Annotated in this window: 54 protein-coding genes (1 of these 54 only partly in view); 28 read left to right on the top strand and 26 right to left on the bottom strand. The window is 54.9% G+C overall.

Annotation, left to right across the window (positions count from 1 at the left end; translation table 11 throughout):
- The 4 genes from pabB to pdeD all read left to right on the top strand — a co-directional run.
- A protein-coding gene (gene pabB, locus F3I20_RS20215) for an aminodeoxychorismate synthase component 1 (RefSeq protein WP_150038192.1) crosses the window boundary here: on the top strand, positions 1-1,363 show its 3' portion. 17 nt of this gene lie to the left of the window's left edge; the window shows 1,363 of its 1,380 coding nt (coding positions 18-1,380); its start codon lies beyond the left edge, outside the window; the stop codon is at positions 1,361-1,363.
- Positions 1,347-1,910, top strand: coding sequence for a CoA pyrophosphatase (locus tag F3I20_RS20210; RefSeq protein WP_150014958.1), 564 nt, complete (start codon positions 1,347-1,349; stop codon positions 1,908-1,910). The genes pabB and F3I20_RS20210 overlap by 17 nt, the downstream gene beginning before the upstream one ends.
- A 186-nt stretch (positions 1,911-2,096) precedes the next feature.
- On the top strand, positions 2,097-3,461 hold the full coding sequence (locus F3I20_RS20205; protein WP_150014961.1) for an L-serine ammonia-lyase: 1,365 nt from the start codon (positions 2,097-2,099) through the stop codon (positions 3,459-3,461).
- Between the two features lie 225 nt (positions 3,462-3,686).
- Positions 3,687-5,249 carry a cyclic di-3',5'-guanosine monophosphate phosphodiesterase PdeD gene (gene pdeD / locus F3I20_RS20200; protein ID WP_150014964.1) on the top strand — a complete coding sequence of 521 codons (1,563 nt, stop codon included), beginning with the start codon at positions 3,687-3,689 and terminating at the stop codon, positions 5,247-5,249.
- A gap of 136 nt (positions 5,250-5,385) precedes the next feature.
- On the opposite strand, the gene F3I20_RS20195 is transcribed toward pdeD, so the two are convergent.
- On the bottom strand, positions 5,386-6,978 hold the full coding sequence (locus F3I20_RS20195; RefSeq protein WP_150014967.1) for a TerC family protein: 1,593 nt from the start codon (positions 6,976-6,978) through the stop codon (positions 5,386-5,388).
- 509 nt (positions 6,979-7,487) lie between these two features.
- Between F3I20_RS20195 and manX the strand changes: the two genes are divergently transcribed.
- The 4 genes from manX to F3I20_RS20175 all read left to right on the top strand — a co-directional run bounded on the left by manX (position 7,488) and on the right by F3I20_RS20175 (position 10,725).
- The gene (gene manX, locus F3I20_RS20190) at positions 7,488-8,450 is read left to right on the top strand and encodes a PTS mannose transporter subunit IIAB (protein WP_150014970.1); all 963 of its coding nucleotides are present in this window, start codon (positions 7,488-7,490) and stop codon (positions 8,448-8,450) included.
- Positions 8,451-8,513: 63 nt separating this feature from the next.
- Positions 8,514-9,314, top strand: a complete 801-nt coding sequence (locus F3I20_RS20185) for a PTS mannose/fructose/sorbose transporter subunit IIC (protein WP_033733019.1) — start codon at positions 8,514-8,516, stop codon at positions 9,312-9,314.
- Positions 9,315-9,329: 15 nt separating this feature from the next.
- Positions 9,330-10,175 (top strand): PTS mannose transporter subunit IID, encoded by an 846-nt coding sequence (locus tag F3I20_RS20180; protein ID WP_033783289.1) that lies wholly within the window; start codon positions 9,330-9,332, stop codon positions 10,173-10,175.
- A 91-nt stretch (positions 10,176-10,266) separates the two neighbouring features.
- Positions 10,267-10,725 carry a DUF986 family protein gene (locus F3I20_RS20175; RefSeq protein ID WP_150014973.1) on the top strand — a complete coding sequence of 153 codons (459 nt, stop codon included), beginning with the start codon at positions 10,267-10,269 and terminating at the stop codon, positions 10,723-10,725.
- Here F3I20_RS20175 and rlmA read toward each other — a convergent pair.
- The 4 genes from rlmA to F3I20_RS20150 all read right to left on the bottom strand — a co-directional run bounded on the left by rlmA (position 10,722) and on the right by F3I20_RS20150 (position 13,821).
- Positions 10,722-11,531 carry a 23S rRNA (guanine(745)-N(1))-methyltransferase gene (gene rlmA, locus F3I20_RS20170; RefSeq protein ID WP_150015097.1) on the bottom strand — a complete coding sequence of 270 codons (810 nt, stop codon included), beginning with the start codon at positions 11,529-11,531 and terminating at the stop codon, positions 10,722-10,724. The genes F3I20_RS20175 and rlmA overlap by 4 nt on opposite strands.
- Before the next feature lie 137 nt (positions 11,532-11,668).
- Positions 11,669-11,878, bottom strand: coding sequence for a transcription antiterminator/RNA stability regulator CspE (gene cspE, locus F3I20_RS20165; RefSeq protein WP_003852684.1), 210 nt, complete (start codon positions 11,876-11,878; stop codon positions 11,669-11,671).
- Between the two features lie 647 nt (positions 11,879-12,525).
- Positions 12,526-13,530, bottom strand: a complete 1,005-nt coding sequence (locus F3I20_RS20155; RefSeq protein WP_150014976.1) for an MBL fold metallo-hydrolase — start codon at positions 13,528-13,530, stop codon at positions 12,526-12,528.
- A gap of 18 nt (positions 13,531-13,548) precedes the next feature.
- Complete coding sequence (locus tag F3I20_RS20150; RefSeq protein WP_150014979.1) at positions 13,549-13,821, bottom strand: YebO family protein; 273 nt, start codon at positions 13,819-13,821, stop codon at positions 13,549-13,551.
- A 212-nt stretch (positions 13,822-14,033) separates the two neighbouring features.
- On the opposite strand from F3I20_RS20150, the gene F3I20_RS20145 reads away from it, so the two are divergent.
- A complete protein-coding gene (locus F3I20_RS20145) occupies positions 14,034-14,270 on the top strand; it encodes a YobH family protein (protein ID WP_150014982.1) in 237 nt (78 codons plus the stop codon).
- Positions 14,271-14,300: 30 nt separating this feature from the next.
- Here F3I20_RS20145 and kdgR read toward each other — a convergent pair whose 3' ends face one another.
- Positions 14,301-15,092, bottom strand: coding sequence for a DNA-binding transcriptional regulator KdgR (kdgR, locus tag F3I20_RS20140; RefSeq protein ID WP_150014985.1), 792 nt, complete (start codon positions 15,090-15,092; stop codon positions 14,301-14,303).
- Between the two features lie 187 nt (positions 15,093-15,279).
- Between kdgR and F3I20_RS20135 the strand changes: the two genes are divergently transcribed.
- Positions 15,280-16,650, top strand: a complete 1,371-nt coding sequence (locus F3I20_RS20135) for an MFS transporter (protein ID WP_150014988.1) — start codon at positions 15,280-15,282, stop codon at positions 16,648-16,650.
- A gap of 339 nt (positions 16,651-16,989) precedes the next feature.
- Here F3I20_RS20135 and htpX read toward each other — a convergent pair whose 3' ends face one another.
- The 4 genes from htpX to msrC form a co-directional block, all read right to left on the bottom strand.
- Complete coding sequence (gene htpX / locus F3I20_RS20130) at positions 16,990-17,871, bottom strand: protease HtpX (protein ID WP_003852678.1); 882 nt, start codon at positions 17,869-17,871, stop codon at positions 16,990-16,992.
- A gap of 243 nt (positions 17,872-18,114) precedes the next feature.
- Positions 18,115-20,154, bottom strand: coding sequence for a carboxy terminal-processing peptidase (gene prc, locus F3I20_RS20125; protein WP_150014991.1), 2,040 nt, complete (start codon positions 20,152-20,154; stop codon positions 18,115-18,117).
- A 19-nt stretch (positions 20,155-20,173) separates the two neighbouring features.
- The gene (gene proQ, locus F3I20_RS20120) at positions 20,174-20,875 is read right to left on the bottom strand and encodes an RNA chaperone ProQ (protein ID WP_150038193.1); all 702 of its coding nucleotides are present in this window, start codon (positions 20,873-20,875) and stop codon (positions 20,174-20,176) included.
- A gap of 96 nt (positions 20,876-20,971) precedes the next feature.
- On the bottom strand, positions 20,972-21,472 hold the full coding sequence (msrC, locus tag F3I20_RS20115) for a free L-methionine (R)-S-oxide reductase MsrC (protein WP_033732889.1): 501 nt from the start codon (positions 21,470-21,472) through the stop codon (positions 20,972-20,974).
- Positions 21,473-21,686: 214 nt separating this feature from the next.
- On the opposite strand from msrC, the gene yebS reads away from it, so the two are divergent.
- From yebS to rsmF, 3 genes are all read left to right on the top strand, one after another.
- Positions 21,687-22,931 carry a membrane integrity lipid transport subunit YebS gene (yebS, locus tag F3I20_RS20110; RefSeq protein ID WP_150015000.1) on the top strand — a complete coding sequence of 415 codons (1,245 nt, stop codon included), beginning with the start codon at positions 21,687-21,689 and terminating at the stop codon, positions 22,929-22,931.
- Entirely contained in the window at positions 22,900-25,533 is a 2,634-nt protein-coding gene (locus F3I20_RS20105; RefSeq protein ID WP_150038194.1) for a PqiB family protein, read from the top strand. Before yebS ends, F3I20_RS20105 begins: the two co-directional genes overlap by 32 nt.
- An 84-nt stretch (positions 25,534-25,617) precedes the next feature.
- A complete protein-coding gene (rsmF, locus tag F3I20_RS20100) occupies positions 25,618-27,045 on the top strand; it encodes a 16S rRNA (cytosine(1407)-C(5))-methyltransferase RsmF (protein WP_223813117.1) in 1,428 nt (475 codons plus the stop codon).
- 1 nt (position 27,046) lies between these two features.
- Here the strand turns inward: rsmF and F3I20_RS20095 are convergent, their stop codons facing one another.
- The 4 genes from F3I20_RS20095 to F3I20_RS20080 form a co-directional block, all read right to left on the bottom strand.
- A complete protein-coding gene (locus F3I20_RS20095; RefSeq protein WP_150015009.1) occupies positions 27,047-27,694 on the bottom strand; it encodes a metallophosphoesterase in 648 nt (215 codons plus the stop codon).
- Between the two features lie 288 nt (positions 27,695-27,982).
- On the bottom strand, positions 27,983-28,195 hold the full coding sequence (locus tag F3I20_RS20090) for a DUF1272 domain-containing protein (RefSeq protein ID WP_150038196.1): 213 nt from the start codon (positions 28,193-28,195) through the stop codon (positions 27,983-27,985).
- Positions 28,196-28,341: 146 nt separating this feature from the next.
- The gene (locus F3I20_RS20085) at positions 28,342-29,703 is read right to left on the bottom strand and encodes an MFS transporter (protein ID WP_150038197.1); all 1,362 of its coding nucleotides are present in this window, start codon (positions 29,701-29,703) and stop codon (positions 28,342-28,344) included.
- A gap of 134 nt (positions 29,704-29,837) precedes the next feature.
- The gene (locus F3I20_RS20080) at positions 29,838-31,868 is read right to left on the bottom strand and encodes a choline transporter (RefSeq protein ID WP_150038198.1); all 2,031 of its coding nucleotides are present in this window, start codon (positions 31,866-31,868) and stop codon (positions 29,838-29,840) included.
- Between the two features lie 254 nt (positions 31,869-32,122).
- Between F3I20_RS20080 and betI the strand changes: the two genes are divergently transcribed.
- From betI to F3I20_RS20040, 9 genes are all read left to right on the top strand, one after another.
- Positions 32,123-32,716 carry a transcriptional regulator BetI gene (gene betI, locus F3I20_RS20075; protein WP_150015018.1) on the top strand — a complete coding sequence of 198 codons (594 nt, stop codon included), beginning with the start codon at positions 32,123-32,125 and terminating at the stop codon, positions 32,714-32,716.
- A 14-nt stretch (positions 32,717-32,730) separates the two neighbouring features.
- Positions 32,731-34,203 (top strand): betaine-aldehyde dehydrogenase, encoded by a 1,473-nt coding sequence (gene betB, locus F3I20_RS20070; RefSeq protein ID WP_150038199.1) that lies wholly within the window; start codon positions 32,731-32,733, stop codon positions 34,201-34,203.
- A 23-nt stretch (positions 34,204-34,226) separates the two neighbouring features.
- On the top strand, positions 34,227-35,909 hold the full coding sequence (gene betA, locus F3I20_RS20065; protein WP_150038200.1) for a choline dehydrogenase: 1,683 nt from the start codon (positions 34,227-34,229) through the stop codon (positions 35,907-35,909).
- A 261-nt stretch (positions 35,910-36,170) separates the two neighbouring features.
- Entirely contained in the window at positions 36,171-36,257 is an 87-nt protein-coding gene (locus tag F3I20_RS24665) for a protein YdgV (protein WP_505538521.1), read from the top strand.
- 78 nt (positions 36,258-36,335) lie between these two features.
- The gene (gene mdtJ, locus F3I20_RS20060) at positions 36,336-36,686 is read left to right on the top strand and encodes a multidrug/spermidine efflux SMR transporter subunit MdtJ (protein WP_150015024.1); all 351 of its coding nucleotides are present in this window, start codon (positions 36,336-36,338) and stop codon (positions 36,684-36,686) included.
- Positions 36,673-37,002, top strand: coding sequence for a multidrug/spermidine efflux SMR transporter subunit MdtI (gene mdtI, locus F3I20_RS20055; RefSeq protein ID WP_150038201.1), 330 nt, complete (start codon positions 36,673-36,675; stop codon positions 37,000-37,002). Before mdtJ ends, mdtI begins: the two co-directional genes overlap by 14 nt.
- Before the next feature lie 200 nt (positions 37,003-37,202).
- A complete protein-coding gene (locus F3I20_RS20050) occupies positions 37,203-38,345 on the top strand; it encodes an acyltransferase family protein (RefSeq protein WP_150038202.1) in 1,143 nt (380 codons plus the stop codon).
- A gap of 162 nt (positions 38,346-38,507) precedes the next feature.
- A complete protein-coding gene (locus tag F3I20_RS20045) occupies positions 38,508-38,768 on the top strand; it encodes a hypothetical protein (RefSeq protein ID WP_150015030.1) in 261 nt (86 codons plus the stop codon).
- 116 nt (positions 38,769-38,884) lie between these two features.
- Positions 38,885-39,070: a hypothetical protein gene (locus F3I20_RS20040; protein WP_150015032.1), complete on the top strand. Its 186-nt coding sequence runs from the start codon at positions 38,885-38,887 to the stop codon at positions 39,068-39,070.
- Between the two features lie 96 nt (positions 39,071-39,166).
- Here the strand turns inward: F3I20_RS20040 and F3I20_RS23985 are convergent, their stop codons facing one another.
- The 8 genes from F3I20_RS23985 to copC all read right to left on the bottom strand — a co-directional run bounded on the left by F3I20_RS23985 (position 39,167) and on the right by copC (position 45,348).
- On the bottom strand, positions 39,167-39,304 hold the full coding sequence (locus F3I20_RS23985; protein ID WP_190286173.1) for a hypothetical protein: 138 nt from the start codon (positions 39,302-39,304) through the stop codon (positions 39,167-39,169).
- A 215-nt stretch (positions 39,305-39,519) separates the two neighbouring features.
- The gene (adhP, locus tag F3I20_RS20035; protein ID WP_150015034.1) at positions 39,520-40,542 is read right to left on the bottom strand and encodes an alcohol dehydrogenase AdhP; all 1,023 of its coding nucleotides are present in this window, start codon (positions 40,540-40,542) and stop codon (positions 39,520-39,522) included.
- Positions 40,543-40,838: 296 nt separating this feature from the next.
- On the bottom strand, positions 40,839-41,123 hold the full coding sequence (locus F3I20_RS20030; protein ID WP_150038203.1) for a hypothetical protein: 285 nt from the start codon (positions 41,121-41,123) through the stop codon (positions 40,839-40,841).
- An 847-nt stretch (positions 41,124-41,970) separates the two neighbouring features.
- Complete coding sequence (locus tag F3I20_RS20025) at positions 41,971-42,411, bottom strand: WapI family immunity protein (RefSeq protein WP_150015038.1); 441 nt, start codon at positions 42,409-42,411, stop codon at positions 41,971-41,973.
- A gap of 17 nt (positions 42,412-42,428) precedes the next feature.
- Positions 42,429-43,103, bottom strand: coding sequence for a hypothetical protein (locus F3I20_RS20020; RefSeq protein WP_223813118.1), 675 nt, complete (start codon positions 43,101-43,103; stop codon positions 42,429-42,431).
- Positions 43,104-43,714: 611 nt separating this feature from the next.
- Positions 43,715-44,062, bottom strand: coding sequence for a YebY family protein (locus tag F3I20_RS20015; protein ID WP_013358153.1), 348 nt, complete (start codon positions 44,060-44,062; stop codon positions 43,715-43,717).
- 28 nt (positions 44,063-44,090) lie between these two features.
- The gene (copD, locus tag F3I20_RS20010; RefSeq protein WP_150038277.1) at positions 44,091-44,966 is read right to left on the bottom strand and encodes a copper homeostasis membrane protein CopD; all 876 of its coding nucleotides are present in this window, start codon (positions 44,964-44,966) and stop codon (positions 44,091-44,093) included.
- Between the two features lie 4 nt (positions 44,967-44,970).
- Positions 44,971-45,348, bottom strand: coding sequence for a copper homeostasis periplasmic binding protein CopC (copC, locus tag F3I20_RS20005; RefSeq protein WP_150038279.1), 378 nt, complete (start codon positions 45,346-45,348; stop codon positions 44,971-44,973).
- A gap of 150 nt (positions 45,349-45,498) precedes the next feature.
- Here copC and F3I20_RS20000 point away from each other — a divergent pair, with 150 nt between their 5' ends.
- Both F3I20_RS20000 and exoX read left to right on the top strand, forming a co-directional pair.
- A complete protein-coding gene (locus F3I20_RS20000; RefSeq protein WP_033733020.1) occupies positions 45,499-45,732 on the top strand; it encodes a DNA polymerase III subunit theta in 234 nt (77 codons plus the stop codon).
- Positions 45,732-46,400: an exodeoxyribonuclease X gene (gene exoX, locus F3I20_RS19995; protein ID WP_033783311.1), complete on the top strand. Its 669-nt coding sequence runs from the start codon at positions 45,732-45,734 to the stop codon at positions 46,398-46,400. Before F3I20_RS20000 ends, exoX begins: the two co-directional genes overlap by 1 nt.
- On the opposite strand, the gene F3I20_RS19990 is transcribed toward exoX, so the two are convergent.
- Positions 46,394-48,457 carry a prolyl oligopeptidase family serine peptidase gene (locus F3I20_RS19990; RefSeq protein WP_150038280.1) on the bottom strand — a complete coding sequence of 688 codons (2,064 nt, stop codon included), beginning with the start codon at positions 48,455-48,457 and terminating at the stop codon, positions 46,394-46,396. The two genes, exoX and F3I20_RS19990, sit on opposite strands and share 7 nt — an antisense overlap.
- Before the next feature lie 126 nt (positions 48,458-48,583).
- The gene (locus F3I20_RS19985; RefSeq protein WP_150038286.1) at positions 48,584-49,240 is read right to left on the bottom strand and encodes a tellurite resistance TerB family protein; all 657 of its coding nucleotides are present in this window, start codon (positions 49,238-49,240) and stop codon (positions 48,584-48,586) included.
- A 167-nt stretch (positions 49,241-49,407) separates the two neighbouring features.
- On the opposite strand from F3I20_RS19985, the gene purT reads away from it, so the two are divergent.
- The gene (gene purT / locus F3I20_RS19980) at positions 49,408-50,586 is read left to right on the top strand and encodes a formate-dependent phosphoribosylglycinamide formyltransferase (RefSeq protein ID WP_150015322.1); all 1,179 of its coding nucleotides are present in this window, start codon (positions 49,408-49,410) and stop codon (positions 50,584-50,586) included.
- A 34-nt stretch (positions 50,587-50,620) separates the two neighbouring features.
- Here the strand turns inward: purT and F3I20_RS19975 are convergent, their stop codons facing one another.
- Both F3I20_RS19975 and zwf read right to left on the bottom strand, forming a co-directional pair.
- Positions 50,621-51,259 carry a bifunctional 4-hydroxy-2-oxoglutarate aldolase/2-dehydro-3-deoxy-phosphogluconate aldolase gene (locus F3I20_RS19975; RefSeq protein WP_150015321.1) on the bottom strand — a complete coding sequence of 213 codons (639 nt, stop codon included), beginning with the start codon at positions 51,257-51,259 and terminating at the stop codon, positions 50,621-50,623.
- A 213-nt stretch (positions 51,260-51,472) separates the two neighbouring features.
- Positions 51,473-52,948, bottom strand: a complete 1,476-nt coding sequence (zwf, locus tag F3I20_RS19970) for a glucose-6-phosphate dehydrogenase (protein WP_033732917.1) — start codon at positions 52,946-52,948, stop codon at positions 51,473-51,475.
- Positions 52,949-53,312: 364 nt separating this feature from the next.
- Between zwf and F3I20_RS19965 the strand changes: the two genes are divergently transcribed.
- From F3I20_RS19965 to F3I20_RS19955, 3 genes are all read left to right on the top strand, one after another.
- Entirely contained in the window at positions 53,313-54,191 is an 879-nt protein-coding gene (locus F3I20_RS19965; RefSeq protein WP_190285951.1) for a MurR/RpiR family transcriptional regulator, read from the top strand.
- Between the two features lie 107 nt (positions 54,192-54,298).
- Positions 54,299-55,741, top strand: coding sequence for a pyruvate kinase (gene pyk / locus F3I20_RS19960; RefSeq protein WP_013358162.1), 1,443 nt, complete (start codon positions 54,299-54,301; stop codon positions 55,739-55,741).
- An 84-nt stretch (positions 55,742-55,825) separates the two neighbouring features.
- Entirely contained in the window at positions 55,826-57,058 is a 1,233-nt protein-coding gene (locus tag F3I20_RS19955; RefSeq protein WP_150015320.1) for an MFS transporter, read from the top strand.
- Positions 57,059-57,507 lie beyond the last annotated feature (449 nt).

The raw sequence follows: 57,507 nt of genomic DNA, 5'->3' as shown, positions 1-57,507 counted from the left end.
CACGCTTGATTATACCCCGGATGCGCTGACACAGCGTTTTGCCACCCTTGCCCATCTGCCCTGGGCGATGCTGCTCTCTTCCGCGCAGGCCAGCCATAGCGACAACCGCTTCGACATTCTGACCGCCGATCCCCGCGCCACCCTGGTGACCCGCGGGCCCATCACGACTATCAGCGATGCAACCGGCACATCCGAATCGACCGCAGATCCCCTGCTGCTGGTGCAGCAACAGTGTGATGCGCAGGGCGTGACGCCTGCGGTCTGCGAAGCCCTTCCGTTTCAGGGCGGTGCGCTGGGCCTGTTTGGTTATGACCTGGGCCGCCGGTTTGAGTCGCTGCCCCATCAGGCACAGGCCGATCTCACCACGCCGGATATGGCGGTGGGGATTTATGACTGGGCCTTGATTGCCGATCATCATCAGCAAAGCCTGACGCTGGTGGCACTGAAGAACGCAGAAGCACGCGCCACCTGGCTGGCGCAGTGGCCCGCACGTGAAGTCGTGCCCTTTTCACTGACCAGCGGCTGGCGCTCCAGTCTGAGCTATGCCGATTACGCCGCACGCTTTGCCGCGGTTCAGGCTTATATTCAGGCCGGTGACTGTTATCAGGTTAACCTGGCGCAGCGTTTTCAGGCCAGTTATCAGGGTGATGAGTGGCAGGCGTTTACTCTGCTTAACGCGGCTAACCGCGCGCCGTTCAGCGCGTTTCTGCGCCTGCCGGAAAGTGCGATCCTCAGCCTGTCGCCGGAGCGCTTTCTGTCGCTGAATCAAAACCAGATTGAAACCCGACCGATTAAAGGCACCCGGCCACGCTGTGCCGATCCGGTTGCGGATGCGCAACAGGCTGAGGCACTGCGCCATGCGGAGAAAGATCGGGCTGAAAACCTGATGATTGTCGATTTGCTGCGCAACGATATTGGTCGCGTGGCGCAGCCCGGCTCGGTCACGGTGCCTGAACTGTTTGTGGTTGAACCCTTCCCCGCCGTCCATCATCTGGTGAGCACGGTGCGGGCGAAGTTGCCTGACACCCTGCAGGCCACGGATCTGCTGCGCGCCTGTTTTCCTGGCGGCTCGATAACCGGTGCGCCCAAGATTCGGGCGATGGAGATCATTGATGAACTGGAGCCGCAGCGGCGTAATGCCTGGTGCGGCAGTATCGGCTATCTCAGCCTGTGTGGCCGGATGGACACCAGCATCACGATCCGCACGCTGATCGCCGAAGGTCAGCAGATCTACTGTGCCGCCGGTGGCGGGCTGGTGGCAGACAGCGATCCGCAAGCGGAGTATCAGGAGACGCTCGATAAAGTCAGCCGGATTTTACCGGCGCTGGAACAGGCAGGAGGTTCAGTTGGCACTGACGCTTGAGGTTTTTCGTAGCCGTTTTCTGCTGCAGCAGCCGGCCCGCAGCACGCAGCGTCTTTCAGGACGTCATGCGGCGGTGCTGGTGCCGATTGTCGCCCGTCATGAACCGGGTCTGTTGCTGACGCAGCGCTCGCACGCCCTGCGCAAACACGCCGGACAGGTCGCCTTTCCCGGCGGAATGCAGGATGACACCGACGCCTCGCTGATCGCCACCGCCCTGCGTGAAGCGCAGGAAGAAGTCGGTATCAATCCGCAGCAGGTCGAGATATTAGGCGCGCTGCCCGCCGTCACCAGCAGCACCGGCTTTCAGGTGACACCGGTGCTGGGCATTATTCCGGCCGATCTGCGCTTGACGATTAATCCGGATGAGGTGAGCAGTGCCTTCGAGATGCCGCTGGCCGAGGCACTGCAGCTCAGCCGCTACAGCGCGCTGGAGGTGCATCGGGCCGGCGTTCGCCATCCGGTCTGGCTGTCGCGCTATCAGGATTATCTGGTGTGGGGCATGACAGCAGGGATTATCCGTTCACTGAGTACACAGATCGCCTTCTGAGTCCTTTTTCCTCTGTTTCCTCCCTTCAAGCCCGTCAGCGCCCAGTCGGGCTGCGCTATAATTTTTTTTATCTGTTTTGATAAGTTTATTTCATGCGAAAAGCTGCTCTTTTCCGGTGCATGACCATTACTATGGGCGCCATAAACTGCCCCGGCAGACTGAGAATAAATGTGAGGAGTGTCACCTGTGATTAGTGTTTTCGACATGTTCAAAGTGGGCATTGGTCCCTCAAGTTCGCATACTGTCGGCCCGATGAAAGCGGGTAAACAATTTGTGGACTTGCTGTGCGAACAGGAAAAGCTGCAGGAGGTCACCCGGATCGCCGTGGATGTTTACGGTTCTCTGTCGCTGACCGGCAAAGGGCATCACACGGATATCGCCATTATTATGGGGCTGGCTGGCGAATCGCCGGACACGGTGGATATCGATGCCATCCCCGCATTTATTAAGGATGTCGAACAGCGTGAGCGACTGCTGCTGGCGAAAGGCACACATGAAGTCGATTTCCCACGCGAAGGCGGCATGGTGTTCCGCAGTGAGAACCTCTCACTGCATGAAAATGGCCTGCGCCTGCTGGCATTCGCGGACGATCTGCTGATCCTGTCGAAAACCTACTACTCCGTGGGCGGTGGGTTCATTGTGGATGAAGAGCACTTCGGTCAGTCGGCACTGGATGAAGTTTCTGTCCCCTGGCCGTTTCACTCCGCCAAAGATCTGCTGGCGCACTGCCGCGAAACCGGTCTGTCGCTGTCGGGGCTGGTGATGAAAAATGAGCTGGCACTGCACAGCCGTGACGAGATTCATGCCTATTTCACCCGCATCTGGCAGACCATGCAGGCCTGCATTGACCGCGGTCTGAATACTGAAGGCGTGTTGCCAGGACCGCTGCGCGTACCCCGTCGAGCCGCCTCCCTGCGTCGCCTGCTGACCTCCTCCACCAAACACTCCAGCGATCCAATGATTGTGATCGACTGGATCAATATGTTTGCGCTGGCTGTCAACGAAGAGAACGCAGCGGGTGGCCGTGTGGTGACCGCGCCGACGAACGGTGCCTGCGGTATCGTGCCTGCGGTGCTGGCTTACTACGATCACTTTATTGAGCCGGTGACGCCCGATATTTTCCTGCGCTATTTCCTCGCCTCGGGTGCCATAGGCGTGCTGTACAAATTGAACGCCTCTATTTCAGGCGCGGAAGTGGGCTGCCAGGGTGAAGTGGGTGTCGCCTGTTCGATGGCGGCGGCCGGTCTGGCTGAGCTACTGGGCGGTAGCCCGGAGCAGGTGTGCGTTGCCGCTGAAATCGGCATGGAGCATAACCTTGGACTGACCTGCGACCCCGTGGCCGGTCAGGTTCAGGTTCCCTGTATTGAACGTAATGCTATCGCCTCGGTTAAAGCCATTAACGCGGCGCGTATGGCACTCCGTCGCACCAGTGAACCCCGCGTCTCGCTGGATAAGGTTATTGAGACCATGTATGAGACCGGCAAAGACATGAACGCGAAATACCGTGAAACTTCCCGTGGCGGTCTGGCGATTAAAGTTCAGTGTGATTAAGCGAAACGTTGAATTGTTTAAATAAGATGCAAACGTAATAAAATCCGCATCCTGCGCTATCTCAGCGCAGGTTTAAACGGTAGAGTGTTTTCCGCGCAGCCGTCCGGTCTGCGCAACTTTCCAGACCCGCTTTTCTGCATTCCGGCCTCAATATTGACCTGGCCGTGCCGATACTAACCCCGTTATTTATTGCTTTTTTTTGGCTTTTTGGGAAGGTGGATACTGATGTTTATGGCCCAGCAATTTGTTGGACAATTCAGACGCAAGCGTTTGCTGATCGCACTGTCAATCGCCACCGTAGTGCTGATATTAACGCTGGCCTTTCGTTATATCGAAGAGAAGTCACGTATTGAACAGCAGGCGATGGATTTCGCCGACAAAGCGATTATGCGGTTTGATCGGATGTTTTCACCACTGGAGGTTTCAGCCAGTAATACGCTGGGTCTGGTGGGTGCCCCCTGTCAGGACGTGCGTTTTCCGCTCATCGAAAAAATCTCTTCTCTGCAGACGGTACGTGCCATTCTGCTGGTCGAAAACGACATGCTCTACTGCTCCAGTATTTACGGCCCGCGCAACATCCCTTTCAGCCAGACTTATCCTGACCTTGCCTTCAACAGCCAGCGTATGACCCTGGCAACCGATGAATATCTGCTGAAAGGCTCGCCAATTTTACTGCTGTGGACGCCTAAAAGCCTGGATAACCGGTCGGGAATATTGCAGGTCATCAACATTGAAATGATGAGTAATTACCTGCTGGAACCCCAGTTGCCTTGGGTGGAACGCGCCGTATTTAACGTCAATGGTGAGAGCCTGGAATATGGCAATCCGCTGATAGAGCCAACGGTGCCGTCAGATGACGAAGTGAGCTACGAGCAGGGTTCGCTGCGCTACCCGTTTACGCTCACCCTCTATGGCCCTTCGCCGACACGGCTGGCGCTGGCGACACTGCCCTCACAGCTGCCGCTGGCGCTGCTACTAAGCCTGCTGATGGGCTACATTATCTGGCTGGCGACGGCAAATCGCATGAGCCTCAGCTGGCAAATCAGCTATGGCATTACGGCCCGTGAGTTTATGGTTTATTGCCAGCCGCTGATCAATAGCAAAAGCGGCGAGTGTGACGGGATAGAGTTGCTGCTGCGCTGGCATAACGCCCGCCAGGGCTGGATCACACCGGATGTCTTTATTCCGCTGGCCGAGCGCCAGAACCTGATCAAGCCCCTGACGCGCTTTGTGCTGAACGAGGTGGTAAGGCAGCTGCCGCAGTTGCCCGATGATTCCGCCTTTCATATCGCCATCAATGTTGCCGCCAGCCATTTCCGCGACCGCGCCATTCTGGAAGATCTGCAGAACCTGTGGTGGCCTGCCAGTCCGGTGCCGCAACTGGTGGTGGAACTGACCGAGCGGGATGCCCTGCCGGTCGTCGATCAGTCGGTGATTGCACAACTGCACGAGATTGGCGTCCGGCTGGCGATTGATGACTTTGGCACCGGTCACAGCTCGCTCTCCTACCTGAAAGATTTACAGCCAGACGTGCTCAAAATCGACAAGATTTTCACGGCGGCTATCGGTACGGATGCCATTAACGCCACGGTAACGGATATGGTGATTTCGCTGGCCCAGCGCCTGAACATCAGTCTGGTGGCCGAGGGGGTGGAAACGGCTGAACAGGCAGATTATCTGCGCGAACGCGGGGTGGATCATCTGCAGGGCTACTATTTTGCCCGCCCGATGCCGCTGGAAGATTTTCCAGCCTGGCTGACGCGGCATCAGGCTGATGCCCGCCGTTAACGGCCGCGTCAGCGCCGTATCGCCTTTGCCCGACTCCCTGCACACAAAAAAACAGCCGCGGCGTTTCAGCAGCGGCTGTCAGAGAGATTCGGCGCGGCCGGTGAGACTGGCAGCGCCTTAGCAACAACGTGAAGCGTTAACCCTCTTCCTCTTCGTCATGCGGTTTATCTTTGGTGACACGCACCAGATCGATACGGTAATCCGTCGCGTCGATAATCTGGAAGTGCAGCGGCGTGATATCAATCACCTCGCCGGGAAGCGGTAACCGCCCTTTCTGCTCAATCAGCAGGCCCGCCAGCGAGGCGTGATCTTCTGTCGGATCGACCAGCTCATGGAAGTCAAGTAACTGCTGCAGCGAGTGCAGATCGGTTCCGCCTTTCACTAACCAGCCATCGCCATCTGCAACAATATCAGGCGTTTCGTCTTCATCCGGGAATTCACCCGCAATCGCTTCCAGCACGTCCAGCGGCGTAATCAAACCCTGCACCACGCCAAACTCATTGGTGACGATCACGAAGCTACCTTTAGCACGACGCAGCACGCCAAGCAGGTTGATTGGATCCAGCGTCTCCGGCACCACAATGGTCGGTGTATTCGCCGCGAAGGTCGCCACATCAACACCCTGCTCCAGCGCCACCAGTAGCTCTTTGGCGCGCACCACACCAACAATTTCATCCAGTTCACCCCGACAGACCGGGAACAGGCTGTGAGGCGTATCCAGCAGCTGACCGCGAATCTCATCCACCGGACGATTTGCATCGACCCAGGAGATATCACCGCGTGGCGTCATAATGCTCCGAATCGAGCGGGAAGCCAGCGTCAGAACGCCATTAATCATGTAACGCTCTTCATCTTTAAACGCTTCCTGCGGCATTGCTTCTGTCAGCGCAGACTCTTCACTGGTGCTGATGTTACTGCTGCTATTGCCATTGCTGGACGTCTGCGCACGGTTACGGCCGCCCATCAGGCGCAGAATCGCCTCGGCGGTACGCTCACGCATCGGACGATTTGACTGGTGGCGGATAAAGTTACGACGTGCAATCTGGTTGAACAGCTCAATCAGAATTGAGAAGCCAATTGCCGCATAGAGGTAGCCTTTAGGAATATGGAAACCAAAGCCTTCTGCTACCAGCGACAGACCGATCATTAACAGGAAGCTCAGACAGAGCACCACCACGGTCGGATGCGCGTTAACAAAGTTGGTTAACGGTTTAGACGCCAGCAGCATCACACCCATGGCAATCACCACGGCAGTCATCATCACCGGCAGGTGGTTCACCATACCCACGGCGGTAATCACCGCATCCAGTGAGAAGACCGCGTCCAGCACCACAATCTGCAATACCACAGCCCAGAAACTGGCATATCCCCGATTTGCGGAACCATCAAGCTGACGGTTTTCCAGCCTCTCGTGTAGCTCCATGGTCGCTTTAAACAATAGGAAGAAACCGCCGAACAGCAGGATTAAATCGCGTCCGGAAAAGCTGAAACCGCCTACGCTGAAGAGAGGCGTGGTCAGCGTGACGATCCAGGAGATCAGCGACAGCAGGCCCAGACGCATCACCAGGGCCAGCGACAGGCCTATCAAACGTGCTTTATCACGCTGCTTTGGCGGCAGTTTGTCGGCCAGGATAGCAATAAATACCAGGTTATCGATACCGAGTACGATTTCCAGCACGATAAGCGTCAGTAAACCCGCCCAGATTGAGGGGTCGAATAAAAATTCCATTATTTATGACTCCAGAACAGGGAACAGATCGAGCCGGTGCCTGTCAGCGCAGCGAAGCGTGACATCCGGGTAGTCGGGAAAGCGATGAAAACGCCGCGAGGCGAAGGGTGACGCGCCAGCAGGCGCAAAGAACAGATTAAGCGACGTCGGTGACGATCCATAAAGGTGGGCTGAAGCCCGTTACTCCTGAGCAATAAACAGAACGTTAATGTATCAGGTCGGTAAATTGCGTCAAAAAATTTTCTTATTTTTACAATCTGCATAACGGATGATCGGGCGCATAAAAAAGGTAAAGCGCCACTTCACGGGATGAATAGCTGACAGACATCACAAAATTTATTTTTTCGATCACTAAAATAAATCGCGACTTTACCGCCCTGATGAAGTTAACCCCTGTTTTTTCGACGCTATATCAGAAAGTCGAATGACCGGGTTAAACGGATAATCAAAACATGTCTCAATACAGTTCATTTACTCAGATGAGCATCTCTAGCGAACGGAGGTAGCACGTGACCATTGCGATTGTAATTGGTACACACGGCTGGGCAGCGGAACAACTGCTGAAAACAGCAGAAATGCTGTTAGGCGAGCAGGAGAATATCGGCTGGATAGACTTTGTCCCCGGTGAAAATGCAGAAACGCTGATAGAAAAATATCAGGCAAGACTGGCAGAACTGGATACCAGCAAGGGGGTTCTTTTTCTGGTCGATACCTGGGGCGGCAGTCCGTTCAATGCGGCCAGCCGCATTGTTGTCGACAAGCAACACCATGAGGTTATTGCCGGGGTCAATATTCCGATGCTGGTTGAAACGCTGATGGCGCGCGATGACGATCCCGGATTTGACGAACTGGTCGCCGTGGCGGTGGAGACCGGTCGTGAAGGGGTTAAAGCCCTGAAAGCTAAAGAGGAAGTACCGGCATCGTCTGCGGTGAAACCGGCCGCGGCGGCGCAACCAGCTAAGCCGATGGCCCCCGGTGATCACATGAAAATCGGGCTGGCGCGCATTGATGATCGTCTGATTCATGGGCAGGTCGCGACGCGCTGGACTAAAGAGACAAACGTTCAGCGTATTATCGTGGTCAGCGATGAAGTGGCCAACGATCATGTGCGCAAAACCCTGTTGACGCAGGTCGCGCCGCCCGGCGTGACGGCTCATGTGGTGGATGTCGACAAAATGGTCCGGGTATGGAACAACCCGAAGTATGGTCAGGATCGCGTCATGCTGCTGTTTACCAACCCTACCGATGTCCTGCGCGTAGTTGAACAGGGTGTCGATATTAAAACGGTCAACATCGGTGGTATGGCGTTCCGCCAGGGGAAAACCCAGGTCAATAATGCGGTCTCGGTAGATGAAAAAGATATCGCCGCATTCCGCAAACTCAATGAACGTAATATTGAACTGGAAGTGCGTAAAGTTTCCAGTGACCAGAAACTGAAAATGATGGATCTGATTGCGAAAGTAAACGCGTAACAGAAGCACTTCTGCGCCTGCGTTTCCGGGCTCCTGATTATCCTGCTGAGGACAAGAAGTATGATGGAAATAACCTCGCTACAAATTATTTTGATTTTTATTGTCGCCTGTATTGCCGGTATGGGGTCGATTCTGGATGAATTCCAGTTTCACCGTCCACTGGTGGCCTGTACGCTGATTGGTATCGTACTGGGTGATATGAAAACCGGCATTATCATCGGCGGTACGCTGGAGATGATTGCGCTGGGCTGGATGAACATCGGTGCAGCAGTTGCCCCTGATGCTGCCCTCGCCTCAATCATCTCGACTATCCTGGTCATCGCTGGGGGTCAGAGTGTGGGTGCCGGTATCGCGCTGGCGATTCCGCTGGCCGCTGCCGGACAGGTACTGACCATTATCGTGCGTACACTGACCGTGGCCTTCCAGCACGCGGCTGATAAAGCCGCCGAGAAAGGCAACCTTACGGCCATCTCCTGGATCCATGTCTCTGCCCTGCTATTACAGGCGATGCGTATCGCCATCCCGGCGCTGATTGTGGCGATTTCGGTCGGTACCAGTGCCGTTCATGCGCTACTGAGTTCCATTCCTGAAGTGGTCACCAACGGCCTGAATATCGCCGGCGGCATGATTGTGGTGGTTGGTTACGCGATGGTCATCAATATGATGCGCGCCGGCTATCTGATGCCGTTCTTCTACCTCGGCTTTGTTACCGCAGCCTTCACCAACTTCAACCTGGTGGCGCTGGGCGTAATTGGCGTGGTTATGGCGGTGCTCTACATTCAGCTCAGCCCGAAATACAACCGTGTGGCGGGAGCACCTACAGGTGCTGCAACCGCAAACGATCTTGATAACGAACTCGATTAAGGAACAGGTGATCACATGGTTGATATGACAAAAGTTGAAAAGAAACTGACCCCCGGTGATGTCCGCGCCGTCTTTCTGCGCTCTAACCTTTTCCAGGGTTCATGGAACTTTGAGCGTATGCAGGCGCTGGGCTTCTGCTTCTCAATGGTGCCGGTCATCCGCCGTCTCTATCCTGAGAATAACGATGAGCGCAGGCAGGCGATAAAACGTCATCTGGAGTTTTTCAATACCCATCCTTATGTCGCCGCGCCGGTACTGGGCGTCACCATGGCAATGGAAGAGCAGCGTGCCAACGGCGCACCTATCGACGACGGTGCGATTAACGGCCTGAAAGTCGGGCTGATGGGACCGCTGGCCGGGGTTGGCGACCCGATTTTCTGGGGTACGGTACGTCCTGTGTTTGCCGCACTGGGTGCCGGTATCGCCATGAGCGGCAGTCTGCTGGGTCCGCTGCTGTTCTTTGTGCTGTTTAACCTGGCTCGCCTGCTGACCCGCTACTACGGCGTGGCGTATGGCTATCGCAAAGGGATCGACATCGTCAGCGACATGGGCGGCGGTTTTCTGCAGAAGCTCACGGAGGGCGCCTCGATTCTGGGGCTGTTTGTCATGGGGGCGCTGGTCAACAAGTGGACGCACGTCAACATCCCGCTGGTGGTGTCGCGCATTACTGACTCCACCGGCAAAACTACCGTCACTACGGTACAGTCGATCCTCGATCAGCTGATGCCAGGCATTGTGCCGCTGCTGCTGACCTTTGGCTGTATGTGGCTGTTACGCCGCAAAGTGAATGCGCTATGGATTATCGTCGGCTTCTTTGCTATCGGTATCTTTGGTTACTGGATCGGCCTGCTCGGTCTGTAATGTCATCCTGCCGGGAGCTTCTGCTCCCGGCTTTTAAGCGTGGTGAGCTGAGCCACAACCGGCTGAGCTCACCCTGTTTGAGGTAGAAGTGATGTCTTTAACTGACGCGTTGATTGCGTGTTGTATCGCCGCCCTGATGGGATTTGCCGTTTACCATGAGGCGATTCTGCCACGGCGGCACGGGCCGACCCGCTTACGGGTAACACTCCGCCGGCAGCATAAACTCGACAGTCTGATTTTCATCGGCCTGCTGCTGATTTTGCTCTGGAACAATGTCAGTCATCATGGCCCACAGCTCACCACCTCACTGCTGATGGTGCTGAGTTTTCTGGCGTTCTGGCTCTTCTGGCTGCGCAAACCCACGCTGCTGATGAAGAATGCGGGATTGTTTTACGCCGGTGTCTGGATCGATTACCGGCGGATTCAGGGCATGAATCTTTCTGAGGATGGCATTCTGGTCATCCAGCTGGAACAACGCCGGTTGCTGATTGCCGTGCAGCAGCTCGACGACCTGGAGCGCATCTACAATACGCTGGTCGACGCGCGCTAGTCGCGCTGCCACATCGTCAGGGTAAAATCAGCATCGCAGCTGAACTGCTCACTCTGCTGTAGCGTTTGCCAGACGTCTTCACGCGCCCGCCAGGCAAATGGCGTCATCTGCAGCAGTGTCGTCGCCGCTGTACCGGTTAATGCCATCGGGTAACGCAGGGCATGCTGAGCTACCTGCCGGAAGCCGGGGTAATCTTTCTGTTCCGGCACATGCAGCTGGACTTCGCGGTAAATCAGTGCCTTAAACTGCTGCAGATGGTGCGGACCTGGGGTGACCGTCAGCACCAGGCCACCCGGCTTCAGCACGCGGGCCAGCTCCGCTTCGTTGCAGGGTGCGTAGATGCGTACAATCGCATCCAGTGAGCGATCAGCAAAGGGTAAGCGCTGACTGGAGGCAACACAGAAGCGCACGGCAGGATAGCGCTTAGCCGCCAGCCGGATGGCCATTCTGGCAACATCCAGGCCATAAATCTGAGCATCTCTGTCAGCCGCCTCTGCCAGTGCAGCAGTGTAGTACCCTTCACCACAGCCGATATCCAGGATTTTGCACTCTGACTGATTCAGCACCGGCGCAAGCAGGCTGACCACCTGCTCACGCAACGGCTGATAATAGCCTGCCTCAAGAAATTCCCGTCTTGCCTGCATCATCTCTGCACTGTCACCCGGTTCACGTGACCGTTTATGCTGAACGGGCAGCAGATTGACATACCCTTCTTTCGCCTGATCGAACTGATGGCGGTTTTCGCAGCACCAGCTGCGGTTGGTGAGGGTCAATGGAGAGTGACAAAGAGGGCAAATCAGGGACATCATGTGCTCCGGCATCAGATAACGCGGCGCAGTGTAACCTTAACGTTTCCGCATCGGAAGCATAAAGAAAGCCCCGGCTGTAGAGCCAGGGCTTTAAGATTCCGTGTCAGGATGCAATGCACCGAGGCGGAGTCGAATCAGATAGCAGTGACGTTAACAGCTGCCGGGCCTTTCTGGCCGTCCTGAATTTCGAACTCAACGCTCTGGCCTTCAGCCAGGGTTTTAAAACCGTTGCCCTGAATAGCAGAGAAGTGTACGAACACATCTTTGCTGCCGTCAGCAGGAGTGATAAAACCAAAACCTTTAGACTCGTTGAACCACTTAACCTGACCTTTAATCTTTGCCATTTTGCAAATTCCTTTAGATGTTTATTTAGCCCGAAAGCTGTCTACAGAAAAACCAGAGACATTACTGCATGAGGCACTAATTAAGGTTCGGCAAGGAAGCGGTATTCAACGTCAACGTCTTTACTCGTACTTCTTTACTGAAGATGCCATGCATAAACAGAACTGTACCTCGTTTAACCCACGAATTGTTATCACATATCCCCAAAATAATGGCAAGCCATTTTTAAAGCACTGGCGCGCCTGCGCACATATTTGCCAGAAGGCTCACATTGCCTGTTCAGTGGGGTTTACAACTGTGCCTGAGAATAAAGTAAGCGCGCGGTCAGCGCCCTCGTCCGACTATGTTGCCAGGTTCAATCCGATGGATACCATAAGAAATTAATATTTCACAAATATGGCAATGGCGAAATGAATAAGCGAAGCGGTAACGGTTGAAGATATCCTAAATCTGACGTCAATCCTGTACAGCGCCTTTTATTTCGTACAAATAACGCTTTTTGTGCACCAAAAGCAGGAGCCAGCCATTAGCCTTGCTCCAAATAAAAGCAACGATGCGGGTTTTACTTATTAAGAATTTAACTTTCGATTTGAAAAATTGATGTCTGATAAAAACCCCCCGGCTTTTAATTATACCGGGAGCTTTAGGATTATTCCTGGGTGCAATTATTCAGACTGCGACCTTCGCCTATTCGCCAGGGAGCGAAGCGGCCATTATGTTCATCTGCCCGCGCTAGCGCATTCGCCAGTTCCTGTGGTGGCGCATCCAGCGACTCATCGGCCAGTTCAAACACGCCCCAGTGAACAGGCAGCGTCAATGGCCTGCCTGCGGCCTGCCATAACGCCACCGCCTGATCGGGATCCATATGCTGGCTTGCCATGAACCATTTGGGTGCATACGCGCCAATCGGCAACGCAGCCACGCTGAACGGGCCAAGCCGGGCCGGAATCTCTAGCAGGCTATCGCTATAGCCACTGTCGCCCGAAAACCAGAAACGCAGGGAGGAAGAGCGCACGACCCAGCCGCACCAGAGTGAACGGTTGCGATCGCGTGGCGTTCGCATACTCCAGTGACGGGCTGGCACCGCATCAAAACAGAGATCACCGAGCGTTACCTGCTGCCACCAGTCGAGCTGGTGCACCTGTTTCACGCCCTGCGCCCTGCACCACTTCGCCAGTCCCAGCGGCACAATAAAGGTCGCCTGCGGAAAACGCCGGATAATCGCTTTCACCGTCGGTTTATCCAGATGATCGTAATGGTTGTGTGAAATCAGCACGATATCAAGCCGCGGCAGATCAGCGATGCTGATGGGCGCGGGTGTTTTACGCTGTGGTCCCGCAAACGCCAGCGGCGAGGCGCGTGAGCCGAGTGCCGGATCGATCAGGATATAGTGTTCATTCAGCCGTAACAGTACGGCAGCATGTCCGAGCCACCAGATACGATCGTCACTGCCGCTGATATCCGCGGGCTGCCACCATTGCCTGGTAAACGCCGCATAACCCTGCTGGGGTGGTGCCGGCAGCGCCTGTGCTTTACGCTCCCTGCGCCAGCGTTTCAGATCACCCGGCCTGCGCTGTTCCGGTTCAGGATTACGGAATCCCTCTGGCGTGTGATGCGCTTTGCTGCTGTCATACCACGGATTTTTCCAGGCCATTCCGTCTCTCTGCTGTGATTAACGTTCCGGGATTAACCGGATAAAGTCGCGCTTCTCCCGATCGTCTTCGGTTTTCTTACTTTCTGCCCCAGGCTGCATCTCAATCAGACGGCGCAGCAGCTGATTCTGTTTCTTCTGCTCTTCCAGTAAGGATTCCAGTAAACGGATTTGCTCACCCGCGCGCACGCTGGCCCGGTTAACAAAGAACCAGGCGATAAACGCCACAATCAAAATAATGACCAGCAGGCCATAGCTGACCAGGGGGCCAGAATTTGCGGCTAACTCATTCATAACTGCCTCGTAAAACTCAGTGTAAACGCCAGAACATGGCAACCACCTATTCTACCTGTAGCTATCGCAAAAGATAATGGGAGATACAGCAATGCAGAATTTGCCGTTTCAGTTATCTCTGATCGATCCCGCCAGAAAAGCAAGGCATGCTGATATCATCATAACCGGCAGCACCAGGTGGCGCGCTGAGTTATCTTTCACAAGGAGGCACAATGAAACTGTTTATTCGCACAATAGGCTTGCTGGCGGTGATCTGGCTGGCAATGCTGCTTACCGGCTATGGCGTGTTAACCGGCAGCACTAAAAATGCCGCCGGACTTGGCCTGCAGTGTAGCTATCTTACCGCTCGCGGCGTCATCAGCGCGCAGTATCTGCATACCGACAGTGGCGTGGTGGGCGTGACGGAGTGTCCGTTGCTGAAGAAAAGCGGAGAAGTGATCGATAACTAGTGATAAAGCGGGCCGGATGGCCCGCGTTGTTCAGAATGGGTAGTCGTGATAGCCCATTTCGGCTGAGAGCGTACGCGCCGCCCGATGCAGCATCGCCACATAATCCTGGCGTGCATCTTCCGAAAAACGAATGGTGGGAAATGAGATACTGAGTCCCGCAATCACTACGCCAAAGCGATCGAACACCGGCACAGCAAGGCAGCGTAATCCCTCTTCCTGCTCTTCATTATCTTCGCCATAACCCTGTGCTCTGACCTGATCCAGCGTCGTAATCAGTGCCTGCGCGCTCAGCAGCGTATTGGCCGTGCTGCGTTTGAACTCCACATCCCGCAGAATCTCCTCAACATCGCTACGATCGCGCCAGGCGAGCAGGACTTTACCAATCGCGGTGGTATGCAGCGGGTTGCGACGGCCAATTCGCGAATACATGCGCAGGTTGTAAAGCGAGTCGATTTTATGGATGTAGACAATGCTGTCCTCTTCCAGCGCCCCCAGGTGAATCGTCTCTTTGGTCAGACGCGACAGCTCACGCATCTGCACATCCGCACTGCGGATCAAATCGACGTTTTGCAGCGCCTTAGCACCCAGTTCAAACAGCTTCAGCGTCAGTGAGTACTTCTCGCTCTCACCTTCCTGTGTCACATAGCCCAGCGATTTCATGGTTTGCAGGAAACGGTAGACGGTACTTTTTGACATCATCACGCGCTGCGCAAGCTCGGTTATACCGTGATCGCGCTCTTCACCCAGCGCCTGCAGAATGCCGAATACTTTAAGAACCGAAGAGACGGAATCGGGCTGTTTATCATTTTCAGCAGAGGACATTGCGCACCTTGTTAAACCTGTTTCAAAAAAAATGGAACGGACTGTCAGTATAGAGTGATGCACAGGACGGCAGCAATGTTTTAACCATTGGATCATATTTTAAGACAGTTTTTTATCCGGTCTGGCGCTGCTTTTCAGCGCTGATTTCATTAGCATGTTGATATTCACCCTCTTTAGTAATTAACTTATGACACTCTCTCCTCCTCAGGATGGATTACCCACGCGTCAGCGCTATATGGCTATCGTCACCATTGCGCTGGGACTGACCATGGCGGTATTAGACGGCGCAATTGCCAATGTCGCGTTACCGACCATATCGCGTGAACTGAATGCCAGCCCGGCGCAGTCCATCTGGATTGTAAATGCCTATCAGATTGCGATTATCGTCTCGCTGCTGTCACTTTCGTTTCTTGGCGACATGCTGGGTTATCGCCGCGTCTATCAGGCGGGCCTGGCACTGTTTATTGCGACATCCTTGTTCTGCGCCTTTTCGACCACGCTAACCATGCTGACCTTTGCCCGTGTGCTGCAGGGGTTAGGCGGCGCGGCGCTGATGAGTGTAAATACCGCGCTGATACGCATTATCTATCCACAGCGTTATCTGGGACGCGGCATGGCGATCAACTCGCTGGTGGTGGCGGTGTCAACTGCGGCTGGTCCGACGGTAGCGGCAGCAATACTCTCGGTCGCCAGCTGGAAATGGCTGTTTCTGATTAATGTCCCGCTGGGTGCCATTTCGCTCTGGCTGGCGTTGCGAACGCTGCCTGATAACCCGCAGAAAGCCACATCACAAAAATTCGATGTGCCCAGCGCGATCATGAACGCCCTGTTCTTCGGCCTGATCATCTCCGCTCTGAGCGGTTTTGCCCAGGGACAAAATCATCTGCTGGTGCTCTCCGAGGTCGTTGCGCTGCTGGTCATTGGCTGGTTCTTTATTCGTCGTCAGCTCAACATGGCGGTACCGCTGCTGCCGGTTGATCTGCTGCGTATCCCGATTTTCAGCCTGTCGATGGGGACATCGGTCTGTTCGTTCTGCGCTCAGATGCTGGCGATGGTTTCTCTGCCCTTCTTTCTGCAGAACGTCCTGCAGCGTAATGAGGTGGCAACCGGTCTGTTGCTGACGCCCTGGCCGCTGGCAACGATGGTATTTGCGCCGATTGCCGGCCGCCTGATTGAACGGGTACATGCCGGGCTGTTGGGGGGAATCGGACTGGCGATGTTCGCGCTGGGGCTGTTCCTGCTCGCCTGGCTGCCGGTAAACCCGGATGATGGCGATATAATCTGGCGCATGATGCTGTGCGGTGCCGGTTTCGGACTGTTCCAGTCACCCAACAACCACACGATTGTCACCTCTGCTCCGCGTAACCGCAGCGGTGGTGCCAGCGGCATGCTGGGTACTGCGCGTCTGCTGGGCCAGAGTATGGGAGCCGCGCTGGTCGCGCTGATGTTTAATCTGTTTGATGAACGTGGTACGCACGTTTCGCTGCTGCTGGCGGGCAGCTTTGCCGCCGTGGCGGCGCTGGTGAGCGTGTCACGCATGACGCAGACCCGCGCCTGATAGCTGTGAAAAAGGCGAACTCCTGACAGAATGTGACCCGATTCGCTGTATGGTCGAGCCTGCACAGGGAACCCTGTCAGATCGGAAAGACGACTGTCATCCATGACGGTCGTCCCGCACCATTACGCACCTCATCCCTGAGGTGCGTCCGTAAACGGGCCAACGCTTTGCGTTGTTTAAAAACGCTCCCGGCGTTTTTATCCAGGCGTCGGGACGCTTTCCTCCTCTGCCTGGGTTCTCTGCTCGTTGAGCTAAGATATTGCTGTCAGATTCAATCTGATGCTGATTTCTAAAACAGAAAAGGCGACCCGAGGGTCGCCTTATTTGCTCTGCTTAACGCTACTTCAGATACTGACCGCTGCGCAGTGCTTCAATACGCTTATCTAACGGCGGGTGCGACATAAACAGCTCGCTGAACGATTTACCTTTACCGTTGATACAGAATGCCATCATGCTGCTCGGCTCCTGCGGTTCGTAGCTGGTTTTCAGGCGCTGCAACGCCGCAATCATCTTCTCACGACCGACCAGCTTCGCTGAACCGGCATCGGCGTGGAACTCACGATGACGCGAGAACCACATGGTGATGATGCTGGCAAGAATACCAAATACCAGCTCCAGCACCATCGACACCGCGAAGTAGACCAGCGGATTGCCGTTGCTGCTCTCTTCACCATCACGGTTACCGGACATAAAGCCCGCCGCAATCTGTGCCAGAATACGTGAAACGAAAATCACGAAGGTGTTCACCACACCCTGGATCAGCGTCATGGTGATCATGTCACCATTAGCGATATGCGACACTTCGTGTGCCAGTACCGCTTCCGCCTCATCACGGCTCATGTTCTGCAACAGACCGGTCGAGACAGCAACCAGTGAGGCGTTACGACGCGCACCCGTCGCAAAGGCATTGATATCAGGTGCGTGATAGATCGCGACCTGTGGCATCGCAATGCCCGCCTGTTGGGCCTGACGGCCAATAGTATCCACCAGCCAGCGCTCAGTTTCATTGCGTGGCTGTTCAATCACTTCACCGCCAACCGAACGCAGCGCCATCCACTTCGACATCAGCAGTGAAACAAACGCACCGCCGAAGCCAAACAGGCCTGCCATGATCATCAGGCCCTGAACACTGCTTGACTGGATCCCTGTCAGGCTGAGAATCAGCCCGAATACCAACATCACAGCCAGGTTGGTCATCAGGAAAAGAGCAATACGCATCATTTTTGTTAATCTTCCTCAGTAGTTCACGCGCCTATACGCGGATACATATCCTATGAGCATTGGGCGGCTTTTCAAGCAACCTTAACGTTTAAGTGCCTAAAAAGACATAACTTTACATTCTGACACGTCTGCCGGGCGGCACGGCCTGCAGACGGGTTAACCATTCCTAATCATTGGTTACTGGAAACTTTTCCGCGTGCAAAAAAAAGCACCGCTCTGCGGTGCTTTTCTGGCAGCAGCGGATTATTTCGCCGCTGGCGCATCTGGCTGTGATTTCTCCAGTTGCGCAAGATCGTTCGCGATCTTCACCGTCTCGTCGAGATAGGGATCCGGTTCTTTATAATCTTTCGGCAGCTCATCCAGGTTTTTCAGCGGTTTTTTGCCTTCGGCCTGATAGCGCGCGTTGATTCGCTCCAGTCGTGACGCATCATCTTCGTGGTTCTCTTTCTCGCGCTGAGCAAGGTTAAGTGACACGATGTTGCGCTTATCTTTCAGGGCATTGTAACGGGCAATGTCCTTCATAATGTACTGGAACTCGCGATCCTGAGCGATACGGTCAGCATGCTGCTTCGTCAGCTGCGCAACCAGCGGTTTAACATCACCTGTTTTGGTATAGTTTGCCGCTTTGATGCTGTCCCACGGCAGCGCGTTATCCTCAAATTTCTCACCGGTTTCAGCCGCTTCAACGCCGGTTGGCATCAGCAGATCCGGCGTGACGCCTTTACGCTGTGTGCTGCCGCCGTTAATGCGATAGAACTTCTGGATGGTATAAGAAACGGAGCCTAAAGCTGGCCATTCCGGACGTAGCATCTGATCGTAGATGCGGTTCAGCGAGCGATACTGCTGAACAGTGCCTTTACCAAAGGTTGGCTCGCCGACAATCACTGCACGCCCGTAGTCCTGCATCGCGGCAGCAAAGATCTCAGAGGCGGAAGCGCTGAAGCGATCAACCAGCACCACCAGCGGACCTTTGTAGTAGACCACGCCGTCATTATCGCTGTCTTCACGTACCCGACCATTATTGTCGCGAACCTGCACCACCGGACCACTCGGAATAAACAGGCCGGAAAGTGAGACCGCTTCGGTCAGCGCACCACCGCCATTGGTACGGAGGTCAATCACCACACTGTCGACGTTCTGTTTCTGCAGTTTCTGCAGCTGGACTTTCACGTCATCGGTCAGACCAACATAGAAGCCAGGAATGTCGAGCACGCCCACTTTCTGTTTACCGACATTCTTGATGCTCATTTTGACAGCGCGATCTTCAAGACGGATTTTCTCACGCGTCAGCGTCACGGTGCGGGTTTTGGTACCCTTACCGGCAGGCAGGATCTCAAGGCGCACTTTGCTGCCTTTCGGTCCTTTGATTTTCGCCACCACGTCATCCAGACGCCAGCCAATCACATCTTCCATCGGCTTGCCGGGCTGACCGACGCCGACGATGCGATCGCCCACCGTGATGGCTTTGCTTTTCGCTGCCGGTCCACCCGCAACCATCGAGTTGATGACGGTGTAGTCGTCATCCATCTGCAGCACGGCACCGATCCCTTCCAGAGACAGGCTCATCTCGGTGTTAAACTGCTCGGTGTTACGTGGCGACAGGTAGCTGGTGTGCGGATCGATTTCGCGGGCAAAGGCGTTCATCACCAGCTGGAAAACATCCTCACCGTTGCTCTGGGCGAGACGGCGAATCGCGAAGTTATAACGCTTGGTCAGAACGTCGCGAATCTCCTGGTCGGTTTTACCCGCCAGCTTCAGGCTCAGCTGGTCATATTTGACCTTGGCATCCCAGAGCGCATTCAGCTCAGCCTGATCTTTCGGCCAGGGCGCTTTGGCGCGATCGATGTCGATAGTGTCATTGCCACTGAAATTCATCGGACGCGCCAGCACCGTCAGCGCATACTGATAGCGCTCAAAACGGCGTTTCTGCGCCAGATTATAAATATCGTAAAAGAGATCCAGCTTGCCACTGCGCAGCTCATCGCCGACGGTGGTTTTTTTGCTGGCAAACTGCGCCACATCGGACGCCAGCAGCACATTGTGGCTGTAGTCGAGCATGTTCAGATAGCGATCAAAAATTTTCGCGGAAAAGTTCTGATCCAGATCGAACTGGCGGTAGTGGGAACGGGTAAAGCGCGACGTGACGCGCTCACTGACCGTCGGATCCTGCGGGTCTTCGTGAAGCTGGGGAATCTGATCGGCGCGGGTAATATTCTCTGCGCCGAAGGTTGGGCCTGCTAACAGCAGGCCCGCAATAAGTCCAACTTTAAAAAGGGTGTTCATGCCGGGGTTAGCCTCCGTTTCAGAACTGCAAGTGTTCTGCGCGCACAATCATTGCCATGCCGGAAGCGAGCTGGACCCGAACGCCGTCTTTAGAGACTTCCAGAACGGTAGCGTCCATCGCACTTTTGCCTGCTTTAACTTTAATACTCTGGCCGGGTTGCAAAGTTGAGGTATCAGTGATGGGACGGGCTTCCTGCTCCGGACGTGGGGCTGGCTTGCGATGCTGTGAGGCAGTCGCACGCGGAGCAGTCGTCTGCGGACGTGGTTTACGTGCTGCATCGCCTTCTGCAGGCTTACGTGCCGCGGGCTTGCGTGGACGACGCGGTGCGGCACCCTCTTCACTTTCACCCGCTTCACGACGTGCAGCACGCTGCTGGTCACGCTGCGCCTGAACGCGCGCTTTGGCTTCTTCCAGCTGCTTGCGGGCATGCTCAACGTGCTGTTCATCCAGCACGCCACAGGCGTTGCCGTCGAGATCGACACGAATCGCACCGGCTTTAATGCCGTACAGATAACGCCAGCTTGACGTATAAAGACGCAGCGCGGAACGCAGCTGCGTTTTGCTCAGACCCATTTCGCCCTGAACACGCTCGACCAGATCCTGAAAGATACCGATTTTGAGCGGACGCGCTTCACCTTCAGCGCTAAAGCAGTGCGGAAAGCGCTCCGCCAGAAAAGTGATGACTTCTTTACTGCTATTCAACTTAGGTTGATTTTCCATGAAATTTCCTGATTACAACGGGTTTGCCGACCAGCGCAGGCATGAACAGGCGACATTATAATGACAACATCGCTAAATGCCATGTGATCCAGTCGATTAGCTGCGCGTCAGCTGCAGATATTTTTCTAAGTCGCTGTTCGCAAGCACTTCACAAAGCCCATCAGTCAGTGTGACCAGCCCCGATTCGTCGTCGCTGTCAAAGCGATTGTACTCAACGCTGTCGATGTCCAGCACCCCAACCACAGTGCCATTCACTTTCAGAGGAATCACAATTTCAGCATTACTGGCAGCGTCACAGGCGATGTGGCCCGGGAAAGCATGCACATCATCAACGCGTTGCACTTTTTCTTCTGCCAGCGCCGTGCCACACACACCTTTACCGACCGGAATGCGCACACAGGCGATTTTACCCTGGAACGGGCCAAGCACCAGCGTATCGGCTTCCGTCAGCAGGTAGAAACCTGCCCAGTTCACGCCATCGAGACGTTCGTACAGCAGCGCGCTAAAGTTTCCCATCGCGGCGAGGAACGCCGTTTCTCCCGCCAGCAAGGCGCGCATATCCCGATTCAAATCGGCGTAAAAGGCAGTTTTGTTCATTATTTGACCGTTACCAATGACATCTGAACGGGGCAATAGAGACCGTTCGTTAAAAATAAGTTTTAAATATCCAGAGCCACAAGGTGAATCATAGCGTTAGTTGCTATACCCTTAGCATTCTGTGGATCGAAGCGTGATGCCCGAGACAGGCACACAGACAATGTCTTAATGACCGATATCTGTTCCCTCTGAAGAGCGAAAATTGCATCACCCTATGAAAATTCACGCTATCAGCCAGACATTGCCTCACGCACGTTATCAGCGTTGCCCGCAATGCGATACCCTTTTTTCCTTACCGGATGTGAAATCGCATCAGTCGGCACACTGCCCGCGCTGCAACGCCGAGATTCTCAGTGGTCGCGACTGGTCCATGACCCGTCTTATGGCGATGGCCGCCACCATGATCGTGTTAATGCCCTTTGCTTTCTCCCTGCCGCTGGTGGATATCCGCCTGCTGGGTATGCGCATAAATGCCAGCGTGCTGGAAGGGGTGATTCAGATGACCCAGCAGGGTGATGTGCTGACGGCCTCAATGGTGGCGTTCTGCACCATCGGTGCGCCGGTGACGCTGGTGGCCGGCATCTGTTATCTCGGCATCGGCAATCGGCTCGGTATGAATCTGCGACCAGTATTGCTGATGCTGGAGAAGCTCAAAGAGTGGGTGATGCTCGATATCTATCTGATCGGTATTGCCGTGGCGTCGATTAAAGTGCAGGACTATGCTTCGCTGGAAATTGGCTACGGTCTCGGGGCTTATATCGCCCTGACGGTGCTGAGCGTGCTGACGCTGATCCACCTGAATATGGAGCAGCTGTGGGAGCATTTTTACCCGCAAAGCCCCGGCAATATGGCACGTGACGATATGCAGGTCTGTCTGAACTGTCACAACACCAGCATACCGGACGAACGGGGCCGCTGCCCGCGCTGCCATACGCCGCTCGACTTCCGACGCCGCCACAGCCTGCAAAAATCCTGGGCCGCGCTAATCGCCTCAATTGTCCTGCTGATTCCCGCGAATCTGATGCCCATTTCCGTGGTTTACCTGAATGGTTCACGGCGCGAGGACACCATCTTCTCTGGCATCCTGGGGCTGGGTGAAGGCAACATTCCGGTGGCAGCGATTGTCTTTATCGCCAGTATTCTGGTGCCGTTCACTAAGGTGCTGGTCATGCTGACGCTGCTGCTCAGCATTCATTTTCGCTGTGAACAGGGATTGAGGACCCGTATCCGGTTGCTGCGGTTTGTGACCTGGGTTGGCCGCTGGTCCATGCTCGATCTGTTTGTCATTTCGTTAACCATGTCGCTGGTCAACCGTGATCAGCTGCTGGCTTTTACCATGGGACCGGCTGCGCTGTTTTTTGGCGCGGCCGTCATCCTGACCATTATGTCTGTTGAGTGGCTGGACAGCCGCCTGCTCTGGGATGCACATGCAACAGGAAACGCCGACTACACCGACTAACGCAACGCTGCGTAATAAGCGCAAAATTTCGCCCTTCTGGCTGCTGCCGGTCATTGCGATGCTGATCGCCTGCTGGCTGCTCTGGACCAATTATCAGGAGCGCGGCACCACCATTACCATCAATTTCCAGACGGCAGATGGTATCGTGCCGGGTCGCACCCCGATCCGTTATCAGGGCGTGGAAGTGGGCACCGTGCAGGGTATTAATCTCAGCGACGATTATCGCAGCATCCAGATTAAAGCCAGCATCAAAAGCGACATGCGCGACGCGCTGCGTGAGGATACGCAGTTCTGGCTGGTGACGCCCAAAGCCTCACTGGCGGGCGTATCGGGTCTGGATGCGTTGGTCGGCGGTAACTACATCGGGATGATGCCGGGTAAAGGTAAACCCAGCGAAGCCTTTACCGCACTGGATACGCAGCCTAAATACCGGGTGAATACCGGCGAACTGATGATCCATCTGCATGCGCCCGATCTCGGCTCACTCAACACTGGCTCGCTGGTATACTATCGCAAGATCCCGGTTGGCCGGGTCTATGACTACAGTATTGATAATAAAGCCGATGGCGTGGCGATTGATGTGCTGATTGACCGTCGCTTTATCAATCTGGTGAAGACCAACAGCCGCTTCTGGAACGTGTCGGGCGTCAATGCGGACGTCAGCCTGAGCGGGGCTAAAGTCCAGCTGGAGAGTCTGGCGGCGCTGGTTAATGGTGCGATTGCGTTTGACTCACCGCAGGGGGCAGAAACCGCCAAAGCGGAGCAGAACTACCGGCTCTATCCCGATCTGGCGCACAGCCAGCGCGGCGTACAGATTACGCTTGATCTGCCCAACGGTAAAAATCTCAAGGCCGGCAGCACGCCGCTGATGTACCAGGGCCTGGAGGTCGGTACGCTGACCAAACTGAACCTGCTGGATGGCGGTAAGGTGACCGGCGAGTTGACGATTGATCCTTCTGTGGTCGGCCTGATGCGCAGCGGTACCCGCATCGAGATGCACAGCCCGAAAATCAGCCTGACCGATACCAACCTCAGCGCACTGCTGACCGGTAACACGCTGGAGCTGGTGCCGGGTGAAGGCGAGCCGCAGCAGCACTACACCGTGCTGGCGTCGAATGAGACCCTGCTGCAGAAACCCAACGTGCTCACGGTCAAACTCAGCGCACCAGAGAGCTACGGTATCGATCAGGGCCAGCCGCTGATGCTGCATGGCATGCAGATTGGTCAGGTGATGTCGCGTTCACTGGATGAAAATGGCGTCAACTTCGTGGTGGCAGTCAATCCTGAAAATCGCAATCTGGTGCATGGCGACAGCAAATTTATCGTCAACAGCCGCCTCGATGTGAAGTTTGGTCTGGATGGCATGCAGGTATTAGGTGCCAGCGCCCGTGAGTGGGTGGATGGCGGCATCCGGCTGGAGCCTGGCAAAAAAGGCGAGCCGAAAACGGCCTATCCGCTGTTTGCCGATGCTGAAAAAGCGGACGAAGGGATCACTGGTGATGGCCCGTCCACGACGCTGATGCTGACCGCCAACAGCCTGCCTGACGTGCAGGCCGGTTCGGTCGTGCTTTACCGTAAATTCCAGGTGGGCGAGATTGTCAAAGTGACGCCGCGCGCTGACGCGTTTGATATCGCGGTGCATATTCGGCCGGAATATCGCAAGCTGCTGACCAGCGAAAGCGTGTTCTGGGCTGAGGGTGGCGCACGCGTCAGTCTTAACGGCAGCGGCCTGACAGTGCAGGCTTCGCCGCTTAACCGTGCGCTGAAAGGCGCAATCAGCTTCGACAATATGAGTGGTGCGCAGTCGGTGAAAGGGGCCAAACGCATGCTCTACTCCTCTGAAACCGCCGCCCGCGCGGTGGGCAGTCAGATTACGCTGCACACCTATGACGCCAGCAAACTCTCTGCCGGGATGCCGATTCGTTATCTGGGTATCAACGTCGGTCAGGTGGAATCACTGTCGTTAAGCAAAGATAACAATCAGGTCGTGGCAAAAGCTGTGCTTTACCCTGAGTATGTGAATGATTTTGCCCGCCTCGGCAGCCGGTTCTCGGTGGTTTCACCGGAGATTTCCGCTACCGGCGTGAATCATCTGGAGACCCTGTTACAGCCGTACGTCAACGTTGATCCGGGCAAAGGCGGTGCCGCACGCACCTTTGAATTGCAGGAGAGCACCATTACCGATTCGCGCTACCTCAATGGCCTGAACATCTATGTTGATGCCACTGAGGCGGGTTCGCTGTCGCTGGGTACGCCGGTGCTGTTCCGGGGTGTGGAAGTGGGTACCGTCACCGGCACGTCACTGGGAAATATGGCGGACCGCGTGCAGATCGCCCTGCGCATCAGTAAGAAGTATCAGCATCTGGTGCGGAATAACTCGGTGTTCTGGCTGGCGTCCGGCTACAACCTCGACTTCGGTCTGGTGGGCGGCGTGGTGAAAACCGGGACCTTCCAGCAGTTTATTCGCGGCGGTATTCAGTTTGCCACCCCGCCAACGGTGCCGCTGGCTCCGCAGGCGACGCCGGATAAACACTTCCTGCTGCAGGACGAAGCGCCGAAAGAGTGGCGTAACTGGGGAACGGCGATTCCGTCTCCGCGCTAATTCACACTCTCAAACGGGCAGCCTGGCTGCCCGTTTTCTTTCCTCATGGTACACTGCCGCCTTTGCCTTAACTGGAATGTGCCCGTGTCAGATGCTTCTTCGCTTTTCCCCGCCGATTTTCTCTCGTTAATGCGTCAGAGCCTGCCCGATGAGGCGAGCTTCGCGCAGTTTATCGCTTACAGTCAGCAACCCCTGCGCCGCAGTATTCGCGTCAACACCCTGAAGATCAGCGTGGCTGACTTCCTGAGCCAGACCGCCGGGTATGAGTGGCAGCTGACGCCGGTGCCGTGGTGCGAAGAGGGATTCTGGATCAGCCGGGAAGATGAGAGCCTGCCGCTGGGCAGCGTGGCTGAACATCTCAGCGGCCTGTTTTACATCCAGGAAGCCAGCTCCATGCTACCCGTAACCGCCCTGTTTGATGCTCAGCCACAGGTCAGCGCCGTCATGGATATGGCGGCGGCACCGGGTTCCAAAACTACCCAGATTGCGGCGCGCATGGGCAATCAGGGCGTAATCCTGGCAAACGAATTCTCCTCCAGCCGGGTCAAGGTGCTGCACGCTAATATCAGCCGCTGCGGCGTCAGCAACAGTGCCCTGACGCACTTTGACGCGCGGGTCTTCGGGCCAGCCCTGCCGGAACAGTTTGATGCCATCCTGCTGGACGCCCCCTGCTCCGGCGAAGGCGTGATGCGTAAAGATGCGGATGCACTGAAAAACTGGTCGCTGGCGAGTACCAAAGAGATCGCCGCGACCCAGCGCGATCTGCTCGACAGTGCCTTTCACGCACTCAAACCCGGTGGCACACTGGTTTATTCAACCTGCACCCTGAATCAGATTGAGAATCAGCAGGTGATTGACTGGCTGCTGCAGCGCTATCCGGACGCGGTTGAAGTCGTGCCGCTCGACAGGCTGTTTGAGGGTGGTGATCAGGCCGCGACGCCCGAGGGCTATCTGCATGTCTTCCCGCAGATGTTCGACAGCGAAGGCTTTTTCGTGGCGCGTCTGCGTAAAACGGCATCAGTCGAGCCTTTACCGCTGCCGGGCTACAAAGTGGGTAAGCTGCCCTTCTCCCATCTCAGCCGTCAGCTGGAAAGTGAGATCGTACAGGCCGCCGCCGCAGTCTCTCTAAAATGGAATGACTCGCTGGAACTCTGGCAGCGTGATAAAGAGATTTGGCTGTTCCCTAAAGCCGTCACCCCGCTGCTGGGCAAAGTGCGCTTCTCGCGCATTGGCCTGAAGCTGGCAGAAACCTTTCCTAAAGGCTATCGCTGGCAACATGAAGCGGTGATAGCACTTGCGCAACCTGATGCGACGCAGACCTTTGAGCTCACGGCGGCCGAAGCAGAAGAGTGGTATCGCGGGCGCGATATCTATCCGGAAACCGCCCCGGCAAACAATGAGATGATTGTTACCTGGCAGCAGCAGCCGCTGGGGCTGGCGAAGAAAGTCGGCAGCCGCATCAAGAACAGCTATCCCCGCGAACTGGTGCGCGACGGACGCCTGTTCCGCTGAGTCACTTGAGTTGCAGCATCGTCAGATGATTGCCAAACACTGCGCCGGTATCAATGTAATGCAGATTGGCAATCGTCAGCGGCTGTTTCAGCGGTGTATGACCAAAGTAAAAGGCATCTGCGCCACGGATGCCCGCCTGCTCCCCTGACGCCATACCCTCCAGCCGCTGACGGCTCCAGACCACCTTTTGCCAGTCGAGTGGCTTATTCAGCGCGTATTCACGGGCCGGATAATCCGCATGGGCAATCACAACAGTGCGCTCACCCAATTGCAGATGCAGTATCAGCGGCAGTTCACCACAGCGCCGCAACGCATGACGTGCCACGATTAACGCCGCGCTCCGCAGCCGGAAGAACCAGTCGCCGCCGTTCATCCGCCAGAGCGCCATATCCTGACCCTGTAACGCGGACAGCGCCATCTCCTCATGATTCCCACGCACGCAGCGAAACCACGGCTCGTCCAGCAGGACCAGACAGCCCAGACTGTCTGGCCCGCGATCGATGATGTCGCCAACCGAAATCAGTAAATCCTGCTGTGGATTAAACTGATGCTGCTGCAACAGCGCATCCAGTTCACGGCGACAGCCATGAATATCACCCACCACCCAGATCCGTCGCCACTCTGCGCCATTCAGGACGTGATAATACATCAGTGCATGTGCCTCTCTGTGCCGAAAATATCCTGAGAGTATAAGTGCTGACCATGAAGAGCATGAACAAGAGGAAGGAGATAGAAAGCAGAGTGCAACGAAGGCTGCCAGCAAAGGCGTCACGCTGTCGGTGGATGAGAAATTTAACGCGTCTGAAAAGTGCGTCCCTCCCGGCGCTTATCTCCGGCACTCAGTTAAGGTGGTAGCTCTGTCAGGGACGAAATTCATCATAACGACATTGGGTCACGCAGGCTATTCTGCCCCTGATGTATTCGTCGTCATTTGAGATCAGTTGCGCATTTTAGCCGGATATTTCTCTAGCTTTTCTGCCGGACGCACCGGACGGCGCACCAGTTCACCACCGCAGTTGGGACAAACATGCGCGAAATGCTCATCGCAGTCAGCGCAGAAAGTGCATTCAAACGAGCAGATACGTGCCGCCAGAGAGGATGGCGGCAGATCGACGTCGCAGCGTTCACAGTTAGGGCGCAGTTCCAGCATGGCGTGACTCCTGAAGAAGCGGGTTACCCAGCATCGCCGCTGCTGGCCCGGATGTCGAGCCAGCGACCGGACAGAAGTGAGCCAGATCAGGACATCATGCATTTAATCCCGCAGAGAGGGGCGAACAACTTGCTGCCCTGTCGCGGCTATTTATGACGCGGATCTTCGCGAACATCACCTGGATGAGCATCGGGCAACACCTCTTCGTCAGCCGTTTCAGCATCTTCATCGCTCTTTTCTTCCGGCTCCTGCCCGCCCATTGACGCCTGAATCACCTCCTCTTCCAGCGTCGGAATCAGTGCAGCACCCAGTGGCGAGGTCGCCAGACTGTCAGGCATGACCACATGTGGCAGCGGCACTTCGGTTGTGGGAAGCGGACCTGGCGCACGGACAAAACTGAGTCCGCCAATCACCAGCGCACAGAGCGCAAAGAAAAGATAGAGCATATTGCTGCCCAGCGGCTGCATCAGCGCACCCACCACCAGCGGGCCGATACTGGCACCTATACCAAACGCCATCAGCAGACAGGCGGTTAACGATACGCGGCGCTCGGCGGCAACCTGATCATTGGCCAGCGCCACCTGCAATGGATAGAGCGCGAACTGCATCATGCTGGCGGCAAAGGCGATGCCGATCATCCAGTCAAACGTCAGATGCGGCAGCAGGATCAGCGGGACGCAGATGACGGCGAACAGCATCGCGATGATAAACAGCAGTCGCTGACGATCGTAACGGTCAGAAAGCCAGCTCAGCGGAAACTGCGACACCAGCCCGGCAAAAATCGTAAGACTCATAAAATAGCCTGTCTGGCTGGTGGTGAAGCCTTTGCTGCTGCCATAAACCGGTGCCAGACCGTAGAAGGCACCAATTACCATGCCGGTGACCAGCGTGGTGCCGAGCAGTTTGGGGATGGTGCGGATAAAATAGCCCAGTTCCATGGGTGCGGGTGTCATCGGCCTGACATGGGTGCGGGTGGTCAGCGCGATGGGTACCAGACAAAGCGCGAAGCAGAGTGCGACAATCAGCAGCGTACTTACACCAAATCCGGTCTGCAGGCTCAGTATCACCTGTCCGCCACTGAGTCCAAGGTAGGTGGCGACCATATATAAGCCGAAAATCATGCCACGCTGCGACGATTCCGCCTGATCGTTGAGCCAGCTCTCCAGCACCATGTACTGGCACATCATGCAGAGTCCGATAATCAGACGCAGAAAGACCCACAGCGGAATAAAGTCCGTCAGGCCGTGACCCACTACAGAGGCGGTAATGATCCCGGCGCAGGCGACGTAGGCGCGGATATGGCCGACGCGGGCGATCAGGTTGTGCCCCACCTTGCCGCCAATGACCAGCCCGATATAGTTTGCCGCGATAATTGCACCAATCAGCGCGCCGTTAACCTGCTCGGTGGCCAGCCGTAGAGAGACATAGGTGGTCAGCAGACCGGAACCGAGCAGCATCAGCAGCGTGGTGGTGTAGAGCGGCAGAAACGTACTGAATATTTTTCCCATATGACTCCCTGTCTATACCCTTCAGGCATCAGGCCAGCAAAGCCCTAAAGATAGTCGATATCGGCAGGCCACGGAGCATTGCACTCAGCCGATGGCAAAAAAAAGCCCGCCAGCACACTGCTGACGGGCCTGGCTTACACGCTCGGGAAGCTGATATTGCTGCCCGGCGCTTCACGGTTGAGATGGATAAAGTTCAGGTGTCGCTCATACTGATCCAGTATGTCGATGATCACCTGCTCTTTGCTGTAATCCATCAGGTCGTTACCCTGGCTGCCTTCCATGAGGAAGGTTTCCAGTCGATAGTAGGTCGACTTACCGCTGCGGGCGCGATAGGTAAAGCCCGGAATCGAATATTGCTGCGGCCAGACCTGATAGATGAAGTCCTGCTCTTCGCCCAGATGGACGCGCAGATCCAGATAGCCAATCGGGTTCGCCTCATCTGCCTCGACGCTTTCCAGCGTGACGCGGGCATCACGCAGTTCCAGCTCTTTCGCCACTTCCTGCATCGCCGGAAAAATGGTCTTTTCCATCATCTGCTGGGTATAACGCGAACCCGGGTAGTTCATCAGGCGTGACAGACGCTTCTTCCAGGTCAGGCGGTCGGTCGCATGCGCCAGATAGGGCGCGGTGTCGCGCGTGGCGCTGGCACGGCGGTGATCCTCAATCTTCAGCGATTTAAACAGACCCGCCATCACAAAGAAGATCACAAAGCTGAACGGCAGTCCCATGATCACCGTGGTGTTCTGCAGGGCAGTGACACCGTTGGCCATCAGCATGCTCAGTGTCAGCACCCCAATCGCCACGGACCAGAAGATGCGCAGCCAGTTCGGCGCATCGCTGTTGATGTCTTTCAGCCGCGAGGTGAAGTTACCCAGCACCAGCGAGCCGGAATCCGCAGAGGTCACGTAGAACAGCATGCCGGTGATGGTGGCAACCGATGCACTGAGTTTAAACGCCGGATACTGTGCCAGCAGGCTGTAGAAGCCACGCTCCGCATGGTTCATCACTTCCTGCGCAAATTCCGTATTGCCGTGAATGATCTGATACAGCGCGGCGTTACCAAATACGGACAGCCACAGCAGCGTAAAGGTGAACGGAATAATCAGCGTGCCCAGCACGAACTCACGGATGGTACGACCGCGTGAGATACGCGCCAGGAACAGGCCGACAAACGGCGACCACGCCACCCACCACGCCCAGAAGAAGAGCGTCCAGCTGTTCATCCATTGGGTTGGACGATCAAAGGCAAAGGTATTGAGCGTCATCCCCATGAAGCGGTTAATGTAATCGCCAACGTTCAGCACCAGCGCATTCAGCAGGAACTCGGTGTTGCCGAAGAACAGCACAAACAGAATCAGGCCCAGCGCCATGATCACGTTGAGTTCGGAAAGGAAACGAATCCCTTTATCAACACCCGACGTCACAGAGATGGTGGCGATCACTACGGAGAGAACAATCAGCGCGGTCTGCGCGGTCAGCCCTTCCGGGATATCAAACAGCACTTTCAGGCCGTAGTTCAGCTGTACGACCCCTATCCCTAATGTGGTGGCGATACCAAAGATGGTGCCGACCACGGCTGCGATATCTACCGTGTGACCAATCGGGCCATAGATGCGTTTACCGAAGATGGGATAGAGCGCCGAACGAATAGTCAGCGGCAGATTATAACGGTAGCTGAAGTAGCCCAGCGCGATGCCCATCAGCGCATACATCGACCAGCCGGTCAGTCCGTAGTGGAATAGCGTCCAGACCATCGCCTGGCGGGCGGCTTCCAGCGTCTGCCCTGCTCCTTCCGGCGGCTGCATATATTGTGTCACCGGTTCGGCGACAGAGAAGAACATCAGGTCGATGCCGATCCCGGCGGCAAACAGCATGGCGGACCAGCTGAGCACGCTGAATTCGGGTTTTGAGTGCTCCGGCCCGAGCTTGATAGAGCCAAAGCGTGAGCAGGCCATATAGAGCACAAAGACAATATAGAGCGTGGCAGCCAGCATGTAGTACCAGCCGAAGGTGGCGGAAACCCAGTTAACCGCCTTGAGGATCCAGCTCGCGGCCAGTTCACTGTAGAGAATCGTCACAAGTGAAAACGTCAGAATCAATCCGGCAGAGGTATAAAATACAACGGGATTGAGTCTGTCTTTTTCACCGGCAGGTGGATTATTCATCGATTACCTCTGGTTAATGTCCTGAAAATACGCAATGGATACGTCTTGCCGCTCACGGTTTTCAGGCCGTGCGGCTCTGTTTCGTTCTGTCACTTCCTGTTAATCGCTATGACAACCAGCCTATTTTAGCACTCATTGCCGTTTCGCTTACGCTACATTTAAAAAACAGCATCCTAACAAATTTTCTTTTTATATTGAACGTGCAATCAAAAAAAGATTAAATAGGGGTTCGATTTGAGGGTGGAGCTGGAGCTATGCCAAAGGTAGGGATGCAGCCGATACGTCGTCGGCAACTGATTGATGCGACCCTGAGCACGATTAATGAAATGGGGATTAATGATGCCACGATTGCCCAGATCGCCCGGCGGGCGGGGGTCTCAACCGGCATCATCAGTCACTACTTCAAGGACAAGAACGGTTTACTGGAAGCTACGATGCGTGATGTGACGCGTCAGCTACGCGAGGCAGTCCTGTTGCGGCTGAAACCGCTGGCCGATGCCTCCGCAGAACAGCGGCTGTGTGCCATTGTTGATGGAAATTTTGATGAAACACAGGTGCACACGGCGGTGATGAAAGCCTGGCTCGACTTCTGGTCGAGTAGCATGCATCAGCCCCAGCTTAACCGCCTTGAGCGGGTCAGCAGCCGTCGGCTCTACTCGACGCTGGTGGTCGAATTCCGGCGTGAACTGCCGCTGGATAAAGCACGCCTGGCCGCGCACGGCCTGGCTGCCCTGATCGACGGTCTGTGGCTGCGGGCCGCGCTGAGCGGTAAGCCATTCGATCCCGCTATCGCCCTCACACTGACCACCCAATTCATCCGTCAGCAACTCGCTGGCGAGCACGAATAACGGAAGGAGAAAACATGTCCCGATTCACCGAGCAGAAACTCTACATCGATGGCGCTTATGTTGCCGCAGCGTCTGGCGAAACGTTCCAGACGATTAACCCGGTCAACGGCGAGGTCCTGGCAGAGGTTCATGCCGCCGGCCAGGAAGATGTCAATCGCGCCGTTGCTGCCGCCAGAAAAGGCCAGAAGATCTGGGCCGCGATGACCGCCATGGCGCGTTCACGCATCCTGCGTCGCGCCGTCGATATCCTGCGTGAGCGTAATGATGAGCTGGCGGAGCTGGAAATGCTCGATACCGGTAAGCCTTACAGCGAAACTTCAGCGGTCGATATCGTTACCGGTGCAGACGTGCTGGAGTACTACGCAGGTCTGGTTCCGGCGCTGGAGGGTCAGCAGATCCCCCTGCGTGAAACCTCCTTTGTTTATACCCGCCGCGAACCCCTGGGCGTGGTAGCGGGCATTGGTGCCTGGAATTACCCGATTCAGATCGCCCTGTGGAAATCCGCACCTGCGCTGGCTGCGGGTAACGCGATGATTTTCAAACCCAGTGAAATGACTCCGCTTACTGCCCTGAAGCTGGCAGAAATCTACACCGAAGCGGGCCTGCCGGATGGCGTATTCAACGTGCTGCCGGGCATCGGTTCGGTCACGGGTCAGCTACTGACTGAGCATCCTGGCATCGATAAAGTCTCCTTTACCGGCGGCGTTGTCAGCGGCAAAAAAGTGATGGCCAATGCAGCGGGTTCAACGCTGAAAGAGGTCACCATGGAGCTGGGCGGTAAATCACCGCTGATTATCTTTGATGATGCCGATCTCGATCTGGCCGCTGACATCGCCATGATGGCGAATTTCTACAGCTCCGGTCAGGTCTGCACCAACGGCACCCGCGTCTTTATCCCTGCAAAACTGCAGGCGGCGTTCGAGGCCAAAATCAGCGAACGCGTTGCCCGTATTAAAGCAGGCGATCTGCGTGATCCGGCTACCAACTTTGGTCCGCTGGTCAGCTTCAGCCATCGCGACAACGTGATGCGCTACATCGAATCCGGCATTGCTGAAGGCGCACGCGTGCTGTGCGGCGGTAAACGGCTGACCGGTGGTGATTTCGACCAGGGTGCCTGGGTGGCACCAACCGTGTTCACCGACTGCCGTGATGAGATGAAGATTGTCCGTGAAGAGATCTTCGGGCCGGTGATGTCGATCCTGAGCTATGAAACCGAAGAAGAAGTGATCCGCCGCGCCAACGACACCGAATTTGGTCTGGCCGCCGGACTGGTGACGCAGGACCTGAATAAAGCGCACCGCGTGATTCATCAGATCGAAGCCGGTATCTGCTGGATCAACACCTGGGGCGAGTCCGCCGCAGAGATGCCGGTGGGTGGCTACAAGCACTCCGGCATTGGCCGCGAGAATGGCCTGATGACGCTGCAGAGCTACACCCAGGTGAAGTCCGTGCAGGTTGAGCTGACGCGTTTTCAGTCTGTCTTTTAATCACTTAACCTGAGGAACGACGAATGGAATTTGATTACATTATTATTGGAGCCGGATCCGCAGGTAACGTTCTGGCGACCCGTCTTACCGAAGAAAGCAACGTGAGCGTCCTGCTGCTGGAAGCGGGCGGCCCGGATTACCGTTTTGATTTTCGCACCCAGATGCCTGCGGCCCTTGCCTTCCCGCTGCAGGGCAAACGTTATAACTGGGCATATGAAACCGAGCCAGAGCCTTACATGAACAACCGCCGCATGGAGTGTGGTCGCGGCAAAGGCCTGGGCGGTTCATCACTGATTAACGGCATGTGCTACATCCGCGGCAACGCGATGGATCTGGACAACTGGGCCAGCGAACCTGGCCTGGAGAACTGGAGCTATCTGGACTGCCTGCCCTACTACCGTAAAGCGGAAACCCGCGACATCGGCCCGAACGATTTCCACGGCGGCGATGGCCCGGTGTGTGTGGCAACGCCGAAAGCGGGCAACAACGTGCTGTTTGAAGCGATGATTGAGGCAGGTGTACAGGCGGGTTATCCGCGCACCGACGACCTGAATGGCTACCAGCAGGAAGGTTTCGGTCCGATGGATCGTACCGTGACGCCAAACGGACGCCGTTCCAGCACCGCGCGTGGCTATCTCGACATGGCCAAAGGCCGCCCCAACCTGAAGATCATTACGCATGCCACCACCGACCGCATCATCTTCGACGGCAAGCGCGCGGTTGGCGTGGAGTATCTGCAGGGCGACAGCAATACGATTAACAAAGTGACCGCTCGCCGTGAAGTGCTGCTGTGCGCGGGCGCTATCGCCTCGCCGCAGATCCTGCAGCGTTCTGGCGTCGGTTCGCCTGAGCTGCTGAAGCAATTCGACATCCCGCTGGTTCACGATCTGCCGGGCGTGGGTGAGAACCTGCAGGACCATCTGGAGATGTATCTCCAGTATGAGTGTAAAGAGCCGGTTTCTATCTATCCGGCCCTTAAGTGGTGGAACCAGCCGAAAATCGGTGCAGAGTGGATGTTTAACGGCACCGGTATCGGCGCCAGCAACCAGTTTGAGGCAGGCGGCTTCATCCGCAGCCGTGAAGAATTTACCTGGCCGAACATTCAGTATCACTTCCTGCCGGTCGCGATTAATTACAACGGGTCTAACGCCGTTGATGCCCACGGCTTCCAGTGTCACGTCGGCTCTATGCGTTCGCCAAGCCGCGGTCATGTGCGCCTGAAGTCACGCGATCCGCGTCGTCATCCGGCTATTCTGTTCAACTACATGTCGCACGAGCAGGACTGGCATGAGTTCCGCGATGCAATCCGCATTACGCGCCAGATCATCAACCAGCCAGCGCTGGATAAATATCGTGGCCGTGAAATCAGTCCGGGTCTGGATTGTCAGACCGATGAGCAACTGGACGAATTCGTGCGCAACCACGGCGAAACCGCCTATCATCCGTGCGGCACCTGTAAGATGGGTAACGACCCGATGGCGGTCGTGGATGGCGAAGGTCGTGTGCATGGGCTGGAAGGTTTACGTGTCGTTGATGCGTCGATTATGCCGCTGATCATCACCGGTAACCTCAACGCCACCACCATCATGATTGGTGAAAAGATTGCCGATAAGATTCGTGGCCGCGATCCGCTGCCACGCAGTACCGCCTCTTACTTTGTCGCAGGTGATGCGCCGGTTCGCACCGTGCCGATGCGCGCTGAGTGATTCGTGACAACGTCACTTAAAAATTGCCGGGCAGGCTGTTGCCCGGCTTTTTTTATGCAGGATTTAACGCATCCTCTTTTCCATATATCCTTTTACTTAGCTTTCCTTTTTCGAGCCATCAAACCTTAACCTGCGTCAAATAAAGCAGTATCTGCTGTTGATTTCATGATGTGCAGAATGCTATAAATCCGGCGTGTTTTTAACCGGAGGCATTATCCGTCCACTGATGAGAAGCAACAATGTGGATGCGTTGTAAATTTTATGAGCAAAATGTTCATGTCACATTTTACCCCCACCTTCCTTTCTGGCTGGAACGTCGCCGATCAGCACTGGCGTAACGCCCTGTAGTCCCCTCACCACTTCGACACTGTTCTGAGTCTGCCCTGTCTGTGGCAGGTCGTCATTTATCGTTGCTGGAGAGCACCCATGCGCGCCTGGGTTTTACTATCACTCGCTATTGTTACTGAAATTATTGGTACCCTTTTCATGAAGTGGTCCAGCCTCAATGGCAGCCATTCAGGCTATCTGATGATGCTGGGCATGATTGCCTGTTCCTATATTCTGCTGAGTTTCGCCATCAAACGTATCGCGCTGGGCGTGGCTTATGCCCTGTGGGAAGGGATTGGTATCATGCTGATTACGTTATTCAGCGTACAGTTGTTTGGCGAAGCGCTGTCAGCGCTGAAAATCTGCGGTCTGGTCACGCTAATCGTCGGGATTGTGCTGATCAAGACAGGCACCCAATCATCAGCGGAGGTTAATCATGGTCATCGCTGATTTTGTTCATGCCGCCTGGCTGGCACTGGCTATCGTGCTGGAGATTGCCGCCAACATATTCCTTAAATATTCTGATGGGTTTAAGAAACCGCTGCAGGGCGTGCTGTCGCTCTGCTGTGTCCTGCTCGCATTCAGCGCACTGGCCCAGGCAGTCAAAGGTATTGATCTGTCGATTGCCTATGCGGTCTGGGGCGGCTTTGGGATTATCGCCACTGTCGCGGCGGGATGGGTGCTGTTTGGCCAGCGACTGAACCGCAAAGGCTGGGCCGGTCTGACTCTTCTGCTGGCTGGCATGATCCTGTTAAAGCTGGCCTGATGGCTCATCTCAATCAGTAATTCCGGTCAAGGGTGTACGCGTGTACGCCCTTACCTTTGCGTGCTTTCCCGCCCTTTTGCAGTTGATTTTTTCCTTATCTCCGTGCTCGGAATCTTCTTACTTTTGTAAAGGCCCGTTTACATATCTTTTGCCTTAAGGCTTAGTGAGCGCCAAAAGCCGGATAAAAACGAGGAAAAGTTATGTCTGCAACACGAGGTTGGTCAACGGAGCTGGAAGGATTACGCGGCATTGCCTCTCTCTGGGTACTGGTTGGCCATATCAGCTTACTGGTTCATTGCCATATCACGCTGATTTCATCACCGGGCATCGGGGTCGACCTGTTTATTCTGTTATCGGGTTATCTGATGGCGAAAAACTACGTCGAGCGCCAGCAGAAAGAGCCATGGCAGAGCGCGGAGACGATTAAGAAATTCTGGGTCCGCCGCTTCTTCCGTATCGCTCCGCTCTACTATCTGCTGTTAATCATTGCCCTGATTTATGGCCCGTGGTTTGGTGAGATGCGTGACACCATTGCGCATTTCTATTCCGGCACCGCCACGGAGTCGTCGCGTTACAACGACCAGTCGCTGGCTAACATCCTGACTCACTTCAGCTTCCTGTTCGGCATGTTGCCCGAGTATGGGTTTAACACCGTGCTGCCAGACTGGAGTATCGGGCTGGAGATGCAGTTCTATCTGCTGTTCCCGTTCATCATGCTGGTTACGCTGCGCTTTGGTTATGCCGCCTCGCTGATTGGCATCATGGCGCTCTGCTGCGCCGGTCGGTATGTGCTGGCCGATTATTATGAGGCGTTTGAGATGCCTTCGATGATCCTGATTAAGCTGAACATGTTCCTGGCAGGAATGCTGCTGGCCGAAGCGATTCGCCGTAAATCCCTGCTCTATGTCGGCTATGCGCTGCTCGGCCCGGTCGTCACCGTGGCGATTGGCATGGACGCGATCAAACTGCAGGTGATAATGGAGGCGCTGATGATCGTTGGTATGGCGGCGATTCTGTGGCAATACCCGCAGAGCAGCATGATGGCTCAGCTGATTGCCCTGCCGCGTAAGCTACTGAACAACCGACTCAGCACATGGCTGGGCGACGTCTCGTTTTCGGTCTACCTGCTGCACCTGCTGATTGTGATCCCGTTGATCGCCCAGCTGCTCACTCATACTGACTTTGAGTTTAAGAGCGACGCGACACGCTTCCTGATCGTCTGCGTCTCTGCTATTCCACTGACCTATGCGCTGGCCTCTTTACTCTACAAGTATGTTGAGAAGCCCGGCATTCAGATGGGTAAACGCATGCTGAAGCCGAAATTGGCCGATCAGACCAGCTAAGTTTCAGACCACTCATTTCTTAAAAGCCCCTCTCGGGGCTTTTTTATTGCCTCTGACGCCGTTAATCAGCCCTCCACAGGCATTGATTACGCGCTCTCGTCAGCACGCCTGCTGAGGTGAACTACACTTTCCCGGTTAGCAATCTGATGCAAAGGAGAGAACATGAGCATTCAGCATCTGCTGCTATCCAGTGACGGTGGCGCGGTGATCATTGAAGCAGAACAACTTGAAAGTGAGCTGGTAATCCCGCCCCATCTGCAAACACCGAACGGCGGTGAAGCTGACAGCGATACGGGCCATCGGGTGGCGGTCACGAAGCACTACTGTAAGGGACGTTACTACGCGGTTGCCTTGGATCGCCACGCAGCCAGCAATGAAATCGATGACGTAATTGACCTGCTGCATCCTGCCCCGCTTGATTAGCCTTTGTCGGCCACGCTGCGTTTAAAGGCAGGTTCCGCTGAGGATCCTGCGAAAGAACGGCTTGTTAAGGCATTATCGCCACGAGGCATTACCAATTTCAGAAGAGGAAAAGCATCATGGAAAAGAAGAAGTGGTTTGTTTCCTACGTGATTAAGCCAAAAGGTGAAAATCATGTTACGACGCACGCTTTTATAGAAGGCGATGATGTTGAAGAGGCGCTTGAAACCTTTATGTTCGAAACCAAAAAAAGCCTGTCGCTGGAAACTGAAGAGCTGACGCTGCTGTCAGTAAGTCTGGTGTAACCTCTGATTAACCTCGCGATAGCGGGGTTTATCCCATTCGAGAGGGGAAAGGTTATCTATTTATATTATTTATAATTTCCCTGGTGCCGCACCTAGTTACTTAGTGGGATAAGGCCAGGCGTGATCCATGCCCGTTGATGACATCAGACCGGTCACAGCCAGATACGCCAGTATCAGGACAAACAGTACAATTGCAGCAATTTCAATGGATTTAATTAAGTGATGCTTCGCCATAAATAACCCTCCTTCGGTTGTGTGTAATCATGCCTTCCCCTCATAAACTATAATGTTACCGGTAAAGTGCAAGTGAAAATCACACAATGAAACATAAAGCAGAGCTTATTAATGTTTGTGGCGAACAGGCGTTAAGGCATTCACATGGCAGAAACAGGCGGTGCAGGCATAAAAAAGCCCGCAATGCGCGGGCCTTAGTGACGCTCAATTAGGTTCTAACTGGCAGACTGACCGGTAAAATCGATCACCATCCTGCCGCGGATTTTGCCGTGAATCATCTCATCGAAGATGGCATTAACCTCACCAATCTTCCTTTTGGTCACTTTCGGCACCACTTTGCCTTCTGCCGCAAACTGGAAAGCTTCAGCCAGATCGTTGCGCGTTCCGACCAGCGATCCCACCACCTGAATGCCATCAAGTACCAGTCGCGGGATATTCAGGCTCATTGCTTCCGGCGGCAGTCCGACTGCTACGACCCGACCTCCGGCTCTGACCGCGTCCACCGCCGAGTTAAAGGCCGCTTTGGCGACGGCTGTGACGACAGCAGCATGTGCCCCACCGGTTTTCTCCTGAATAAAGCGTGCCGCATCTTCGCTGGCAGAGTTGACGACCAGATCGGCTCCCATCTCTTTCGCCAGCGCCAGCTGTCCGTCACTGACATCAATTGCAATCACTTTGGCGTTGAAGACGTTTTTCGCATACTGAAGCGCGAGATTTCCCAGTCCGCCAAGACCATAAATTGCCAGCCACTGCCCCGGTTTGACCTCTGATACTTTTACCGCTTTGTAGGTGGTGACACCGGCGCAGGTGACGCTACTGGCGGCAAAGGGATCAAGCCCGTCGGGAACTTTGACCGAGTAATCTGCAACGACGATGCACTCTTCAGCCATGCCGCCATCGGCGGTAAAACCGGCATTGATGACGTCCCTGCAGAGCGTTTCGTTACCGGAGTTACAGTATTCACAGTGTCCGCAGCCCTTGAAGAACCAGGCGACGCTGGCACGATCGCCCGGCTTGAGCGAGGTGACATCCGGCGCGACCTCCTCGACAATACCAATCCCTTCGTGGCCCAGCGTGACGCCGGTCTTATCACCAAAATCACCGTTCTTCACATGTAAATCGGTATGGCATACACCACAGCATTCCATCCTGAGCCGCGCTTCGCCGGTTTTGAGAGGACGCAGCGTCTTCTCAACCACTTCAACCTGGTGTTCACTATTAGCAATTGCCGCTTTCATAAACGTTCCTCCTTTTGACTGGAGATTAAGAATAAGCCAAACGGAGATGATGACAAGATGACAGGTAAGGTTTAGGTGCTTGCTGCGAGAGTTGTTGTGACTTTTGCGAGTGGGGTCGGTTTTTGAGGTGAAGACGCAGGATGGTGTTGTTAAGCGGCAACGCTTCCTCATTCTCTGTCGGGGACGGATAAAGCGCGCTTACGGTACGATTTTAGTCAGGTAAAGATTGCGCGTTAAAAGGGGCAATAAAGCCCCCTGTCGCTTCATATGATTGCGTACTACTTGCTCAAACGGTCTTAAGAGTGCCAGCGGTGGATGCCACTGTCAGCGGGTGGCGGCCCCATATGCTGTGCGGCACTATCCGGCGCTGGCGGCGGTCCCATATGCTGAGAAGCATTGTTTGCTGGCGCAGCAGGTCCGGCATGCTGACTCCAGCTGGTGTCGTTATGCCGGTTTTCATGATGACGATGCCAGTCAGAAGATGGGCCACGATGATGACCCCCATCAGCCATCACACAGCCTGACATTGCGGCACTTGCCAGCGCTACAATTACACATGGGATAACTTTTTTTAAGAACATAACAGATCCTGGTTGAATATCACCGGGGCAGGTTACGACTGAGTTTTTATACGGTGGGTAAACATGGTGAGGGGTCTGGGGAGGATGTTGGGAGAGGTTGATTGAGGTCAATTTTGGGGTGGAGTTGGCGTGTAGGAAGGCTATTTTCTACGGTTGTGCTGGCAGTAGTAAGGCGATTGAGAATTGAGAATTGAGAATTGAGAATTGAGAATTGAGAATTGAGAATTGAGAATTGAGAATTTAAGACTGATAGTGAATCTCATGAACGGATAGGCTTTGTTAGCTTCAATCAGAGGTATCCCGTTGATATAATCGCTAAATGGCAGCCAAAAACTCTTTTTAAGCACATTATTTATAATTGGTTTTATCAGGATAAATTAAGTATTCTTTTCGAAACACCAATTCAACTAACATCTTGAATAAAATTTCACATATACATAAGAAACAGCGATTATCCATACCAAGCAAGGAAGCGCCACATGCTCAGGAATAAACTGTGTAATAAAATATAAGCCTGTCACCATGACTGCTAAAAAACACAATCAGAAAAAGATTTTATCAGCCACAGTATGACTTCCTTCATTTTAGCCATTCCCCATAAAATGCAACTTCGACACTCCATCAGTATTATCCACAGCATCTTCCTGACAGGGTGTCATAGCCATTCTGACATCAATGTTTTGCAAGGATAAAGAATATCTAAAAGAACATCCTTTCAGAATGTAAAATACGCGTAAAATGTCCAGGCGGTTAGTCTTACAGGAACTCCATGTTTTAAATGGCCAAAAAGCCGGTCTGAATAAGCCACCGCCCGGCAGTTTTATACAAAATGATAAACAACCAGGGCTTAATTCTGCCATTGGATCATTTCATCTAGTCGCTTCAAAATGTCTGGGAAATAGCTTTCATCAAGGCCAAAACCACCTTTAACCTGTACGCTGTCGGCATGTGGTTCCGGGCGAATATCAAACTCCACTATAACACCATCTTTACCCGTCGCTTTTCTGATAACCATATTGAGTTGGCCGCGTTCGCTGCGAAAATTAAAAGGTTTTAATTCACGCTGCGAGATGATTGCCTGGTAATGTTCGAAAAACTCATCCTTTAAAATCTTTAGTTCGCCGATGGTAAATTCAGTTTGAAACTGCATTTTGAGGCCGCTAACAGAGAACTCAATCCAGGACTGGATCCAGTCCCATAGATGCCCAACCGGGTCGGCCTCATCGTCTGAGATTCTTTCAAAAGGAGAAATCACAAATGTGAAATCTTCATTGCGTAAATCAAACATACAAGTTTTCCAGTCAGTTAGTCCATGTATTTAAAATGCGATATCGTCCAGTCTGACTCACGCACGACGACTTCGAGTGTGTATTCTTTATATTCATATTCCATTGTTTGCTTATTAAAGCGTAGTTTAAACATTCTGGTCTCATATCTGAACATACCTTCACCTTTGCGGGGATCTGCCATCCGCCTGCCATAGCGAATCGCTCTTTCCTGAATTTGCAGAGGGACATAGCGCCCCGGTTCATGCATGTGTTTTGCAGCAGCCTCAGTCATTTTAAGGTTGCGTGCATGCAGCCCGACTTTAAGTCTGCTGCGCAGAAAGGATATAGTGGACTGACTGAGCTTCGCATAAATAGCGGCACGTGCCCCTGATTCAAACAGCACCCGCCCTGTACGCAGGATACGAAAAATACCCAAGCCAAACAGGGCAATATCCGTGGGATCAATCAGAGGTGTTTCAAGTGGCGCTTCTTCCAGCCTGACAAAACGCCCCTCAACATCATAAATCTGCCACAACCCCGGAGCCTGTGCGACCGAATAACCGATACACATACCGCTGGTTTCATCTGTTACGGGCCTGGCATTTCGGGGCAAATGGCCGGGGCGAATCTCAAAAAAAACGCCGTGAGGCAGTCTTGACTCAAATGTGTAGTAACGTCCGGGTTCCTGTTTTGCTGCTGTGCCTGAAATCATTCTCGATCCCTCGTTTATGATAATAGCTGCTTTATTGTGCCACAGGATGATAAAACAATCATTCTCCGATAGCTCCCCATCCGTCTGACAGCTAAGTACAAAGTCATGCATTCCTCTGCACGAGTAGTGTCCCTGAACAGACCTTCACTTAATGGGCACCGAATGATTGATTATCGTAACTGTGTCCCCGTCATCAAAATAAATAACGGCATGCTTGTCATGAAGATTTTAACCAACGTAATGACCCGGATACATAGATGGGAGGTATTTGCCGAAGTGCGCGGAATGAGCGGTCAGAAATACGTAATGGTATGGAATGGATATTATGATTTCAGGATAGTTAGTAACAATCACCGTAAAAATTTATAAATCGTAAAAACAAAAAAAGACCGAATACGATTCCTATATTCGGTCCAGGGAAATGGCTCTCAGGGAGCCGTGCGCTAAAAGTTGGCATTTATGAAGGCAGTGTCGCCTTGCAATTTAAGGTTAGAACAGCGCGGTAGAAATGCCAGCAAACGCAGGGATCAGGGCCATAAACCGGATCAGTTTGTGATCGCAACGGCAAAAAATCGTGGATTGGGCGCAGCGCGAGGCTGCACCCGGGAGGTTTATTTACCGCACAGCGCCTGAGTGCGCTCAACAATCGGCTGCAGACTCATCATCTGGCCCGGATGCGCTTTGTCTTCGGCCTGAATCACACTGATCGGCTGTGCTTTCACCTGCTTGTTTTTGAACAGTTGGTCGGCGATGTCGTTCAGCGGGTATTGCATCAGTGTGCTCGGGTTGATGGCGAACATCGCACCGTCTTTCTCGCAGGTCAGCATCACTTCTTCACGGTTAAACGGCCACTTCTCTTTACCGATCTCAAAGCGGCTGACGGTAATGATTTGTGCCGCCAGCGCCTGGCCGCATACGGATAACAACAGGATTGCGGGGATCACTTTCTTCAGCAACATAACTACCCTTTTCTCTCTTAAACTACATTCAGGCTGGTGACAGCGTAGCAAATACGCTCACTAGCCCAACCACGCCACACGCCAGCAGCAGTTCAAGCTGCGTCATGCGGATAAATTTTTGCTGCGTCCCGCTGCCCGCCAGGCGGAAGCGCGGCACCAGCCAGTATCGATTGATCAGCGCCACCAGCACCATCAGGGCCACCAGCAGTACTTTGCACAGTAACAATACAATGTAGCGTGAATCGTGCCACATCAGTGGCCAGCCTGCGATCATCACGCTATTTATCACACCGCTCAGTAGCGTTAACGCTACCGCCAGGTGACCATAGCGCGAAAAACGCATCATGGTACGAATCGCGTCAGTACGGCGATCAATCTGGCGCGCCTCGCGCATCAACAGCAGCAGCGGCAGTAATCCACCCACCCAGAACGCCGCTGCAATCAGATGCATCCCCTGGTTGATCTGCTGAAGCAGACCGGGCACTCCATCGCGCATCGCGGCATGACCAATCAGGGCCATGCAGGCCAGTTGCAACACGCCTGCCAGCAGTAACATTTGCTGACGCAGCTTTCCGGTCAGTAATAGCGCGACAATGCCCATAACGCCGAAAATGATTTCCCACTGCCACACCGCACCAAAATGTGTGTCGAGCACCGCCAGCCAGATGTCTAAATCGGCAAGATTGGTACTGTCACCGCTCATCAGCACATTCTGGCAGGCCAGCATCAATAGCGCACTCAGCAGCGCCAGCCAGGCGCTCCCCTTCACCAGCGGATTTAATCGTCGCGCCAGCAGGGGTCGATAACGTTTTGGTGCCAGTAGTGCGCTGTAACAGGCGCTGCCTGTCAGCAGCATCACGGCGGCGAAATGCAGTCCGCGCAGCAGGATCCAGAGGGTGGCCACAGACTTACTTCACGCTAAAGCGATAGCTTCCTGCGGTTTTATGTCCATCCACCGACAACACGTGCCAGTTGACCTGATAACTGCCCGCTTTCAGCGGGTGAGACAGGCCGACAATCAGCCGGTTTTTCTGGTCAGCTTCAACGCGGGCTTTGGTCGTCTCAACGGGTTTCTGTGCATTGTCCAGCAGATTAACGCCGCTGAATGCCGCTTCAATATCTTCACTGAAGTTCAGCGTCAGCGCATCGGGGGATGTCGTCACCTGCGCTTTAGCTGCGGGTGCGGAAGACTGGAGATGAGCATGTGCTGCGGCCAGCGAGCTGAATGCCATCAGTCCGGTTGCCGCCAGCGCAATAACCCTGCGGGAAATGGGTTTTTTCTGCATAATATCATCCTTTTAACCGCCGCCAGGGCGATAAACGTGGCAAAAGGATACGCTGCTGTATTGGCACTGTCGAGGCCAGCGATGCGATCCTTATCCTTGATTCATACCGCCGAAAACATTACTTTTGCCGGCTATCGTCAGGAGAATATTATGAGCCATAACCTTGCCGTGCTGTCCCAGGAAGAGAAAGACAAGATCAATGTCGATTTAGCGGCAGCGGGCGTGGCGTTCAAAGAGCGCTATAACATGCCGGTCGTCGCCGAAATGGTGGCGCAGGAGCAACCCGAAGCGCTGCGTGACTGGTTTCGCCAGCGCCTGATGCAATACCGCCAGGCGTCACTCAGCCTGTCGCGCCTTCCTTATGAACCGAAGATGAAGCAATGATGTTCCGCGTTATCGATACCGAAACCTGCGGTCTGCAGGGCGGCGTGGTGGAAGTCGCGTCCGTCGATGTGGTCAACGGTCAGATTGTGAATCCGATGAGCGATCTCACCCTGCCCGACCGCCCTATCAGCCGTCAGGCGATGGCGGTGCATCGCATCACCGAAGCGATGGTCGCCGGTAAACCGACCATTGAAGAGGCGATCCCGCGCTATTACGGCAGTGCTTTCTACGTGGCCCATAACGCCAGCTTTGATCGCCGGATGCTGCCGGAAATGTACGGTGAATGGATCTGCACCATGCAGCTGGCGCGCCAGCTCTGGCCGGGCATTAAATATGGCAACCAGGCACTCCGTCATTCGCTGAAGCTGGATGTCACGCCGCCCGCTGACCTGCATGCCCACCGGGCGCTCTATGATTGCTATGTCACAGCGGCGCTCCTGATTCGCATTATGGAGGTCTCTGGCTGGGGTGCTTCTGAGATGATTGTGCGTTCACAACCGGCGGCCCAGCGCGACGACATTCTGCCGTTCGGCAAATACCGCGGCCAGGCGATTGCGGTGATTGCGAGAAAGGATCCAGGCTACCTGAAGTGGGTACTGAATAATGTCAGCGATCTGCGCCCGCCATTGCGGCAGGCGCTGAATAAATACCTGTCGGAGTCTCAGTAATCCTGAGCTGGCGGCAGGGTGCCCTGCGCCAGTCCGAGCAGGAAAGTATACTCCATCGCGATGCCCTCGTAGGCTTTGTAACGTCCCGACTTGCCGCCATGACCGGAATCCATATCGGTACAAAGCAGCAGCAGGTTGTTATCCGTTTTCATCGATCTCAGCTTCGCCACCCACTTGGCCGGTTCCCAGTACTGCACCTGTGAGTCGTGCAGGCCGGTGGTGACCAGCAGGTGGGGATAAGCTTTCGCCTCAATGTTGTCATAGGGGCTGTACTGGCGGATGTAGTGGTAGTACTCAGGATCGTTGGGGTTGCCCCACTCGTCATACTCACCGGTCGTCAGCGGAATCGACTCATCCAGCATGGTGGTGACCACATCCACAAACGGCACCTGCGCCACGACGCCGTGGAACCGTTGAGGGGCCAGATTAATCACTCCGCCCATGAGCAGACCGCCTGCACTGCCCCCCATCGCATAGAGCCGTTCCGGGTGGCCGATGCCGCGAGTCACCAGCGCATCCGTGACTTCAATAAAGTCGGTAAAGCTGTTCATTTTGTTCAACAGGCGACCGCCGTCATACCATTGCTGCCCCAGCTCACCGCCGCCGCGCACCTGTATCAGCGCATAGACAAAGCCGCGATCAAGTAAACTCAGACGGCTGACGCTGAAATCGGCATCCATGCTGCTGCCATAAGCGCCGTAGCCATAGACCAGCATCGGGTTATGACCGGGCTGATAATGTTTACGGTGATAGACCAGCGACACCGGCACTTCAGTGCCATCGCTGACTTTGATCCAGTGGTGCTCGCTTTTGTAATCTTCCGCGTTAAAACCTTTAACCTGGCTCTGCTTCAGGATACGGCGTTCGCCGGTATCCATATCCAGTTCAAACAGCGTGGTCGGCGTGGTCATCGACGAATAGCCGTAGCGCAGTTTGCTGGTGCGCGGCGTCGGATTGTAGGCCAGCCAGGTTACATAGGTCGGATCGTCAAAGGCGATGCCGCTGGTCTCGCCACTGGCCCAGTTAATCTGACGCAGGCTGGTTAAGCCGCGCTGCCGCTCTTCGACTACCAGCCAGTCACGGAACAGCTGGAAATCTTCCATCACCACTTGTTCCCGTGCCGGGATAAGCGTTTCCCAGCGTGACTCATCCAGATAACGACTGCGGTAGAGACCGAAATTTTTGCCTTCGCGGTTGGAACGAATGAAGAACTGATGTTCGTAATGGTCGATGCTGTATTCATGATCGCGACGGCGCGGCAGAAAGACATGTGGCTGCGCATCGGGGAAGTTCGCATCGATCAGCTGAATTTCGCTGGTGTTGGTGCTGTAGAGCGCAATCATGATGAACTGCTTGGAGGTGCTCTTGTGCACGCTGAGATGATAGGTGTCATCCTGCTCTTCGTAGACGAGCTTGTCCTCCGACTGCGGCATACCCAGTTCATGTCGCCACACCTGATAAGAGAGCAGCGTCTGCGGATGTTTCCGCACATAGTAGAGGGTGCGGGAGTCGTTGCCCCAGGCGAAGCTCGATGAGACGTTACTCAGCACTTCAGGATACCAGCTGCCACTCTCCAGGTTGCGGAACCGGATGCCGTACTGGCGTCGCGACAGGAAATCTTCGGCCAGCGCCATCACCCGATTATCGGGACTGATGTGCAGCGCGCCCATCGTGTAAAAATCGCTGTGCGAGGCGCGCTGGTTGGCATCCAGCAGCAGGATCCACTCGCCAGACTCCTCACTCGACGCAGGCTGGCGGTAATAAGCCGGATACTCATTACCGCTTTGATAGCGGCTCTGATAGCGGTAACCGTTTTTCACATAGGGCACTGAGTGATCTTCCGGAGGCAGTCGATCGATAATCTCTTTTAAAACCCGGTCCTGCAGCGGCTGCTGCGATGACATGATTTTTTTGCCGTAATTGTTTTCGGCACGCAGGTAATCAAGAACCTCGCTGTTTTCACGTTTGTCGTCGCGCAGCCAGTAGTAGTCGTCAACGCGCGTCTCACCATGCAGCGTCATCTCATGGGGAATTTTTTTTGCGATGGGTGCTTTCATCCATCCGTCTCCGTGAACGTAATGATCTGTAAGCGTAACACTTCAGCAGCCGGAAGCCAGGTATGACGAGAGAAGCTGCCGCTGACGAGTCACGTCCTGTGATCTGTCAGCGGACTTTAGAAAGGATTAACCGGCCGTCAGACGGGCTTTTTCAGCCTCAATATCCTGCTGGATGCCGTCGCGGACGTCCTGTGGAATTTTCAGCGCGTCACCCAGCGCGAAGAGATAGCTGCGTTCCATAAAGTGATCGACGTCGATAGCGGCACAGCTCAGGAAATAAAGCTCCAGCGCCTCTTCCTCATTTTTTACATCGGCGGCCAGCCACTGCGGATCCAGCGGGCGGTTCATCGCTTTCTGAATCAGCTGTTCTGCATCCTGGCCATAACCGGACTGATGAATATTCTGCTCAATAGCGGCACGTTCCTGATCGTCGATGTGTCCGTCGCTTTTGGCGGCAAACACCAGCGCCGTAACCAGACGTTCAGCGCGCTGATCGACTGGCGTCCTGGCCACGCCAAAGTCAGGTTCATTCTGGTGCGCTTCGCTGATCCGCTGCTTGTATTTGTTCCACAGCACCGCACCTGCGGCCGCACCACCACCAATAATCAGCGCCTTACCGCCATATTTTGTCAGCAGTTTGCGTGAAGACTTACTGGAGACCAGCATGGCGGCCAGACCGCCCAACGCACCCGGTGCCAGCATGTCACTTAAGCCGCCGCCCGATTTGCCTTCACCGCCCTTCTTTGTCAGCACCGACTGAATCTGTTGCAACCAGTTGTTCATCATCCACTCCTTTTTGAGATGTCAGCCCGATATCCTGACCAAAAGGATGTCAGGAAACGTCAGAGCGGGAAAAGTACGGCAAAAAGCAGTGTCAGATGGACGAAAGATGAGAACGCAAACGTTTTCGTTTATACTGGCGCGCGAATTTTGACTGCTTAGGGGAATGTATGACGACTCTCGGAACAGCGCTGCGTCCGGCGGCGACGCGTGTAATGTTATTAGGTTCAGGTGAACTGGGTAAAGAGGTGGCGCTGGAGTGTCAGCGTCTGGGTGTGGAAGTCATCGCAGTTGATCGTTACGCCGATGCCCCGGCGATGCATGTCGCCCATCGCAGTCATGTGATTAATATGCTGGATGGCGCAGCGCTGGCTGCGCTGATTGCCGAAGAGAAGCCAGACTTTGTGGTGCCGGAAATTGAAGCCATCGCCACAGATACGCTGGTTGAGCTGGAGCAGCAGGGCCAGCGCGTGGTTCCGACCGCCCGCGCCGCAAAGCTGACCATGAATCGTGAAGGCATTCGTCGCCTGGCGGCTGAAGAGCTGTCGTTGCCGACCTCTGGCTATCGCTTTGCTGACAGCAAGGCGCGCTTCGATGAAGCCGCCGCAGAGATCGGCTTCCCGTGCATTGTAAAGCCGGTGATGAGTTCATCCGGCAAAGGCCAGAGCTTTATCCGCGACGCCAGCCAGCTGGAGAAAGCCTGGGATTATGCCCAACAGGGTGGCCGCGCCGGTGCCGGTCGCGTCATCGTCGAAGGCGTTGTTAACTTCGATTTTGAGATTACCCTGCTGACCATCAGCGCCGTTGATGGCATTCACTTCTGTGCGCCGATTGGTCACCGTCAGGAGGATGGCGATTACCGTGAATCCTGGCAGCCGCAGCAGATGAGTGACCTGGCGCTGCAGCGGGCGCAGGATGTTGCCGCGCAGGTGGTGAAGGCGCTGGGCGGCTATGGCCTGTTTGGCGTTGAGCTGTTTGTCTGCGGTGATGAGGTGGTGTTTAGTGAAGTATCACCCCGTCCTCACGACACCGGCATGGTGACGCTGATTTCACAGGATTTATCAGAGTTTGCGCTGCACGTGCGGGCATTCCTGGGTCTGCCGATTGGCGGGATTCGTCAGTATGGTCCATCGGCATCTGCCGTTATCCTGCCGCAACTGACCAGCCAGAATGTGCAGTTTGTGAATGTCGAAGCAGCACTGGGGGCCGGTCTGCAACTTCGGCTGTTTGGGAAGCCGGAGATCAGCGGACAGCGTCGCCTGGGCGTGGCGCTGGCCAGCGGTGACAGCACCACGCAGGCTATTGCGCGTGCAGTGGCAAGCGCAGCGGCGGTTGCGGTTCAGGGATAAAGGTGTGCGGTGAGCAGACGCTCACCGCCATGACTTACTTCGCGCCTTCGATAGCTTCGCGAGCCAGACGGGTGATGCGATCCCAATCGCCCGCTTCCAGCGCGTCGTTGGGCACCAGCCAGGAACCGCCGATGCAGAGAACGCTTTTCAGCGCCAGATAATCGCGGTAGTTGGCGGGAGAAATGCCGCCAGTCGGACAGAAACGCACCTGCGGGAAAGGTCCGCCAATCGCCTGAAGCGCTTTCACGCCGCCATTCGCTTCTGCCGGGAAAAACTTAAACTCGCGCAGACCATAGTCCATACCGGTCATTAACTCTGAAACGGTGCTGATGCCCGGAATCAACGGAACCGGCCCTTCAACCGCCGCTTTCAGCAGCGATTCTGTGACGCCAGGGCTGATAACAAACTGCGCACCGGCATCAGTCACTTCCTGCAACTGCTGTGGGTTAATCACCGTTCCTGCCCCGACTATCGCATCCGGCACTTCTTTGATCATCGCACGTAATGCATCCATCGCGACGGGCGTGCGCAGCGTCACTTCCAGCACTCTGACACCGCCTGCCACCAGCGCTTTCGCCATCGGCACAGCGTGTTCCAGTTTATTCACCACGATGACCGGCACCACAGGTCCGGTGGTCAGAATCTGTTCAGCACTCGTTTTCCAGTTTTTCATCAATTCCCCTTGCTTGATAACACCGGGATTGTGGCCCGGTCATGGAGCATCGGCTCCTGCCCTGTAATTTGCGTCACTACCATACATGATCCGCTTCCTGAGCGTCTATCCTCCTGCGCCGATTTTGAAACAGCAGTTCAGTTTTAGTCGTATCCGCTGGCCCGGTGCAAAGGCAAAAAAAAGCCCGCGTTGCGGGCTTCATCATCACTGCGATTATTCAAACTCGTTCCACGAGCGGCCATCGCGGGTGATCATCGCTACCGAGGCCACCGGGCCCCAGGTGCCAGCCTGATACGGCTTGGAAGAGTCACCATCCGCTGCCCAGGCTTCGATAATGGAATCGACATAGGTCCAGGCGGCTTCCACCTCATCGCGACGCACAAACAGCGCCTGGATACCGCGCATGCTCTCCAGCAGCAGACGCTCGTAAGCATCGGCAAGGTGCGACTGGTTGAACGTCTCGGAGTAACTCAGATCCAGCTTGGTAGTCTGCAGCTTGTGCTTGTGATCGAGGCCAGGCACTTTGTTGAGGATCTCAATATCCACGCCCTCGTCCGGCTGCAGACGAATGGTCAGCTTGTTCTGCGGCAGCTCTGAGTAAGAATCTTTGAACAGGTTCATCTCAGGATTTTTAAAGTAGACCACCACTTCAGAACATTTGGTCGGTAAACGCTTACCGGTACGCAGGTAGAACGGCACGCCTGCCCAGCGCCAGTTGTCGATATCAACACGAATCGCGACGAAAGTCTCCGTAGCGCTCGTTTTATTGGCTCCCTCTTCTTCCAGGTAGCCCGGCACTTTTTTACCCTGAACAAAGCCCGCAGTGTACTGACCGCGTACGGTTTTCTCACGCACGTTGGTCTGGTCGATGCGGCGCAGCGAGCGCAACACTTTAACTTTTTCGTCACGGATGCTGTCGGCGCTGAGATCGGACGGCGGTGACATGGCGATCATGGTCAGAATCTGCAACAGGTGGTTCTGAATCATGTCACGCATCTGACCCGCTTTATCGAAGTAACCCCAGCGGCCCTCGATTCCTACTTCTTCGGCCACGGTAATCTGCACGTGGTCGATGGTGCGGTTATCCCAGTTATTTACGAAGATAGAGTTTGCAAAGCGCAGCGCCAGCAGGTTAAGCACGGTCTCTTTGCCGAGATAGTGGTCGATACGGAATACCTGGCTCTCATCAAAATATTCGCCAACGCTATCGTTGATCTCCTGAGAGGTTTCCAGTGAGGTACCCAGCGGCTTCTCCATCACGACGCGCGCCGGTTTCGCATTCAGCTTCGCGGTGCCCAGTCCCTGACAGATCGCGCCAAAGGTGCTCGGCGGCATCGCAAAGTAGTTAATGGTGGTGCGGTTTTTCTGATCCAGCATCTTGCCCAGTTTCGGGAAATGCGTGGTGTCATTAACATCGAGGTTGCAGAAGTCGAGACGATTGCTGAGTTTGTCCCACAGCGCTTCGTCAATCTTCTCCTTCATGAAGGTTTCCAGCGCTTCACGTACCACTTTGGTGTATTCCGCTTTATCCCACTCGGCACGGCCGACACCAATAATGCGGGTTTCCTCGTGGATCTGACCCGCTTTCTCTAACTGATACAGTGAAGGCAACAGTTTACGGCGTGCAAGATCGCCTTTGGCACCGAAAATCACCAGATCGCATGCCTGGGCTGTTTGTGTTACCGCCATTTTCCTCTCCTCGTTGCAGGATAGTCCGGTGGTGATGCATCCTCTGCCACCGGGTCCAGGTTATTATTTTCTTTCAGCACAATGTACTTTTTTCCCCGCGCCAGGTAAACCGACTCGCCGGGTCTACCGCATTAACTCTGTACCGGATGCGCTAAACGCGTGTGATGACACGTGCGGATTGCCGGTTTTTTCTGTGTCTGCGGGTGTCAGAAAAATCTGGCACCGGTCAAAGTATCCCGAAAAAAGGGGTGTCAGACTTGCCAGCCGTTGCGCTTGCCGGGTGCTGACGCGATATAGTCGCTGTTAATCGGCTCCTGCGACAGTGATAATTGAAATTGATAAAAGCGATAATGGTCATCGGCTTATGAATATGCTGGAAAAAATTGAGGCGCAGTTCGCTGCGCTGAGCAAAGCGGAACAGAAAGTCGCCCGGCAGATTCTGGCTGCCCCCCAGACGGCGATGCACTCCAGTATTGCGACGCTGGCAGGTGTTGCCGGCGTAAGTGAACCCACCGTAAACCGCTTCTGCCATCGCCTGGGTACCCGCGGCTTTCCTGACTTTAAACTGCAGCTGGCGCAGAGCCTGGTGAAAAGCAGCAGCTGGGTCAGCCGGGGTGTGGAGGATGACGACAGTGTGGAGGACTACAGCCATAAGATCTTCGACTCGGCGTTGGCTGGACTGCAGCGGGTGCGCGATCAGCTAAACAGCACGCAGTTGCAACAGGCCGTCACCCTGCTTGCGCAGGCCGACAAACTCGCCTTTTTCGGGCTGGGGGCATCCGCGGTCGTGGCGCATGACGCCTTTACCAAATTCCTGCGCTTTAACCTGCCGGTTATCTGGTCGGACGATATTGTGATCCAGCGCATGAGTTGCATAAATAGTCGAGCCGGTGACGTTTTTGTTCTCATTTCGCATACTGGACGCACAAAAAATATGGTAGAACTGGCTCGCCTGGCCCGTGTAAACGGTTCCACCGTTATTGCCATCACCTCTCCCGATTCACCCCTTGCCCATGAAGCAGCGATAGCTTTAGTGCTTGATGTACCGGAAGATACGGATGTCTATTTGCCGATGGTGTCGCGCCTGGCGCAGTTAACCGTGATCGATGTGCTGGCGACCGGTTTTACCCTGGAACGGGGTGCCCCCTTCCGGGAAAACCTGAAACGCGTGAAAGAGGCGTTGAAAGCGTCGCGTTACGAAAAGAACACCATTCGGGAAGAGAGTGATCAGCAAAAAAATTAACATCACATTTACAATGTGAGTCGTATCACAACCCGTCGATCGTATAGAATAGATAACCATGCTGTGTCCACAGACCCGGACACGCTTAAATGTTTACGGAGTCCTCGATGTCAAGACGTCTCAGAAGAACCAAAATCGTAACAACCCTCGGCCCGGCCACCGATCGTGATAATAACCTCGAAAAAATCATCGCTGCCGGTGCGAACGTTGTACGACTCAACTTCTCTCACGGTACCCCAGAAGACCACCAGCTACGTGCCGATAAAGTGCGTGAGATTGCCGCAAAACTGGGCCGCCACGTGGCTATCCTCGGCGACCTTCAGGGTCCAAAAATTCGTGTTTCGACATTCAAAGAAGGCAAAGTTTTCCTGAATATCGGCGACCGTTTTCTGCTGGATGCCAGCCTGGGTAAAGGCGAAGGCGATAAAGAGCGCGTCGGTATCGACTACAAAGGTCTGCCTGAAGATGTGGTGCCGGGCGATATCCTGCTGCTGGACGATGGCCGCGTACAGCTGAAGGTGCTGGAAGTTCAGGATACGAAAGTCTTCACCGAGGTCACCGTGGGCGGCCCGCTGTCGAACAACAAAGGCATCAACAAGCTGGGCGGCGGCCTGTCAGCTGAAGCGCTGACCGAAAAAGACAAGGCAGACATCATCACGGCCGCTAAGATCCGCGTCGATTATCTGGCCGTCTCCTTCCCACGCTGTGGCGAAGATATGAATCTGGCGCGTCGTCTGGCGCGTGAAGCGGGTTGTGACGCTAAGCTGGTCGCTAAAGTGGAACGTGCCGAAGCGGTTGCCAGCCAGGAAGCGATGGATGACATCATTCTGGCATCAGACGTGGTGATGGTTGCGCGTGGCGACCTGGGCGTAGAGATTGGCGATCCGGAACTGGTCGGCATTCAGAAAGCATTAATTCGTCGTGCACGTCAGCTTAACCGCACCATCATTACGGCGACGCAGATGATGGAGTCGATGATCACGAACCCGATGCCAACCCGCGCAGAAGTCATGGACGTGGCGAACGCCGTGCTGGATGGTACCGATGCCGTGATGCTCTCTGCGGAAACCGCAGCGGGTCAGTATCCGGCAGAAACCGTTTCGGCGATGGCGAAGGTCTGCCTGGGCGCAGAGAAAATCCCAAGCGTCAACGTCTCCAAGCACCGTCTGGATGTGCAGTTCGACAATGTTGAAGAAGCGATCGCCATGTCTTCCATGTACGCTGCAAACCATCTGCAGGGCGTTACTGCGATCATCACCATGACTGAGTCGGGCCGTACTCCGCTGATGACCTCACGTATCACGTCGGGCCTGCCGATCTTTGCGATGTCTCGCCATGAACGCACGCTCAATCTTACCGCGCTCTATCGCGGTGTGACGCCGGTGTTCTTCGACAGTAACAATGACGGTGTCGCGGCCGCACACGACGCGGTTAACCTGCTGCGTGATAAAGGTTTCCTGGTATCTGGCGACCTGGTCATCGTGACGCAGGGTGATGTGATGGGTGCCACCGGCACCACCAACACGACTCGAGTGTTGCGCGTGGATTAATTGCGCCCCCGTCTACATTGTCGGTGTAGAATTAACAACGCGACTGCCTGCCAGTCGCGTTTTCTTTTCTGACAAGGAGGCAAGATGCCCCGTTTCCAGCCCATCAGCCAGCTTACCGGCCGAATTTTACTTTTTCCTCTGGCGTTAGTGCTGTTCGAGTTTGCGACCTATATCGCTCACGACATGATTCAGCCCGGCATGCTGATCGTCACCAGCGAGTTCTCTGTTGGCCCGGAATGGGTATCTACGTCACTGACCGCTTACCTGATTGGTGGCGTGGTGCTGCAATGGCTGCTGGGTCCACTCTCCGATAAGTTTGGCCGGCGACCCGTGATGCTTTCCGGCATCCTGTTTTTTGCCGTCGCCTGCATACTGACCCACTGGGTCAGTTCGATTGAAGAATTTGTCAGCCTGCGCTTTATTCAGGGCATCAGTCTCTGCTTTATTGGCGCGGTCGGCTATGCCGCGATTCAGGAAGCCTTTGATGAGGCGCTGGCGGTGCGCATGATGGCGCTGATGGCCAACGTAGCGCTGCTGGCTCCGCTGGCAGGCCCACTGGCCGGTGCCGCCTGGCTCACCGTGGCCAGCTGGCGCAGTATGTTCTGGCTGTTTGCCGCCTGCAGCCTGGTGGCTTTGGTGGTGCTGTGGCGTGTAATGCCCGAAACTGCAGGCGATCGCAGTCACTCCATTGCCCTGCCGAATCTGGCGCGTAACTATGGCCGACTGATGAAAGACCGGCTGGTGATGTTCGGATCATTTGCTATCGGGCTGGTGTTTATCCCCATCCTCACCTGGGTCGCTCTGTCACCGGTGATCCTGATGCATGACGAAGGTCTGTCTCGCATGCAGTATGCCCTGCTGCAGTTGCCGGTGTTTCTGGCGATGATTGCCGGTAACCTGACGCTGAGTAAGCTGGCCGGACGGGTGCCGATTGAACAGCCGGTGAAGTTCGCCGCCTGGCCGATTCTGATTGGCCTGAGCCTGGCGCTGCTGGCAAGCCTGCTCAACAGCCACGGTTATCTGCTCATCACGGCTGGCCTGAGCCTTTACGCCTTTGGCGCGGGGATGGTGAATGCCGGACTCTATCGCCTGACGCTTTACGCCAGCGACGAAGGCAAAGGCAGCGTGGCGGCAATGCTGGGGATGATCAGTATTCTGACGCTGGCGGTGGGAATTGAACTGGCGAAAAGTGGCTACTTCAGCGGCGGCACGTTGTGGTTCTGTCTGATTAACTTTATCAGCGGCGTGCTGTGGTTTGGTCTCGTGACCCTGTTTATGCGTGAGCGCAAACGTCGCAGCAGGCTGGAAGCGTTATAACAAAGCTGCGTAATCGTCTGCGCTGAGCATGCCATGGATGGCGGTTTGCGTCTTTGCGCAGGGGGTATGCTTCCTGAGCCAGCTCTTTTATTCGCATCATAAAAGGCTGCGAAAGCGGCCTTTTTGGTACGTCGGGTTTGGTTAGCGGTATGTTCGAAAATGCTTAGGGAACACGGTCAGATCGGAAAGGCGCTTAAGCCATCCCTGGCCGCTCGGCCCGCGCCATCCGTGGCGCGGGACGCTTTCCTCCTCTGCCCGTGTTCCCTGCGCTTTAAGTTTATTCGCCGCTTTCAGATTCACCCAGATCCAGCGATTAAGTGATAGTAAAAATCCGCCTTCATAGAAGGCGGCTTTGTTTTCCGCCCCATAGGGGCGTACTAAGTTCGGACTCTTAGAGCCCTCTCTTCACACCTCATGAAGCGACAGTTGTTTATCTTCAACTTCATGCT

The organism is Candidatus Pantoea gossypiicola (genome assembly GCF_008632075.1).
Taxonomy (GTDB): Bacteria; Pseudomonadota; Gammaproteobacteria; order Enterobacterales; family Enterobacteriaceae; genus Pantoea; species Pantoea gossypiicola.
Note: the sequence above shows the minus strand (reverse complement) of the source record. Positions and strands in the feature narration are given on the sequence as shown.

Bases quoted from the DNA above. Each gene is read 5' to 3' on its own strand.
- pdeD (WP_150014964.1), top strand. From the start codon at position 3,687: ATGTTTATGGCCCAGCAATTTGTTGGACAATTCAGACGCAAGCGTTTG.
- F3I20_RS20195 (WP_150014967.1), bottom strand. From the start codon at position 6,978: ATGGAATTTTTATTCGACCCCTCAATCTGGGCGGGTTTACTGACGCTT.
- F3I20_RS20185 (WP_033733019.1), top strand. From the start codon at position 8,514: ATGGAAATAACCTCGCTACAAATTATTTTGATTTTTATTGTCGCCTGT.
- F3I20_RS20180 (WP_033783289.1), top strand. From the start codon at position 9,330: ATGGTTGATATGACAAAAGTTGAAAAGAAACTGACCCCCGGTGATGTC.
- F3I20_RS20175 (WP_150014973.1), top strand. From the start codon at position 10,267: ATGTCTTTAACTGACGCGTTGATTGCGTGTTGTATCGCCGCCCTGATG.
- rlmA (WP_150015097.1), bottom strand. From the start codon at position 11,531: ATGTCCCTGATTTGCCCTCTTTGTCACTCTCCATTGACCCTCACCAAC.
- cspE (WP_003852684.1), bottom strand. From the start codon at position 11,878: ATGGCAAAGATTAAAGGTCAGGTTAAGTGGTTCAACGAGTCTAAAGGT.
- F3I20_RS20155 (WP_150014976.1), bottom strand. From the start codon at position 13,530: ATGGCCTGGAAAAATCCGTGGTATGACAGCAGCAAAGCGCATCACACG.
- F3I20_RS20150 (WP_150014979.1), bottom strand. From the start codon at position 13,821: ATGAATGAGTTAGCCGCAAATTCTGGCCCCCTGGTCAGCTATGGCCTG.
- F3I20_RS20145 (WP_150014982.1), top strand. From the start codon at position 14,034: ATGAAACTGTTTATTCGCACAATAGGCTTGCTGGCGGTGATCTGGCTG.
- kdgR (WP_150014985.1), bottom strand. From the start codon at position 15,092: ATGTCCTCTGCTGAAAATGATAAACAGCCCGATTCCGTCTCTTCGGTT.
- F3I20_RS20135 (WP_150014988.1), top strand. From the start codon at position 15,280: ATGACACTCTCTCCTCCTCAGGATGGATTACCCACGCGTCAGCGCTAT.
- htpX (WP_003852678.1), bottom strand. From the start codon at position 17,871: ATGATGCGTATTGCTCTTTTCCTGATGACCAACCTGGCTGTGATGTTG.
- prc (WP_150014991.1), bottom strand. From the start codon at position 20,154: ATGAACACCCTTTTTAAAGTTGGACTTATTGCGGGCCTGCTGTTAGCA.
- proQ (WP_150038193.1), bottom strand. From the start codon at position 20,875: ATGGAAAATCAACCTAAGTTGAATAGCAGTAAAGAAGTCATCACTTTT.
- msrC (WP_033732889.1), bottom strand. From the start codon at position 21,472: ATGAACAAAACTGCCTTTTACGCCGATTTGAATCGGGATATGCGCGCC.
- yebS (WP_150015000.1), top strand. From the start codon at position 21,687: ATGAAAATTCACGCTATCAGCCAGACATTGCCTCACGCACGTTATCAG.
- F3I20_RS20105 (WP_150038194.1), top strand. From the start codon at position 22,900: ATGCAACAGGAAACGCCGACTACACCGACTAACGCAACGCTGCGTAAT.
- F3I20_RS20095 (WP_150015009.1), bottom strand. From the start codon at position 27,694: ATGTATTATCACGTCCTGAATGGCGCAGAGTGGCGACGGATCTGGGTG.
- F3I20_RS20090 (WP_150038196.1), bottom strand. From the start codon at position 28,195: ATGCTGGAACTGCGCCCTAACTGTGAACGCTGCGACGTCGATCTGCCG.
- F3I20_RS20085 (WP_150038197.1), bottom strand. From the start codon at position 29,703: ATGGGAAAAATATTCAGTACGTTTCTGCCGCTCTACACCACCACGCTG.
- F3I20_RS20080 (WP_150038198.1), bottom strand. From the start codon at position 31,868: ATGAATAATCCACCTGCCGGTGAAAAAGACAGACTCAATCCCGTTGTA.
- betI (WP_150015018.1), top strand. From the start codon at position 32,123: ATGCCAAAGGTAGGGATGCAGCCGATACGTCGTCGGCAACTGATTGAT.
- betB (WP_150038199.1), top strand. From the start codon at position 32,731: ATGTCCCGATTCACCGAGCAGAAACTCTACATCGATGGCGCTTATGTT.
- betA (WP_150038200.1), top strand. From the start codon at position 34,227: ATGGAATTTGATTACATTATTATTGGAGCCGGATCCGCAGGTAACGTT.
- F3I20_RS24665 (WP_505538521.1), top strand. From the start codon at position 36,171: ATGAGCAAAATGTTCATGTCACATTTTACCCCCACCTTCCTTTCTGGC.
- mdtJ (WP_150015024.1), top strand. From the start codon at position 36,336: ATGCGCGCCTGGGTTTTACTATCACTCGCTATTGTTACTGAAATTATT.
- mdtI (WP_150038201.1), top strand. From the start codon at position 36,673: ATGGTCATCGCTGATTTTGTTCATGCCGCCTGGCTGGCACTGGCTATC.
- F3I20_RS20050 (WP_150038202.1), top strand. From the start codon at position 37,203: ATGTCTGCAACACGAGGTTGGTCAACGGAGCTGGAAGGATTACGCGGC.
- F3I20_RS20045 (WP_150015030.1), top strand. From the start codon at position 38,508: ATGAGCATTCAGCATCTGCTGCTATCCAGTGACGGTGGCGCGGTGATC.
- F3I20_RS20040 (WP_150015032.1), top strand. From the start codon at position 38,885: ATGGAAAAGAAGAAGTGGTTTGTTTCCTACGTGATTAAGCCAAAAGGT.
- F3I20_RS23985 (WP_190286173.1), bottom strand. From the start codon at position 39,304: ATGGCGAAGCATCACTTAATTAAATCCATTGAAATTGCTGCAATTGTA.
- adhP (WP_150015034.1), bottom strand. From the start codon at position 40,542: ATGAAAGCGGCAATTGCTAATAGTGAACACCAGGTTGAAGTGGTTGAG.
- F3I20_RS20030 (WP_150038203.1), bottom strand. From the start codon at position 41,123: ATGTTCTTAAAAAAAGTTATCCCATGTGTAATTGTAGCGCTGGCAAGT.
- F3I20_RS20025 (WP_150015038.1), bottom strand. From the start codon at position 42,411: ATGTTTGATTTACGCAATGAAGATTTCACATTTGTGATTTCTCCTTTT.
- F3I20_RS20020 (WP_223813118.1), bottom strand. From the start codon at position 43,103: ATGATTTCAGGCACAGCAGCAAAACAGGAACCCGGACGTTACTACACA.
- F3I20_RS20015 (WP_013358153.1), bottom strand. From the start codon at position 44,062: ATGTTGCTGAAGAAAGTGATCCCCGCAATCCTGTTGTTATCCGTATGC.
- copC (WP_150038279.1), bottom strand. From the start codon at position 45,348: ATGCAGAAAAAACCCATTTCCCGCAGGGTTATTGCGCTGGCGGCAACC.
- F3I20_RS20000 (WP_033733020.1), top strand. From the start codon at position 45,499: ATGAGCCATAACCTTGCCGTGCTGTCCCAGGAAGAGAAAGACAAGATC.
- exoX (WP_033783311.1), top strand. From the start codon at position 45,732: ATGTTCCGCGTTATCGATACCGAAACCTGCGGTCTGCAGGGCGGCGTG.
- F3I20_RS19990 (WP_150038280.1), bottom strand. From the start codon at position 48,457: ATGAAAGCACCCATCGCAAAAAAAATTCCCCATGAGATGACGCTGCAT.
- F3I20_RS19985 (WP_150038286.1), bottom strand. From the start codon at position 49,240: ATGAACAACTGGTTGCAACAGATTCAGTCGGTGCTGACAAAGAAGGGC.
- purT (WP_150015322.1), top strand. From the start codon at position 49,408: ATGACGACTCTCGGAACAGCGCTGCGTCCGGCGGCGACGCGTGTAATG.
- F3I20_RS19975 (WP_150015321.1), bottom strand. From the start codon at position 51,259: ATGAAAAACTGGAAAACGAGTGCTGAACAGATTCTGACCACCGGACCT.
- zwf (WP_033732917.1), bottom strand. From the start codon at position 52,948: ATGGCGGTAACACAAACAGCCCAGGCATGCGATCTGGTGATTTTCGGT.
- F3I20_RS19965 (WP_190285951.1), top strand. From the start codon at position 53,313: ATGAATATGCTGGAAAAAATTGAGGCGCAGTTCGCTGCGCTGAGCAAA.
- pyk (WP_013358162.1), top strand. From the start codon at position 54,299: ATGTCAAGACGTCTCAGAAGAACCAAAATCGTAACAACCCTCGGCCCG.
- F3I20_RS19955 (WP_150015320.1), top strand. From the start codon at position 55,826: ATGCCCCGTTTCCAGCCCATCAGCCAGCTTACCGGCCGAATTTTACTT.